Here is a 55,794-nt window from a genome sequence, read left to right on the forward strand (position 1 = left end):
CACGCGCCGAACGAACACCTCTTGGGCTCGGTGGCGCGTGAAGCCCTGGCCGTGATGGCCGGGATTTGGTGGGATCTTGGAGACGATGGGGCCGACGTAGCCGCATCGCGCAAACGCCGAATCGAAGCCTAGGTCCCGGCGACCACTGGTCAGAGCGGTGGAACCCGCTGAATCTGGACCGAATGGGCCGCGTTTCGTGTGCCGCTCAACGCCTGGGTCGATCCATCGGCGTCCCGTGCTCTCGCGATGATGCTCACCGGGCCCGGCGTCCGCGGCAGTGCAAGCGTTGCCGCGAACTGCTGCCATTCGAATTCTCGGCGCGGCCGGACCTCGGCCTCTTGCCACGTTGCCCCGCCATCGGTGCTGAGAGCCACGCCGCCGATGCCGTTGTTGCTCCAGGCCCAGCCCTTGACTTCGACATCATCTGTGGAGATGGTGTCGTCGGGTGCCGGATGGGTGATCATCGAATTGGGCTCGACAGCCCACACCGGCTCTCGAATGACTTTGCCTTCGTGCTCGCTGTCGCGGTTGTACCAATCGGTCGTGAAGGGGGAGTTCGCACGCCTGCCTTGGACCGACAACCGGCATAGCCACTTGGTCATGTTGGTGCCGAACCAGCCAGGCACGACGAGCCGAACCGGGCCGCCTCGCTCGCGCGTCAAGGGTGCACCATTCATCTCGTAGGCCACGAGCACCTCGTGCGACAGCGCCTTCGAAATGGGCAGATCCTTGCGATACCGATTCATGCTGCGGCCGCCGAACTCGCCACTGTCGAGGCCGTCCGACCAGGCATGAGTGGCGCCCGCCTCGAGTTGCGCTTGCTCGAGCAGCACAGCCAGTGGCACACCCGTCCACTGGACGTTGCCTACCCGCCAGAGATTGCCGTTGGCCGGGACCAGGGGACTGCCAAAGCACTCATGGAAGGCAGTGACGGAGACTGAAGGCAGCCGCTTGAGACCTTCCAGCCCGATCGAGAAAGGCCTGCGTACGAGCCCGTCCACTTGCAGTCGCCAGCGCGTGGCGTCGACTTCGACGGAACCCATGTGGATGGTTTCGAAGAGCTGCGCATCGGAGGTGATGAAGTCGCGCAGCGCCGCAGGGGCAGGTGGCGGCTTCAGATGGAACCCGGGAGACCGGCCCATGACGACCGAGCGCTCCACGCCTTCAGGCAGCGGTGGCAGGAAATCGGAGCTACTCATCCAGCACCCCGGCGGTGATCTCATCGTCGAGCAGCCGCGGAAACTGCGGATCGGACGGCCCTGACCACGCGACCGGCTCGTGCCGGCGGCGTTCGACACCCAGAGAGAAGACGTCGAATCGGTTGTAGTAGCCCACCACGTCATGGAACTGCTTCGGCTCGATGCACTTGTTCAGGTCGAACTCGGCGTAGGCGATCCCTTCCTCGTTCTGGAGCGTGTCGCCGATCTGTGTGCCGGTGGGGTCCACGAACATCGATGCGGCGCGCGGCGTGCCGTCGACCACCTCTGCCACGGCGGGATCGCGATCCACCAGAAAATCACGCATCGCCTTGTCCATGAAGCTCGCGCAGACGATTCCGAACGCCTTGGCTTCGAACGAATGAGCGGAGGCCCGAATGCGGTTTGCCGCAACGTTGTCGAAGTTTCCGCCGCCCGAGGGCTTCCGCGTGGGCCACATCGGCGGCCAGCTGGAGATATGAATCTGCTCTGCCTGCGCCATGAGCGAAAAGCGCGCGAGCGGGTTGGTGTTCTCGCCGCAGATCAGGCCGCCGATGCGCCCGAAGCGGGTCTCGGCGACGCGAAGCCCCTGTCCGTCTCCGGCCGCCCAGATCAGCTTCTCGTAGAAGGTCGGCACCAGCTTGCGATGGTGGTTGAGCAACTCGCCCGTCTCGCCGATCAGGAGGTTCGAGTTCCAGATGCAGCCGGCGCTCACGGTGCTGCGTTCGCTGATGCCCATCGACACGCACACGCCGAAGCGCTTGGCGGCCGCGGCAATCAGGGCCACCTCGGGCCCCGGCACATAGACGCTGTTCTCGACCATGGCCTCGAACAGATCGTGGTTGTAGATGGGCGCCCACAGGGCCGCCCACACCGGGAACGCCGGGATGTACGTCTCCGGGAACGCGATCACCTGCGCGCCATGAAGGGCGGCCTCCTTGATGATGGACACGGCCTTTTCGGTCGTGGCGGTCTTGTCGAGCAGCAACGGCGCTGCGTGGGCGGCGGCAACCTTCACCCGGGGCAATGAACTCATGTCAGGTACTCGCTGTGCGTTGCTGAGGCTCACAGGATAGTTGCGGGTACAGCCGCAGAGATGCTCGAAAAACGCAACAAGAGGTGCGTTTTTGCGGCCTCCACGGGTCCATGGAGCATCTGCGCACAGCGGGTTGTGAATTTCCCAGCGGCTATTTGCACGGAACATGCTCACCATTGACGTGTCGCCGACCTGATTCGTTCAATCCACTTGGAGGGCCCATGGACCCATCACATGAGTATGTTCGCCTTTCCCGCACCGGCCTCTGTGCCTGTGGCAGTACCCACGGTGACGATGAGGAGTGCCTCGCGGAGAAGCCTGCGAACGCTGACGATGCGCTGGCCGGCGCCATGGCCCAGGGCATGCTGCACGGCCTCTTTCCCGAGCGCGGCCTGCGGCGGGCATTCGTCAAGACGCTGGGGAGGGCAGGGGCGCTGGCCGCACTCACGGCGCTTACACCGTTGACCCAGCTTGCCGCCGTCGCGCAGGAGCGCAGCAAGGGTGCGCCGGAGAAAAAGCGGCTCGCTGTCGGCTTCCTGCCCATCACCTGCGCGACGCCGCTGATCTATGCCGAGCAACTCGGACTCTTCCCGCGCGAGGGGCTGGAACTGAGCCTGCAGAAGATCGCCGGAATCGCGCTGATCCGCGACAAGATGGTCAACGGCGAACTGGACATCTCCCAGCAGGTGATGCCCGTTGCGCTGGCCATGTCCGCCGGCATCGGCGGCGCTCCCATTCCCACCCGTGTGATGACGGTGCTCAACCAGAACGGCAACTCGCTGGTCCTTGCGATGAAGCACAAGGACAACCGCGACCCGAAGAACTGGAAGGGCTTCAGGTTTGCGGTGCCCTTCGAGCAATCCCATCAGATGCTCCAGCTGCGCCACTACCTCGCATCGGCAGGGCTGGACGCGGACCGCGACGTTTCCTACCGCGTGGTTCCTCCGTCCGAGTACGTCTCCAACCTCCGCGTGGGCAACATCGACGGTTTCTTCGGCGGCGAGCCAGGCGGCCAACGCGCCGTGTACGAAGGTGCGGGCTTCATCCACCTGGTCTCGAGCGAGATCTGGCCGGAGCATCCTTGCTGCTCGGTGACCGCAACCGAGGCCTGGATCAAGGCCCATCCGAACAGCTTCATGGCCGCCTACCGCGCGATCATCGCAGCGAGCCTGCATGTGTCGGAGCCTGCCAATCGCACGGGGATGGCCAAGATCCTTGCCCAGCCTCAGTATTTGAATCAACCTGAAACGGTCGTGGACCAGGTCCTCACCGGCCGGTATGCCGACGGCCTTGGCAACGTGAAGACCCTGCCGCGCCGCATCGACTTTCAACCCTTTCCGCATTACTCGAGCGCGGTTTGGCTTCTGACCCAGATGCGCCGATGGAACATGATCAAGGAGGACCTGGACTACAAGGGACTCGCCCGCCAAGTCATGCTGGCCACCGATGCAAAGCGTCTCATCGAGGAGCGCGGCGGCAGGGCACCGGAGATCGGATTCCGCAAGGAAACGATCCTGGGCAAGAGCTTCGACTCCGACCGACCCGCCGAATACCTGAAGTCGATGGGTAGGGCCTGACCATGCAGAGTGCGATCTCGACCTCACGCTCCTGGCTGGCCACCCTGGCGATCGGGCTGCTCTTGCTGGCCGTCTGGCAGGCACTCGCCTCGAGCGGCGGCGGCAGCGCGCCGGCGGAGCTTTCGGACTACGACAAGCTGATGGGCAAGAGCCCCGGCGCATCCGTGGAGCGCTCGGCCATTCCGACGCCCGTCGACGTGTTCAAGCGCGCCGGCGAACTGTTTGCAGATCCGTTCCGCCGCAATGGCGAAAACGACCTGGGCATTGCCTGGCACCTGCTCGACTCGCTCAGGCGCGTGTTCAGCGGCTACGCCTTGGCCGTGCTGGTCGGCGTTCCCCTGGGATTTTTGCTGGGTCTGGTTCCATGGCTGGGCCGGGCATTGAATCCTTTCATCCAGCTGCTGCGGCCCGTCTCCCCAATGGCCTGGATGCCGCTTGCGCTCTACACGCTGAAGGACAGCGGCGCCTCGGCGATCTTCATCATCTTCATCTGTTCGATCTGGCCGATCCTGATCAATACCCTGTACAGCACCGCGAGCGTGCGCCAGGACTGGACCAACGTCGGCCGCGTGATCGGACTCACGCCACTGGAGCGCGCGCGCAAGATCGTCTTTCCGGCGGCGGTGCCCATGATCCTCACGGGCATGCGCATCTCGATCGGCATCGCCTGGCTGGTGATCGTGGCGGCTGAGATGGTGGTTGGCCAGAGCGGCATCGGCTTCTTCGTGTGGAACGAATGGAACAACCTGCAGATCTCCAGCATCATCGTCGCCATCGTGATGATCGGTGTCGTCGGCCTGGTGCTCGACCAGTTGCTGGGCGCATTGATGAAGCAGCTGAGCTTCCGCGAATGAAAGGTCAGACGATGCTGCGGCCAACTTTCCCCACTGTTTCGACTGCCTCGACCGCCACGCCGGGGTTTCTGCGCGTGTGCAATGTGCAGCAGACCTTCAGCACGCCCAAGGGCGATTTTCCGGCGCTCAGCGAGATCAACCTGGAGATCCGAAGAGGCGAGTTCGTTGCATTGATCGGTCACTCCGGTTGCGGCAAATCCACGCTGCTCAATCTGCTCGCCGGGCTGGCATCGCCGACCGCGGGAACCGTCTCGTGCGACGGGGAGATCATCCGGGGACCGGGCCCTCGGCGGGCGATGGTGTTCCAGAACCATTCGCTCCTGCCATGGCTCAGCTGCTTCGACAATGTGCGCATGGCCGTGCGCAGCGTGTTTCGGGCAGAGTCCGCTTCCGCGGTCGATCACCGTACCGAGGCGGCGCTTGCTATGGTCGGCTTGACTCAAGCTGCCCACAAGAAACCCAGCGAGATCTCCGGCGGCATGAAGCAGCGCGTCGGTATCGCCAGGGCACTGTCGATGGAACCGCAGGTCCTGCTGATGGACGAGCCGTTCGGCGCGCTCGACGCGCTCACGCGCGCCAAGTTGCAAGACGAGCTGCTTGGCATCGTCGAGAAAACCGAAAGCACGGTGGTCATGGTCACGCACGACGTGGACGAGGCGGTGCTCCTTGCGGATCGCATCGTGATGATGACGAATGGTCCCGCGGCGCGGATCGGGGAGATCCTGGACGTTCCCATCGGACGCCCACGTGATCGCGTCAGCCTGGCGACCGATTCGACCTATGCGGAGTGCAGGCGCGCACTGATGGACTTCCTGTACCGGCGCCAGGCGCATGTCGAGCAGCCCACGGGCTGAGTTCACCTTGGCGATCTTTCACGCCACTCTGCCCGGACTGAGAAGCGGCCATGTTCGGCTGTGCTTTCCCTTGTATTGCCCATCTCGATGTGAAATGCTATCCAAAAATCGTCGGCCGGCCGGGCCGATGGAGCAGGACTGCATACGACAACGCACGAGAAGGCCGCATGACGACCAAGAAGGTACCCCTCGCCAACCTCGATTGGGACGATGTGCGCCTGTTCCTGCATATCAACCGCACCGGAAGTCTTTCCCAGGCGGCCAGGCAGCTTCACATCGATCATTCGACGGTCAGCCGCAGGCTCTCGCAGTTGGAGCTGTGCCTGGGCGGCCCGCTTTTCGAACGTCACCGCACCGGACTCAAACCCACCGAACTGGCGCATGTTCTCGCGCTGCAGGCCGAGAACATGGAGCGGGCCGTGTTGTCGCTGCAGGAGGAGCTCGGCGGAACCGACCGGGAGCCGTCGGGCAGCGTGCGTATTGCCATGATGGAAGGGATCGGCACCACCTTCGTGGCGCGCCATCTCGAGCCGCTGCTGCGCAAGCATCCCAAGCTGCGGGTGGAGCTGGTGACTTCTTCTTCCATCGTCAACGTGAGCCGCAGGGAAGCCGACGTTTTCGTCAGCTTTTTCAAACCGATCGGCCAGGGCCTGGCGTGCGAGACGGCGGGCTCGTTCGCGCTGTACCTGTATGGCGCGCCGAGTTACCTTGAGAACCACGGCGTGCCCGCGAGTCTGGTTGATCTGCCCAAGCACCAGTTCGTGGGATACCTGGACGACCTGATCCAGCTCGACGCGGTCCGCTGGCTCGATGAGCTGGTCGCAAGGCCCTCGATGAGCTTTCAGTCCAACAGCATGCTGGCGCAGATGGCCGCCGCAGCATCCGGGCTCGGCCTGGTGCTGCTTCCCAAGTTCTCCGTGGTGAAGGAGGACACCCTGGTGCCGGTGCTTGCCGACACGGCGAGGGTGGCGCGAACGCTCTGGGTGAGCGTGCACCATGACCTCCAATACTCGGCCCGCATCCGCGCTGTCACCGAATACCTTCATCGGCTCTTCGAGTCGAAGCAGGAATGGCTCAACGGCCCCGCGGATGCGCAGCCGCGCGGCTAGCCGGCATGCATACGTGAGGACGCCTTGCCGCATCGGCGCAACCCGATGTGCGGATTTGCCCAGGGGGGGCGGCACAGGCGGCACCTCATGTTCCGATACATTGAAGCTCCTGATCCTGCAGAAGAGCTCTTGCCATGTCTCAAGACATCAGCACCCAACTGATTCACCACGCCTACGTTCCGCCGGCCGGCTACGAGGCGGTTCCCCCGGGGGTGTTCAAGGGGTCGACGGTGTTGTTCCCGAACGCGGCAACGGTGCGCGAACGTGCCAAGGCGTTCGGCCACCGCGACGGGTACAGCTACGGCCTCTACGGCACGCCGACGACGTACACGCTCGAACAGCGCCTGTGTACGCTCGAAGGCGGTCGGCACTGCCTGCTCTGCCCGAGCGGGCAGGCGGCCATCGCCACGGTCAACATCGGATTGCTGTCGAGCGGTGACGAGGTGCTTCTGCCAACCAATGTCTATGGCCCCTCGCTGCGCCATGCACGCACGACGCTCTCGCAACTGGGCATCACCTATCAGTGCTACGACCCCATGGACGTCGCCGATCTGCAGGCCAAGCTCAGCGGGCGTACCAAGCTGGTCTGGGTCGAAGCGCCGGGATCGATCACGATGGAATTTCCGGACCTTCGCACACTGGTGGCAACGGCCAAGAGCGCGGGCGCGATCGTGGCGCTCGACAACACCTGGGGGGCGGGCATTGCATTCGCGCCGTTCGAGATGGGCGTGGACATCAGCGTTCACGCGCTGACAAAGTACCCTTCAGGCGGTGCCGATGTCCTGATGGGCTCGATCATCACCAACGACGACAAGCTGCATGACAAGTTCCGCGTCGCCTACCTGGACCTCGGCATGGGCGTGGGCGCGAATGATGCGGAACTGGTGCTGCGGGGCTTGGCATCCATCAAGGCCCGCTACGACCTGCACGACGCCACGGCCCGAGCGCTCGCCTCTTGGCTGGCCGGACAGGACGGCATCAGCAGGGTCCTGCACCCCGCTCTGGAATCCTGTCCTGGGCACGAGCACTGGGCAACGCACTGCAGCGCCGCCGCCGGACTCTTCTCGGTGCTCATCGACGAATCCCGCACCCACGCGCAGGTCGATGCCTTCTGCGACCGTCTTCAATTGTTCGGAATCGGTCTCTCCTGGGGCGGTCCCATGAGTCTGGTCATGCCCTACGACATGCAAAGCATCCGCGGCGGCAAGCAGAGCTATGGCGGGCATCTGCTGCGGTTCTCGATCGGCTTGGAGAGCGTTGAGGATCTGCGAGAAGATCTGGCACAAGCGTTGTCCGAGGCGTTGGCTGCTGCATAGGCAGATTCCCAAAGCCCAGCGGTGCAAGATCGTGGTTGCCCCATGCACAATGCCTGAGTGCAGAACATCCTGGACCCCAAATGGCAACTGTTCGTGAAAGTTGCGGACGCCGGCAGCGTCTCCGGCGCGGCGCTTGCGCTCGACATGCAGCAGTCGGTGGTAAGCCGGCACATCACGCGCTTGGAGCAGGAGTCCGGGACGCGCCTGTTCCGCCGGACGGGCCGCGGCGTCGTTCTGACTGAATTCGGGCAACAGGTCTACCCGCGGGTGATGGCGTTGATCCGCGATGCGGAGCAACTGGCCGATGACATGCGCACGAACAGCGGAACGCCGGTGGGCGACGTGCGCTTCGGCCTGCTGCCGTCTACGGTGGCGGTGCTGGCCGGCCCCTTGTTCTCGGCCGTCCGCAAGTCCTGGCCTCAGGTCCGATTGCATCTCACCGAAGGATCGAGCGCTCAACTCGAGGAATGGCTGGTCCAGGGCCGCCTCGACCTTGCCTTGCTGCTGCGGGAAGAAGACACCGCCGCGCCGGAGGAAACCGTGCTCACGCGTCTGCCGCTGTATCTGGTGGTGCCGGCCAAGGACCCGCTGGCGGGGCGAAAGACGATCGACTTCGATGATGTCGCGGGCCTTCCGCTGGTGCTGCCGAGCGAGCCGCACCCGCTGCGTGCACGCCTCGCGATGCTCGCGCGGCAGAAGGGGCTGACGCTCACGCAGGTGCTGGAGGCCGATTCGATCCGGCTGCAGCATGAGATCACGGCCAGTGGCGGCGGATACGCGATCACGGCCGGCACGCTGACGGCGAACGAGGCGCGCCGGCTCGCGGCTGTTCGCATCGTCCGTCCCGCGCTGTCGCGCGCGGTCGTGCTTGGGGTCACCCAACACCGTGCCCATACCAAGGCAACCTGGGAAGTCATGCGTCTGCTGAAGTCCATGGCGCCAGCCATGCTCAAGTCGGCAAGGCAGAGCTAGCGGGCTATCCCGAATCGGGAAAGCTGCTTTGGCCTCCGACGGGTCGCCAGGGGGAGGGACGCTGCCTACGATCGTGCCCATTACAGGAGACATCGCCTTGGGCACCCTCAATTCCGCGGCCGCCATAGCGTTGCCGCCGACCCTTTTTCTCACAGACGTGGACGTGGCCCGGCTGACGGACTGGCAGGCCGCCTTCGACGCCCTGCGCAGCGCCTACGCCAGCCCGATCGCCGCCGCCATGGTGCCGCCGCGTTCCATGGCCCGCGGTGACGGCACCTGGCTGCGCGGGCTCACGGCCGTGTCCCCGAGCGGCAGGCACATGGGCTGCAAGCTGATCTCCGCCAGCATGAAAGCGCGCCGTGCCAGCTACCTCGTCTCACTTTTCGAACAGGAAACGATGGGCCTGGCCGCGCTGATCGACGGCAATCGCATCACGGGCATCCGCACCGCAGCCACCGCCGCGGTCGCGGTAGACGCTGCAGCGCCGCGCAAACCGCTGAGTGTGGCCGTGATCGGCTCCGGCTTCGAGGCGAAGGGCCTCCTCGCGGCCCTGGCCGCCGTACGGAACATCTCCCGCGTTCGCGTCTTCAGCCCGACGCCAGCGAACCGGGAGAAGTTTGCGTCGACGGTCAGCGAAGAGCACGGCCTCGACATCGAGGCCGCTGCATCGGCGTCCGGAGCGATCGAGGGCGCGGATGTCGTGCTCTGCGCCGCGCGCAGCCGCGACGAGTCGCCCGTGATCCGCGGTGATTGGCTGGCCCCAGGCATGACCGTGGTGTCGATCGGCTCCACGCTGCCCGAGCAGCGCGAGGTCGATGAGCAGACCATCGCCCGTGCATCCCTGATCGTCGCCGACATGCCCGAAGAGGTCGCTCATGACACGGGTGACATGCTGGCGGCGACCCGAGCCGGTGTCGACTTCGCCGGCAAGCTGGTGTCGCTCGCCGACCTGGTGGGAGGCAAGGCCATGCGAAAGCCGGACGACATCGTTCTCTACAAGTCCGTCGGCTCCGCGCTGCAGGACGTCATCACCGCCGAGATGCTGCTGGCCCGCGCCCGGGCCATGGGGATCGGGACCGAAATGGCCCACAGCATCGTGCCGGTCGCCAAGTAATTCAAACCCAAGGAAAACCATGCCTACCTATCAACGCAAGGACGCCCGCGCCTGGGCGCGCGAACACCTCGTCGGCTGCTCCGCCGTCACCATTCCCAGCTACTCCGCGGACCTGAGCAAGCTGAACGAGAAGGGCATCCGCCACGACATCGCCCTCGCCAAGGAACTCGGCTACAGCTACACGCTTCTTTGCGCCGAAGTGGCAATCACGCCCGAAGAGAATGCGCAGTTCACCGCATGGGCGCGCGACGCGGCGGGCAGCGATATGGGTCTCTTTTTCCATGCGGCTTTCGGCACACTCGCGGAAAACATCCAGGCCGTGAAACTCGCGGAGAAGGCCGGCGCGGACATCGTGCTGCTGTCCTATCCCCCGCAGTTCTGGCCGACGACCGAGCAGGAGATCTACGACTACACCAAGCAGTTCTGCGACGCGACAGAGCTGGCCGTGATGCTGTTCCCGATCCCGCTGTGGGGCTTCGAGCGCGTCCATCCGGCGGGCATGTCGGTCGAACTGGTGCGCCGCCTGCTGAAGGACTGCCCCAACATCGTGGCGATCAAGTCGGAGCAGGGATTCCCGCTGCCCGCGGGCCTGTGCGAGATGTACCACCACTTCCGCGACGAGGTCGTGATCAGCTGCCCCATCGAAGGCGATGCCATCCCGCTCATGAGCGTGATGAAGCTGCAGTTCTCCGGCACCAGCAACACGCAATGGATGAGCACCTACTACCCGCACGCCTTCGATCTGGCGAGAAGCGGCGAGTGGGAATCCGCAATGGAACTGTATTGGAAGGTCAACCCGGCGCGCAGCGCCAACGGCGCCGCCGCACAGAGCTACGCCGGCGGCACCGGCGTGTTGAACCGGACGATGTGGAAGTACCAGGACTGGCTGGCAGGCTTCAACGGTGGCCCTCTGCGTGCACCGGCGATGCGTGTGCCGGACCGCCTCATGAAGATGCTGCGCCAGGGGTTGGTGGCATCCGGCCTGCCGGTCACCAAGGACCCGGACAGCGCCTACATGGCCGGCCGCAACCCGTGCTGAAAGAAGGCACCATGCGGCACCTTCTCGAGGACCCGGAACTCTTCCGCAGCGCTGCCCATGTGGGCGGCGAGTGGATCGGCGCCACACCGCACGGCACCTACACGCTGCGCAATCCGGCCGACGACGCCATCCTGGCCGAGCTTCCCCGCTTCAGGGAGGCGGAGACCGCCAACGCGATCGAAGTGGCCCACGCGGCTTTCCTGTCCTGGCGCAAAACCACGGCCAGGCACCGTTCGGAAGTGCTGCGCCGCTGGTACGAGCTGATGATCCGGCACCGCGACGATCTTGCAACGCTGATCACGCTGGAAGAGGGCAAGCCGCTTGCCGAAGCAAAGGTGGAGATCGACTACGCGGCCTCCTTCCTGCAGTGGTTCTCCGAGGAAGCCAAGCGGGTGCGCGGAGATGTGATCCCGGCACCGAAGGACACCCAGCGCATCGTGGTGCTGAAGGAGCCGATCGGGGTCTGCGCGGCCATCACGCCCTGGAATTTCCCTGCGGCGATGATCACGCGCAAGGCCGGCCCGGCGCTGGCCGCCGGCTGCAGCATGGTCGTGAAACCGGCCAGCCAGACGCCGCTCACGGCGCTGGCGCTCGCCGAGCTGGCGCAGCGTGCCGGCGTGCCGCCGGGCGTGTTCAATGTGGTCACCGGCAATGACACGCGTGCCATCGGTCACTCGCTGACCAGCCACCCGCTTGTGCGCAAGATCACCTTCACGGGCTCGACGGAAGTCGGCCGCCTGCTGCTCGCGCAGGCCGCTGGGACGGTCAAGAAGTGCTCCATGGAGCTCGGCGGCAATGCGCCGTTCATCGTCTTCGACGACGCGGATCTCGATGCGGCTGCGGACGGTGTCGTCGCCGCGAAATTCCGCAACACCGGCCAGGCCTGCATCAGCGCCAACCGGGTGCTGGTCCAGGCGGGCGTGTACGACGCCTTCGCTGCCAAGCTCGCGGAGCGCGTGGCCAAGCTCCGTGTGGGAAACGGCCTGGAAGCGGGCGTGCAGCTGGGACCGCTGATCGACGACGCGGCCGTGGCCAAGGTCGAGGAGCACATCGCCGACGCGATTGCCAATGGCGCCACCGTCCTGCACGGCGGCAAGCGCCACGCGCTGGGCGGCCGCTTCCATGAGCCGACGATCATCGTGGGAGCGACGTCAGGGATGGCCGTGGCTCGCGAGGAAACCTTCGGGCCCGTTGCACCGCTGTTCCGCTTCGAGGATGACGAGGAGGCTTTCGAACTTGCGAACGCCACCGAGTTCGGCTTGGCTGCCTACCTGTACAGCCGCGACGCGGCCCGCATCTGGCGTGCGTCCGCTGCGATCGAGTCGGGAATGATCGGCATCAACTGCGGCCTGATCTCGAACGAGGTCGCGCCCTTCGGCGGGGTAAAGCAGAGCGGCCTCGGCCGCGAAGGCTCGCACCATGGCATCGAGGAATTCCTCGAGATCAAGTACCTTTGCTGGGACGGGCTGGCGCCCGCCTTCGGTTGACGCCTTCCAGAAAAACCAGGAGACAGAAATGAAGCAACAGCGTCGCCCCGCGTGGCTTTCCTTGCTTTTGGCCGCGATCGCCATGGTGACCACGACCGGGGCGGCCCACGCACAGCCGAACGTGACCAAGATGGTCGTGCCCTTTCCGCCGGGCGGCGTCACGGACCAGGTGGCCCGCATCATGGCGGAGCACATGGGCCGGCAGCTCGGCCAGGTCATCATCATCGACAACAGGCCCGGCGCAGGCAGCCGGCTGGGTGTCGAAGCCGTCATCAAGTCGACCGGCGACGGCACGACGCTGCTGTTCACCAATTCGAGCTACAGCATCCTTCCGGTGGTCGACCCGAAGATTTCCTTCGATCCTGCGAAGGCGCTGGCGCCGGTCAGCATGACAGCCACCTACGGCCTGCAGATCGTCACGAAGAAGGACATCCCCGCGAGCACACTGGCCGAGTTCATCGCGTATGCGAAAAAGAATCCCGGGAAGCTCAGCTACGGCAGCGCCGGCATGGGCAGCGGCGCGCATTTTGCCGGCGAGTATTTCAAGTCGCTGACCGGAACGTTCCTCGTGCACATCCCTTATCGCTCCACGGCGGGCGCGTTGAACGATGTCGCGGGCGGCCAGCTGGATATGGCGTTCGATGCCTCGGCCAAGCCGCTGGTCGATGCGGGGCACATCAAGTTGCTGGCGGTCACCAGCAGGCAGCGGGATCCGCGCTTCCCCGGCACGCAGACGGCAGCCGAGGCCGGCGTGAAGGCCTTCGTACTCGAATCCTGGGTGGGCGTGCTGGCCCCGGCAACGACCCCTCAGCCGTTGATCGAGAAGCTGAATAAGGCGGCCGCTGCGGCTTTAGCCGACCCTGCGGTGCAGAAGCGGTTCGCGGAACTCGGGCTGCGGCCCGAGGGCGGCAGCTCGGCCCGCTTTGCCGATGCGATACGCGACGACCTCGCGCTCTATCGCGGGATCGCCAAAGAGTCCAAGCTCCAATTCGAATGAGAGAAACATCATGAACTTTCCATCCATCCATCGCGTGGTCACCGGCCACGACGCGCAAGGCAATGCCGTGATCACCAGCAATGGACCGCTGCCGGTCGTGGCGGAGCTCAAGGCCATCCCGGGCACCGTCTTCCACGAGGTGTGGGCGACCACGGGCGCGCCGGTGCGTGTCGACAACGGCCCGGACCCGACCACCGGGCCGCTGACGCTGCCGCCACCGTCGCATGGCACGCGCTTCCGGTTCGTCGACATTCCGCCGGACAGCGACGAATTGTTCAACCGCAGCGCCGAGCAGTTGCGCGCGGGTTTCAGCGAGATCGGGGACATGGCGGCTTCCACGGCGGACAGGGGCGCGCCACACCCGCTGATGCACCGCACGGAGAGCGTCGACTACGGTGTCGTGATGGAGGGCGAGATCACGCTGGTCCTGGACCAGGGCGAGGTGCAGCTGCGCGCCGGCAGCGTCGTCGTGCAGCGCGGCACCAACCATGCGTGGGCCAACCGCTCCGGTAAGCCATGCCGGATGCTCTTCGTCCTGATCGACGGCGAGTACGACCCCACCATCGGCCAGGCGCTGGCCGGCCGGGGTTGAGGCGATGCTGCGCTGCTCTTCGAACTGAAAAAAGCATGAAGCTGGCATCCCTGAAGGGCGGCAAGGGCGGCCGCCTCGTCGTCGTGTCGCGCGACCTGCGTCAATCGGTGAACGCGCAGGCGATCGCGCCGACCCTGCTCGAGGCGGTAGAGCGTTGGGACGAGTGCGGACCACGGCTGCAGCAACTGTATGCACGGCTCAATGCGGGGCAGGTGGGGGGTGCATCCGCCTTCGATCCGCGACAAGCCGCCGCGCCGCTGCCGAGAGCGCCGCAATGGTGCGACGGCTCGGCCTTCCTGAACCACGGCCGCCTGATGGAAACAGCGTTCAAGCTCGCGCCCATTCCGGATATGGACGCGATCCCGTTGATCTATCAGGGCGGTTCCGACGACTTCCTGGGAGCTACCGATGACGTCCCGCTGCCGGACGAGGCGCATGGCATCGATTTCGAAGGCGAATACGGCGTGATCCTGCACGAGGTGCCACTTGGCGCTTCGGCGCAACTCGCGCGCAGCCGCATCACGCTGCTGGTGCAGATCAACGACGTGAGCCTGCGTGCCTTCGGCCCGCGTGAGATGAAGACCGGCTTCGGATTCTTCCAAGCCAAGCCATCCTCCAGCTTTGCGCCGGTGGCGGTGACCCCGGACGAGATCGGTGAACATTGGCGGAACACCCGCGTGCACCTGGACCTCCACGTCGAATACAACGGCGCATGGTTCGGCAATCCGAACGGCGGCGAGATGAACTTCGGCTTCGACGACCTGATCGCGCATGCGGCCGCGACGCGCCGCCTGTCCGCCGGCACGATCATCGGCAGCGGCACGGTCTCGAACGCAGGCGGGCAGAAGGGCTCGGCCTGCATCGCGGAGCGCCGTGCCATCGAGGCCATCGAACACGGCGCGCCGAAGACGCCATTCATGCGCTTCGGCGACCGCGTGCGCATGGAGGCGCGCCAGGACGGCGGACCGGTTTTCGGCGCCATCGACCAGCGCATCGTTCGCGCGCCCACGCCGCCGCAGGCGTGAGCGGAACCATGCGAGTCCTGATCACCGGCGGTGGCGGCTTCATCGGGGCCCACCTCGCCGACCTGCTGCGTGAGCGCGGCGAACTCGGCGGCCGGCGCATCGGAGCACTGGCGCTCGCCGACCAGGCCTTGCCGGAGACGGCAGGGGAGACCGCCATCCGCGGTGATCTCACGCAGCCTGCCGTGATGGCAAAGGTAGCAACGTTCCGGCCCGACGTGGTCTTTCACCTCGCGGCAGTCCCTGGAGGTGCGTCCGAGGCCGACTACGCGCTCGGCCGACGGGTCAACCTCGACGCATCGCTTTCGTTGTTCGAGGCCCTGGCTGCGAGCGGCATCCGGCCCACGGTCGTGTATGCAAGCAGCATCGCGGTGTACGGCACCGACCTGCCGGACCTTGTCACGCCGAAGACGCCATTGCGACCTCCGCTCACCTACGGCGCACACAAGCAGGTGTGCGAGATCCTGTTGGCGGACTTCACGCGCCGCGGTCTTTTGGACGGCCGATCGGTCCGGCTCCCCGGCATCGTCGCCCGCGCGAAGAGCAGCGTGGGTCTCTCCTCCGCATTCATGAGCGACATCCTGCACGCGCTCAAGGCCGGCGAAACCTTTACCTGCCCCGTAGGCCCCGAGGCCACGGCGTGGTGGATGTCGGCGCAGCGCTGCGCCGAGAACCTGGTCCATGCGGCAGTCATGGATGCCTCGCGCGCCGACCCGGGGCGGGCTTGGCCGTTGCCCGTGCTGCGTCTCTCGATCGGGGACATCATCGATACGTGCTCGGCACGCTACGGCGAATCCCGTCGCGGTTTGGTGTCATTCCAGCCTCGCCCTGACGTGGAGGCGGTGTTCGGGCGCTATCCGCGCCTCGACGATGCATCGGCCCGCGCACTAGGATTGCGAGACGATAGCTCGGCGGATGACTTGGTGCGCCGCGCACTTGGTGAGATCAACTGATCCGAAGCGCCGCTCCAACGCGGGCCGGAAAGTCCGGCCCGGTTATGAGCCCAGCAGATTCCTCCGCACGTGCAATAGGTGATCCCGGACACATGCCGTCGCGCGCACCAGGTCTCGGTCGGTCAGGGCGCCCACGATTTGCCGGTGCTCAATTTGATAGGACAGGCGTCGCTCGGTGGAAAGGCTGTGGCGCTTCAGCGCCCCCCAATCGTCCTGTGCCCGCGCCTGGTTGATCAACTGGAAGATGTTGGTGACGAGGGAGTTGTGTGCGGCGAGGGCGATCGTTGCATGAAGCTGGCCATCCCAGATCTCGAATTCCTCCATGCTGGCGGCAGCCTCCGCCTTGTCGCAGCACTGCGCCATCTTCGCGAAGTCGTTCTGCGAGGCATTGCGGATGATCATTTCGACAATGCTTGGTTCGATCGCGAGCCTGGCCTCCATGAGTTCCGCCGGGCTGACCGATCCCGAGATGCTTGCCAAGCCCGATGGCGTTCCTTCCCCGAGGGTCGCAGGATCGAAGGCTTCGCTCACATAGGTTCCGCTTCCAACGGTTTGCGTGATGACACCTGCGACCTTGAGCTGCGCCAGGACGCGCCGAACCGTCGAGCGGCCGATCCCGAAGGACTCGCTGAGTTGGCGCTCGGTGGCGATCCTGTGGCCTTGGCGCCATTCGCCGGTCTTGAGCTTGCCGAGGATTGCGTCCCTCAATACCGCCGCGTGGTCCATCGTCGTTCCTTGAATGCCCGAAATCATAGCAAAGCGTTGTCCGAGTCGGCTCAAGTTCAACCAATCAGGCCCAATTTTGAATTCGCATATCAGCCGCTAATGCCTTGAAAATGACTGGGACAAAGGGGAGTCTTCTCGCATCCAATTGGTTCTAGAATGGGATGATAGGGCCAAATTGGTTTGGCTCTAGAACCAATTGGAGCGATATGAAAATCGGACGTGTTTCTCATCAGGGTCGGGTGCGCATGGTCTTGGTCGACGAGGCGGGCAGCAAGGTCACATTCGTCGGTGGCGTTTTTTCGAATCATCTGAACCCGGTGCAGGCCGTGATCGAGCGCCGGATCACAGCAGCGGAACTCGAGGCACTCAGGGATGGCGAGGCCAACTTCGTCGACGTCACCTTCCTGTCGCCGATTCCCGTTCCTGTGCGGAACATCTTCGCGGTAGGCAAGAACTACATCGAGCACGCCACCGAGTTCGACAAGAGCGGATTCAATGCCACCAGCGGCGCTGCCGCAGTCCCGGCCTTTCCGCAGATCTTCACCAAGGCCACGACCTCGCTCGCCGGTCCCACCGACGACATCCGTTTCGACCCGGCACACACCTCGTCGGTCGACTACGAAGGCGAAATCGGCGTGGTGATCGGAGCAGAGTGCCGCAACGTCGCCCCGGCCGATGCGCTCGGCAAGGTCTTTGGTTTCATCGCGCTCAACGACGTGACGGCACGTGACCTGCAGAAGAACCACGCGCAATGGTTCCTGGGCAAGTCGCTCGACACCTTTTGTCCCGTGGGTCCATGGATTGCGACATCGGACGAGTCGCCCGCCGCTTCGCTCAAGGTCCAGACATGGGTGAATGGCGAACTGCGCCAGAACGGCGTGCTGACGGACCTCATCTTCGACGTTCCGACCTTGATCGCCACGCTGTCGAAGGCAATGACATTGCTGCCAGGCGACATCATCGCGACCGGCACGCCCGTCGGTGTCGGTATCGGCCATACGCCCCCCAAGTTCCTGCAGGACGGCGACCTCGTTCGCGTCGCGGTGACGGGGCTCGGCGAACTGAACAACCGCGTTCGTACCAGGTGACTGCGGCGCAGCCCTGCGCGTCCGACAAATAGACCAACAACGGAGACAACTCGATGATCGATTCAAAGAACCCTTGGGGCTTGGCAGCCCTGGCCGCAGCTGCACTGCTTGCCGGTGCGCCGGTCGCAGCTCAGGAGGCCTATCCCTCGAAGCCGATCACGATGGTCGTGCCCTTTCCGCCTGGCGGTGTGGCCGACATCGCTGCCCGGCCAGTGGCGGAAGCCATGGGGCGCTACCTGAAACAGCCCATCGTGATCGAGAACAAGGCCGGTGCGGGCGGCGGAGTGGGCATGTCGCAGGTCGCCAAGGCAAAGCCCGATGGGTACACGGTACTGATGGCGCTTGCCTCCATCGTGGTTTTGCCCGAGGCGGACACCGTTCTTCAGCGCAAGCCCATGTTCGAGCTCAAACAGCTGAAGCCCGTTGCGCGCTTCACCGCGGATCCCGTTGTTCTCGTCGTCCAGGCCGACAGTCCCTGGAAGGACTTCAAGCAGTTCACGGCAGCGCTGCGGCAGAAGCCGGGTGGCTATACCTTCGGCTCTTCCGGGAACTATGGAACGATGCATGTGCCGCTCGAGCAGCTGAAAGCTGCCACGAACACGTCCATGCTGCACATTCCCTATACCGGCGCAGGCCCGGCGGTGGTGGCACTTCTCGGCGGCCAGGTGGATGCCGTCGCGACGGGGCCATCGACCGTTGCGGGGCAGATCCAGGCAGGCAAGTTGCGTGCACTCGCGCAATGGGGCGATGGCCGCATTCCAACGCTTCCCGACGTGCCGAGCCTGAAGGAGCTGGGCGTGCCCGTCACCTATTCGCAATGGACCGGCGTATTCGTCCCTGCATCGACGCCAGATGCCGTCATCAACAAATTGCGCGAAGCCGCGAAGTTCGCTGCGAGCGACTCGCGCGCGGTCCAGTCGTTGCAATCCGCCGGAACCTACGTCCAGTATCTCGATGCGCCCGAATTCGAGAAATTCGTTGCGAAGGACGCTGAGTCGATGGCGAAGGTGGTCCAGCGGATCGGCAAGGTCGAGTAACTTCGCGGAGCCCGGTATTGCGCGTGGGAGTACCGCAGGAACGGCCTGTCAGGCTGCGGCTCCGATGCTCGCCTGGAGCCGTAGAGGCTGCCAGCATCAGCGCACAGTTAGCTGCTCTGCTCCCGCGGAATTCCGGTTACTGTCACCGGCGAAGGTTCGCGTGCGGCTCGCTTGAAGATCGACGGCGAGACGCCGGTGTGCTCTTTGAAGAAGCGCGAGAAGTTTCCAGGGGCGGAGAAGCCGAGGTCCAGCGCGACCTCTGTCAATGCGCTGCCTTCGGCCACACGTCGCATGGCTTCTTCGACCCGCACGCCACTCCAGAAAACCTGCGGCGTCATGTTGAGCTGCTCGCGAAAACAAGGCGAAGAAGTGGCCGCGAGACAGACCCACCTTCGCTGCTTGCCAGTCGGAGTTCAGATTTCTTGCCGTGGACTCTGTGGAAGTACGGCAAGGTATTGTTGTTGTCAGATCAACCAGCCCAAGGGCGAGCGGCCTACTCAGGCCGGGTGCGGCGGACGAATTGGTGCGCCGGGCACTGGGCGAGATCCACTGATTCCAGCGAGCGGCGGCTTCAGCTCGCTCCGTTCACTGCAGGCAGCTCGACCGTGAACTCCGCGCCGCCTTCCGGGTGATTGCGAGCGCGCAACGTTCCGCCGTGCTGCTCGATGATTCCGTAGCTGATGGACAGGCCGAGCCCGGTGCCCTTGCCGACCGGCTTGGTGGTGAAGAACGGATCGAAGATTCGGGACAGCAATTCCGGCGCGATCCCCGGTCCGTTGTCGCGCACGGACAGCAGGTTGTTCGTGGCGCCGGCGCGGGCGTGGATCCACAGATGCGGTGCACGCGGAGGCTGGGCCGTGCTGGCCGCATCCACGGCGTTCTGGATCAGGTTCATCACGACCTGCTGCAATTGTCCGAGGCTGCCTTCGACCAGGCATGGCGAAGCCGGTTGCCAATCGACCTTCAGCGGCTGCGACGTGCCTTTGGACACCCAGAGAATGGCACGTTCGGCCACGTCGTTGAGATCCACACGTTTCCGTTCTTCCGGATCCATGGCCGAGAACCGCTTCAGGCCGTTCACGATGGCCGCGGTGCGCTGCGCGCCCTCCAGCGTGCCCTCGATGAGCGACGGCAGGTCGTCGAGCAGATGCTCGATGCGGAGCTGGTTGCGCAGTTCGAGCAAGGCCTGCGGGTCCTTGTCCTCGTGAACGGCCGCTATGTAGGTGCGCAGCTTGTCGCTGTAGCGACTCAGCGCATGCACGTTGCCGAGCACGAAGCTGATCGGGTTGTTGAGTTCGTGCGCTACGCCCGCCACCAGCCGGCCCAGCGACGCCATCTTTTCTGAATGCAGGAGCTGCTGCTGGGTCTGCTTGAGCGCGTCGTGCGCCGAGCGCAGTTCCTGGTAGGCGCGGCGCAGTTCGGCCGTCGGCCGAGCGACGAACACCGTGCCGACACGGCGACCCGAAGGCGTGGCGCGCGGCGTGCAGTTGGCGTCGACCGGCACGCTGCTTCCGTCGGCGGCCAGGAGGTTCAGCTCGATCGTCTCGCCGCGCCGGGTGGGGCTGGCGTTCATGAGCACCGCATGCGCCCGCGCGATGCTGCCGGCGTCCGCCAGCAGGGCGAGGAGGGAGGTGCCGCGCAGGTCGGCGTCGCTGCGCCCGACCAGTTCGCACAAGGCCGCGTTGGTTTCCTCGATCTCGCCCTTTTCGGTGCAGACCAGCAGCACGTCCGACATGGCGGACAGGATGCTGAAGATGAACTGCTGCGATTGCTCGAGTTCCTCGTTCTTCTTCTCGAGCTCGACCTCGTCCTGAACCAGCTGCGAGTAGACCTCGTCCATCTTCTGGATCACGTCCAGCCAGGTGGCGTCATCCACGCCATGCGGCGCTGCCCTCGGGCGTTCGGTGCGGCGCGGCGGCATCAGTGGACGGTGCAGACCATGCACGGATCGAAGGAGCGCACGATGTGCTGCACCGAGACGGGCGTCGTCTCGCCTTCGTGCACCGGCGCGCCTTCGAGCGCGCTTTCAAGGGCACCCGGGGTGCCGGCGGCGTCTCGCGGAGAGAAGTTCCAGGTGGTCGGTGCAACGATCTGGTAATTCTCGATCTGGCCGCGCCGCACCGAGATCCAGTGCCCCAAGCTGCCGCGCGCTGCTTCGCTCAGGCCGATGCCGGTGCCCTCGTCGGGCAACGCGCCGCTCGCGCAATACGGCTCGCCGGGCGCCAATGCGAGCATCCATTGCTCCATCATCGGCACCACCTGCGCGAGCTCCAGCAGGCGTGCCAGCACGCGCGTGAAGACGGTGCCGCCATGCTGCTCCACCATGTCGCGCACGAGCGGATGGCCGGCGGCGAGCTGCCGCGCGATCGCGCCGGTTTCGACCACCTCGCCGGCCAGCCGGGGCGCCTTGTTCCAGGTGTAGGCGCCCGGCTTGTCGACGGCGGGCACCGTCAGGCCGTCGCAGGGATGACGCGGACCGCCGTCGTCCGCAAGCCAGGCATGCGTCGCGTCCTCGCGGATGCCGCGCTCGTCGAGCGGACCGAGGCTGCTGCTCTCGGCGCGCCAGACGCCGCGCGGGAACACGAACGCGGCGCCGGGTTGCGGGTAAGCGCCGTAGCTCAGGTAGCGGCCCGGCCCTTCGCCGAGGCCCATCAGGCCGGCGTCTCGCGCAATGGCCAGGAACATCCTGAAATCTCCTCGAAGAGGCGCCCGTGCATCCCAGTCCCACAGGTCTTCGGCGTTCGCAAGCGAGAGCACCTGCTCCAGTGGCGCGGCAAACAGCTGCTGCTCGAGAAAGCGCCGGAACTCCCGGATGCGCGCCAGCAGGCGCGTGCGCTCGGCGCTATCGACGGCCCGCGTGGAGCCGCCGGGCTCGATGCTCTGCGTGTGCGGCCACTTGCCGGCCAGGAGGCCGAGCATCGTGAACCAGCGCTGCCGCGCCGCGATGGCCTGGCGCACCTGCTCGCCGGTGGTGGGGTCGAAGCGGCGCAGGGCTTCCACATGCCAGGGCCGTCCGGCGTACACGGCCCGTGTGAAGTCGGGCATGAAGAACAGGTAGAAATGTGTCAGGTGGTCGGCGATGTTCTCGGTGGCCAGGATCACGTTGGTCACGTGCTGCCCGTTGGGCGGGATGGACAGGCCGCCCATGTCGGCGAGCGCGCGGGCCGAGGCGACCGACTGCGACACCGAGCAGATGCCGCAGATGCGCGGCACGTAGACCAGCGCATCGTGCGGCCGCTTGCCCTGCAGGAGCTGCTCGAAGCCCCGGTACATCGGCGAGTTCACGCGGGCGGACGACACGCGTCCATCCTCGATCTCGAGCGTGACCTCCAGGTCTCCCTCGACACGGTTGAAAGGACCGACCAGCAGGCGTGTCATCGCATCAGCCTAGCGCAGGCGGGTCTTGCGCACCGCGGGCGCCACCTTGAGGTGGTCGGCGGTGGCGTTGGCCTTCACGCGCTTGGGAGTGGCCGACTTCGACAGCGATGCCAGCGCGACGAACCAGGCCTTGGGCATGTCCGTCGGCAGGCCGATGGGAATGCCGGCGATCTTGGGCGTCTCGTGGAACGGGTGCCCCGGCTCCTGGAAGCCCGGCTCGGTGCAGGCGATGCAGGCGTAGCCGCCGCGGGTGCAGGACCCTTCTCCGTTCCACAGCCGCGTGTTGCAGTCGGCATGCACCTGCGTGCCCTTGCAGCCCATGTGCTCCATCATGCAGCCCAGGTCTGAGGGCTTCTCGGCACTGGCCTTGAACTCGTAGTACTCGTTGCGGGTGCAGCCGTGGTGCACCAGCTGGTCGGCGTAGAACCGCGGCCGGTTCAGCGGGTCCAGGTCGGCCGCGGAGAACTGGCCGGCGGCCAGCGCCATGAGGCTGTCGATCACCCATCCCGGATGCGTCGGGCAGCCCGCCACGTTGATGACCGGCAGGCCGCTGCCGCTGCGGAAGGATGCGCCGAGCAGGCCGCCCGGGCGGTCGTCGTCGTACTGGAGGCCGCAGGCGTCGGTCGGGTTGTTCCCGCCGGCGGTGATGCCGCCCCATGCCGCGCAGCTGCCGATGGCCACGACCTGCCGCGCCGTCGCGGCCAGCCGGCGCACCCAGTCGATCATCGGGATGCCGGTGCCGGCAAGGACATGGAAGCGCCCGGTGTTGTTCGGGCCGCGCAGCAGCGAGCCTTCGATGCACAGCGCATCGACGCGCAGGCGGCCATCGGCGGCGCGCTCGAGCAGTTCGATCAGCTCGCTGCCGCTTTCGAGCGACAGCGACGGATGCCACAGCAGGTTGATGCCCGCGTCGCGCAGCTGGCCGTGGAAGTCCGCCGTGTCGGCGCAAAGAAGCGACATGCTGCAGCCGCCGCAGCCGCCCGACTGCAGCCACAGGACATTGAAGTTCGGCATCGTGGTGTCCATCGATTCAACCTTCCAGCCCGAAGCGGGCCATCTTGCCGCGCAGGCCGACCCGGGACAGTCCCAGTTCCTTGGCCACGCGGGTCTTGTTCCAGCGGTTGCGCAGCAGCGTCTCGCGCAGCAGCATGGCCTCGATCGCATCGAGCCGCTCGGCCAGCGTGCCGCTGGCCGGCAGGGACGGCGATTGCGCAGTGGCGGTGCGCCCCGCCTGGCCCTGCAGGACGCGCGTCGAGAAGGCGGTGCCGTCGATCAGGTCCTCGGCGCTCAGCGCCACCGCGCGCGAAATCTCGTTGCGCAGCTCGCGTATGTTGCCGGGCCAGGGATAGGTCATGAGGCAGGCCATCGCCTCGTCCGAGAGCGCCGCGCCGGGCCGCCCCAGCGCCTCGCCCACCTCGTTCACGAGCCGCCGCGCGATCGGCGCGATGTCTCCGCCGCGCTCGCGCAGCGGCGGCACCGTGAGCGTCACGCAGGCGATGCGGTAGAACAGGTCCTCGCGGAAATGTCCTTCGTGCACACGCTGCTCGAGGTTGCGATGCGTTGCCGCGATGACGCGCACGTCGACTGGCACGGTGCGCGGCGAGCCGACGGGCCGCACCTCGCCCTCCTGGAGCACGCGCAGCAGGCGCAGCTGGAATGCGGCCGAGGTCTCGCCGATTTCGTCAAGGAAGACGGTGCCGCCGTTGGCGCGCTGGAACAACCCGACGTGGTCTTCGAACGCACCGGTGAACGCGCCGCGCTTGTGGCCGAAAAGCTCTGACTCGAGCAGCGTGTCCGGAATCGCGGCGCAGTTCTCGACCACGAACGGCCCGGCGGCGCGCGGGCTCGCGTAATGGACCGCGCGTGCCATAAGCTCCTTGCCGGAGCCCGACTCTCCCAGGACCAGCAGGCTGAGGTCGTAGCGCGCGACGCGTGCCGCCAGCTCGCACACCGCGTCGAGCGGGCTGCCGTCGGCGCGCTCGATGCGATCGAAGTCGAAGGCTGTGCGCGCCCGCTCCAGCTTGTTGGCGGCACGGCGCCGCAGCACCGGCGTGCTGGTGCGCAGCTCGAGGTCGAGCCGGTTCATGTCGCGCTGGAGCATCTGGGCTTCGGCCGCATCGCGCACCGTGCGCAGCAGGTGGTCGGGGACCCACGGCTTGAGCAGGTACTGGTAGATGCCGGCGTCGTTGATGCCCGCGATGATGTCCTCAGAGTCGGTATAGCCCGAGATCACGATGCGCACCGTGTCGGGCCAGCGCTCGCGCACCTCCTTCAGGAAGGTGACGCCGGTCTCGCCGGGCATGCGCTGGTCGCACAGGATCACGCTGACCGGTTGGCGCTCGAGCTGGCGGCGGGCCTCGTCCGCATCGCTGGCCGTCAGCACGGCGAACTCCTCGTCGAGCGTGCGGCGGATCGCGTCCTGCGAGCGCACCTCGTCGTCGACGACGAGGACGGTCGGGACCGGCGTTGCCGGCATCATCGGGCGCTCGCGGCGTTCATGCCGTCGCGGTGCCGGGCCAGGTGACGAGGCGTCCATGCCATGGGCAGCTTGTGGACGAAGTGGTACCGCGCGACATGAAAGCTCGGGTCGAAGCCGTAGAAGTTGCGATGCATGCGTGAAAGCTCATGAAGGCGGTAGTCAGCGAGAGGGCGCGCGGTCTCGTCGTCCTTGCGCCGCCGCGCCTTTGCGGCGATTCTTTGCTCGATATTGTGCGCCGCGGCCAGTGCCGTCGCATGGGTGATTGCCAGTGCCTCGAACTCCGCTGCCGCCACGTCCATGCACCGGTCGATGAGCCCGATCGATCGGGCTTGCGGCGCGCCCAGCGGAAGACGGCCGGCCATCAGCGCGGCCGCACCCTCGTCACCGAGGCGACGTGGAAGCAGGTAGGTCCAGTACTCCGAACCGTAGAGGTTGCCCATGTTCTTGTAGTGAGGGTTCAGCACCACGCCGCGGTGCGCCCAGACTTCGTCGGCAGCGAGTGCCAGGAAGGCCCCGCCGGCGGCGGCGTTGCCGCGCAGCAGCGCGACAGTCAGCCGGTCGGTGGTGCGGATGACCGCTTCGGCGAGGTCGTCCATCGCCTCGATGTTGCGCATCGACTCGTCGGCGGCGCTGTCGCCCTCGCGGTAGGAGGCCGCCTCGATGCAGTTCAGGTGGATGCCGTTGCTGAAGAAGTCGGCGCCGCCGGCGAGCATCAGCACGCGCGTGTCGCGCGCCGCGGCATCGCGCCAGGCGGCCAGAAGGCGCCGGCATCGGGCCGTCGACATCGCGCCGTTGTAGAACTCGAACGACAGGCAGCCCACGCGGGCGCCCGGCGCGCCGAATTCCTGGTAGCGGATTTCGCCCCATTCGTCGCTCGTGCGCTCCAGCGGCACGTTCAAGGCGGGCAGCGCTTCGAAGGCCGCGCCGAAGGCTAGATCGCAGGGCAGCTTGAAAGCCTTGCCGCCGCAGGCGCTCGCCAGGCTGGCGTGGCCAATCCACACCGCGCCGTCGATCGTGCGGCGCAGCACGGCCCCGTCTCGCCGGCCGATCAACGCGCCGGGCGGCGAGGTGTCAAGTGCATCCGTTGTGGCGGCGTGCGCGTCGAACACGCGGCATGGCTGGCCGAAGAGCTCGTCCTGCACGCCCGGATGGCCATCGGCGCTGCGGATCTTGGCGAGCACGATGGCCGACGCGTCGCTCGACCAGTCGATCCGCCGATCGGCCTGCCGAAGTGGGCCGCGCCAGATCGAAGCCGCTGGCCGCTCCGCGCCTTCGCCGCCGCTGCCACCGGCTGAAAAATGCGCCACGGCGCGCAGCACGGCATCGACAGCCGCCTCGGCCACTTCGCGCCGGTACAGGCTGCCTTTGGCGGCCGCCCGCATCGCAAAGCCGGCGTGCGCCCACACCGGGCCCGCATCGAAGGCCTCGTTGGCCTGCAGCACGGTCACGCCCCAGCCGGCCTCGCTTTCGCGCACCGCCCAGTCGAGCGCCGCGGGGCCGCGGTCACCGACCGGCCCGGGGTGCACGATCAGGCAGGGCTGGCGCTGCCATACCGCAGGCTGGATCAGCCGCTTCAGGAACGGTGCGATCACCAGGGTGGGGCGGAACAGCTCGATCGCCTCTTCGGTGACGCGGTCGGCGATGTCGAGCTCGACCGAGACCTCGTGGCCGAGCGCACGCAGCTCGCAGAACAGGCGCTGGCTCAGGCTGTTGAAGCTGTGGCACAGCAGCAGGATGCGCAGCGGGGCGGGCGCCATCTCAGCCCCGCAATCCGGCCAGCACTTGCGCGGCGCGGGCCTTGCCAAGGTAGAGCGCCAACCGGGCCTCGATCTTGCCGAGCGCCATGTTGTAGGCAGCGGACTCGGTCGCGGCCAGCAAGCTTGCCGCGACGATCGGGACGTCCGGGCCGAAATGCGGTTCGAGCCGGACCATCGCTTCGCGCTTGAGCGGCTCGAGGCGGGCGGATTCGTCCATCCGCGGAGGAGGCGGGGCCTGCAAGGGCGGGAGCGCCGCGGCTTGCGGCGGCGGCCGCAGCAGTTCGACCAGCCCGCACCGCTGCAGTTCGCCGACCAGGGCGTCGGCCTCCGGCCCGAGCTTGGCGCGCAGCGCCTGTACGCTGTCCTGGCCGTTGACGAGGATCAGCGCCGTTCGGGCCCTGCCGGTTGCCGAACGTCGGGCCAGCGCCGCCCGGCCGGTCTCGGTCTTGGTGAAGACGCGTGTGGAAGACTCGTCGTCCATCTTTGCCTCGGTCCCAACGTGGCCCTTCTTTTCAGCAGATGCGCGGCAACTGCTCGCCGCTCAGCCAGTCGACGACGCGCCGGCCGCCGAAGCTGGTTTCCATTTGCACGAAGCGGTGGGGGTCCTCGGTGACGCTGCCGATGCGCACGGCATTCGCACCGAGTGGATGCGCGCGCATGGCCGCCAATACCGCTTCCGCGGCGTCGGGCGCGCAGATCGCAACCAGCTTGCCTTCGTTGGCGACATAGAGCGGATCGAGCCCCAGCAGCTCGCAAGCCGCCTCGACCTGCGGCAGCACGGGGATCGCAGCTTCGTCGAGCAGCATGCCCACGCCGGACTGGCGCGCGATCTCGTTCAGCGTGGTCGCGAGGCCGCCGCGCGTCGGGTCGCGCAGCACGCGCACGCCGTCCGAGGCCGCGAGCATCGCCGCCACCAGGCCATGCAGCGCGGCGCTGTCGGATGCGACCGTGGTTTCGAAATCCAGCGATTCCCGCTTCGACAGCACCGCCACGCCATGCTCGCCGATCGTGCCCGAGAGCAGCACCGCATCGCCCGGACGCGCGTTGGCGCCCGAGACGTGGACGCCGGCGGCGACGACGCCGACGCCGGTGGTGCTGATGAACACGCCGTCGCCCTTGCCCTTCTCGACCACCTTGGTGTCGCCGGTGACCACCGGCACGCCGGCCGCGCGCGAGGCCGCGGCCATCGAGTCGACGATGCGTTTCAGGTCGGCGAGCGGAAAGCCTTCCTCGAGGATGAAGCTCGCCGCAAGGTAGAGCGGCACCGCGCCGCACATCGCAACGTCGTTGATCGTGCCGTGCACCGAGAGTGAACCGACGTCGCCTCCGGAAAAGAACAACGGCGAGACGACGTGGCCGTCGGTGGCCATCACGAGCCTGGCACCCACCGGGATCGCCAGCGCCGCGCCGTCGTCGCCCTGTCGAAGGTACTCGTTGTCGAACGCGGCAAGGAACAGTTCCTCGATCAGCTGCGCCGCGGCCCGCCCGCCGGCCCCGTGGCCCATGTCGACGCGTCCGTTGCGGATGTCGAGCGGGCGGATGTAGTCCTTCTTCATGCGGCCACCTCGACCCTGACCGCAATGTCCTTGAAGCGCCCGTACGAGTAGTGCGCGGCGCATGCGCCCTCCGAGGACACCATGCAGGAGCCGACCGGATTCTCCGGCGTGCAGACCGTGCCGAAGATCTTGCAGTCGGTCGGCTTCTTGACGCCGCGCAGGATCGCGCCGCACTCGCAGGCCTTGTTGTCCGGCACCGGCTGGTAGCCCAGGCCGAAGCGGCGCTCGGCGTCGAATTCCGCGAACGCCGAGCGGATCTTCAGGGCGCTGTACGGCACTTCGCCCAGGCCGCGCCACTCGAAGCTGCTGCGCAGCTCGAACACCTGCGAGACCAGTGCCTGCGCATGCAGGTTGCCGTCGCGATTCACCGCGCGGGTGAATTCGTTCTCCACCTCGGCACGGCCTTCGTTGACCTGCCGCACGAGCATGAGCACCGCCTGCATCACGTCGAGGGGCTCGAAGCCGGCAATCACGACCGGTTTGCGATACTCCTCCGCAAAATGCTCGTAGGGCGCCGATCCGATCACGATGCTGACGTGCGCCGGCCCGACGAAGCCGTCGATCGGCACGGTGCCAAATTGGCGGACCTCGGGCGATTCGAGAATGTGCGTGATGGCGGAGGGCGTCAGCACATGGCAGCACAGCACGCTGAAGTTCTTCAGTCCTTCCTGCTGCGCGGTGCGGATCGTCAGTGCGGTCGGCGGCGTGGTGGTCTCGAAGCCGATGGCGAAGAACACCACTTCGCGGCCAGGCTCGCGGCGTGCGATCTCGAGCGCATCGGCGCCCGAATAGACCATGCGGATGTCGCCTCCGCGGGCCTTCGCGCGAACGAGCGAGAGGCCCCCGGAGGCCGGCACGCGCATGGTGTCGCCGTAGGTGCAGACGATGGCGCCGCGCTCGAGCGCGAGCTGGATCGCCAGGTCGATGCGGCCGATCGGCAGCACGCACACCGGGCATCCCGGACCGTGGATCATGCGCACGTTGTGGGGCAGCAGTTCGCCGATGCCGTAGCGCGAGATCGCGTGCGTGTGGCCGCCGCAGAATTCCATGAAGCTGTACTGCCGGCCGGGCTGCGCCTCTTCGCGAAGTCGCGCCTGGATCTTCTTCGCGATGGCGCCGTCGCGGAACTCGTCGATGTATTTCATGGCAGGGCCGCCTCGTTGGTTGCGGCGAGTTGCGCCAGCGTGCCGAACATGGCCAGCGTGCGCCGGGCCTCTTCGGGGTCGATCCGGCCGATCGCGTGGCCGACGTGCACGATCACATAGTCGCCGACCGCCGCCTCAGGCACCAGTGCGACCGAGATTTCCTTGCGGATGCCGCCGAGTTCGACCAGCCCCAGCGCGCCTGGGCGCAGTTCGATCAGTTGGGTGGGAATGGCTAGGCACATGGCATGGCTTCTCGTGAAATGGGGGAGGGTGCGTTGCGCAGGCCATGGGCGGCGACCCAGGCCTGGCCCAGCGCTAGGGCCGCGTCGCCGCAACCGATGGCCTCGGCCGACACGGCGCGAAGGCCATGCGCCTGGAGCGCCTGCGTCACGCGGCTGCGAAGGATCGCGTTGAAAAAGCAGCCGCCGCCCAGGCAGACGATGCGGCAGCCGGTCTGGCGCGCCGCGGCGGCGGCCCAGCCCGCCAGGCCCTGGGCCAGCAGGATGTGGAACCAGGCGGCCGCTTCGTCGGCATTGCGCTGCGGCTCGGGCCAGGCGAACAATTGCGCGAGCAGTGGGCGAAGGTCGAGATGCCGCAGGTGGTGGGTGTCGGGCCAAATGGCCGTCTCCACGATGTCGTGCCTGGCCAGCCAGCGTGCGGCCGCCGCTTCGAGGGCCATCGCGGCCTCGGCCTCGTGGGCCTGCCGAATGCTCAAGCCCAGCGCACCGGCCGCTGCATCGAACCAGCGGCCGGCGCTGGTTGTGGTGGGGCAATTCAATCCGTTGGCGAGCATGCGCTGCACGCCGGCCGCCAGGCCAGGCCCGACGCTCGGCGAAAAGCGCGCGGCAATCTGGTCGTTGGCGCCGAGCGCGTGCAGGGCGGACGCGGCCATGCGCCACGGCTCGCGTGCCGCGGCATCGCCGCCGGGCAGCGCCAGCGGCCACAGGCTTCCCAGGCGCTCCCAGCCATGGCCGTTGACCCGCAGCAGTTCGCCGCCCCAGGCCGTGCCGTCGGTGCCGAGTCCCACGCCGTCGAGCGCCAGGCCGATGACGGGTTCGTCGAGGCTGTGTTCGGCCATCACCGCCGCGATGTGCGCATGGTGGTGTTGCACGGCAATGGCCGGCACGCCCCATTCCTCCGCCAGGGCGATGGCGATGCGCGTGCTGTAGAAGTCGGGATGCAGGTCATGCGCCACGGCGGCCACCGACGCCCGCGCCTCGCCTGCGAGTGTCCGCAGCGAGGCCTCGAGCTGGCGGCAGGCCGCGGGATCCTGCAGGTCGCCATGCAATGCAGACCAGTGCACCTGCCCATGGTCGAGCAGGCATGCGGTGTTCTTGAGCCAGGCCCCGCTGGCCAGCACGGCGGGAAGCGGCTGTTTCATCGGCTTCAGTGCGCGAGGTGGCGGGTGTCACCACCCGCACCGGCGAGCCAATCGAGCCAGGCGGCCATGCCTTCGCCGCTGGTGGCGGACAACTGGATGACCTCGATGGCGGGGTTCACGCGGCGCGCGCCTTCGATGCAGCGTGCGACGTCGAAGCGCAGGTGCGGCAGCAGGTCGGTCTTGGTGAGCACCATCAGCCGCGCGGCCGCAAACATGTCGGGATACTTGAGCGGCTTGTCTTCGCCCTCGGTGACCGACAGCAGCACGACCTTGGCGGCCTCGCCGAGGTCCCAGAGGGCCGGACAGACCAGATTGCCGACGTTCTCGATGAACAGCAGGCTGCGCTCGTCCACATGCGAAGGGCCATGCGCATGGTGGTGCAACTGCGCGAAGGCCTGCTCGATCATGGGAGCGTCCAGATGGCAGCCCTTGCCGGTGTTCACCTGGATGGCCGGCACGCCGGTCGCCCGGATGCGCTCGGCGTCGAAGCTCGTCTGCTGGTCGCCTTCGATGACCGAGATGTCCATGGCGGGATGGCGCACCCGCAGCGCATCGATGGTGGCGCACAGCAGCGTGGTCTTGCCCGATCCGGGGCTGGACAGCAGGTTGAGCGCATTCACGCCGTGCGCCGCGAAGTGGCCGCGGTTGCGCGCGGCAACGCGGTTGTTCTCTCCGAGGATGTCGGCCTCGAGCCGGATGGTGCGCTCCTGGCTCAGGCCGGGCACCGACACGCGCGCCGCGCCGGCACCGAAGTGCAGGTCGCCTCGAGGAGGATGAACATGGCCGTGGTCATGGTCATGGCTGTGTTCATGCTCATGTTCGATCTCGGCGCATCCGCAAACGACACACATGATGGGTCTCCTTATGAATCTTCGACTTGCAGTTCGAGCACGCGCAGCTCGGTGCCGCCCGTGGCCTGGAGCTGATGGCTGCGGCAGCGGGGGCAGGCGTCGCCGCGCCGCATGATCTGGACACTGGCGCCGCAGGGCAGGCACCATGCGGTGCCGGGGGGCTCGAGGATGTCGATCGCCGCGCCCTCCAGGCAGGTGCGCGGTGCGATCGCCTCCAGCGCAAAGCGCAGGGCGCGCGTCTCCACGCCAGAGAGCTGGCCGGCCTCCAGCCGCAGGGCCGTCACGCGACGGAATCCCTCGCGGCGTGCCGCGTCTTCGACGAGCTTCAGGATTCCGCCGGCCAAGCTGGCTTCATGCATGGGGCAACTCCGCGGTGGCTGTGCGCGACGGGACTTCGAAGCGCACGCACGGATCGTACGCGGCCATCAGGATGCGCAGCAACGCACCCGCTTCGCCGCCCTGCGCAGGCATGCGTTCGAGCGCATGCGCCACGGCGCCGCGGGAATGAAAGTTCCAGTCGGTCGGGGCCACGACGTCGTAGCCGGCCACGCGCGGGTCGGCGGGCCGCCCGTCGACCCGCGCGCGATGGATCAGCAGGCCGCGTGCCGTTTCGACCCATGCCAGCCCTTCGCCGATGCCGGTCTGCAGCGCGCCCGCGGCGAGCCACCCGGCGCCGCCGCGTTCCGCTGCGTCCGGCAGCGAAAGGCGCACCAGGTCGGCGATACGGGCGCCGAACCGCTCCCATGCGCTCGCGGGCAGCTCGGCGCGCGGCTCGTGCAGGCGGGTCCAGGTTCCGGTCTCGGCGCACTGGCTGCGCCAGGTGGGCGCGGTCGCTTCGAAGGCGGTGCCCAGGCCGGCCGCGAAGGCGCCCAGGCCGGACGGGCTGCCGTGCACGCGCAGCGGCGGCGCTGCCTGCAGGACGCCGTTCGCGAGGGGCGCGCAGGCGTGCAGCAGCGCGGGAAGCCAGCCGCGCTGGCGTTCGCACCATTGCGAGAGCCATTCGGCGGGCTCGCGTTCCCACAGTGCCAGCCAGGCGAGCGGCGAGGTGCCCAGGAGATCCGCGAGCCAGGCGATGGCGTCGCCTTCCGGGCGCGGTGCTTCGGCCAGCCAGGGACAGCCCCGCAACGACCGGTGGCTGCTGTCGGCCCAGGCCGGCAGCGCCCCCGGTACGTACAGTTCGACCGGCCAGTCCAGGCCGATGCGCAAGGCGTGATCGCGCGCCGTCTCCCGGCGCAGCGCGCGCCGCTGCGCAGCCGATGCGGATGCGTCCTGCCCTCGCGCCGCGGCCAGCGCCAGCGTGGCGCACAGGAGATGCGCATGGCCGCACAGGGTGAACAGGCTGGCCAGCATGTGCGGCGCTTCGACCACGGACCGGCCCGCCAACAGCAGCCCCGCGAGCGCGCGGCGGTCGCTGGCCAGGTTGTGCGGGCGCGGCAGGCCCGGCCGCACCCGCAGCGTGCCGGCAAGGGAGGGCAGGGTGGTCACGGGGCCTGCCTCTGCGTGGCACCGCGGCCGAGCAGGAAGCTGCGGCGCGCCGGTGCGGCCGGTCGTGCAGCAGCAGGCTGGCGCAGCTGCGCCAGCAGCGCCGAGGCGGTGGCGATCGCATCGGCCTGCGTGCCGAACTCGAACACGGGCGAGAACAGCGAGCAGGCCTCGAACGACCCGAAGCTGTCTTCGTGCGCGCCGGTGAAGGTGAATTGCTCGTGTCCGACCTTGCGCACGCGCATCGTGCCGACCCCTGCCGGCATGTCGCGGCGCACGAGCGGGAACCGCACGAGGTTCATGAACCAGGGCGTCACCAGCACGCCGGCCGCATGGGCGGATTCCGGAGTGCGCTGCACCGGATCGGGCCCGCGCGAGGGTTCGAGCCTGAAGTCGACAGCCTCCACGCGCAGTGCATTGTTCATGAAGGGCAGGCCGGCCATGCGGGCGCGCGCGATGCCGTCGAACGATGCTTCGAAGGCACGCGTGCGCAGCGTCAGTTCGTCGTGTCCGGCGCCGTGGGTGTGGGTCATGGGCCGCCCACGTTGTCGAGCACCATGAACTGGTCGGCGTCGCCGTCGCATTGGGGGCAGCGCCAGTAGGCCGGCAGCGCGGTAAAGGCCGTACCGGGGGCGATCTGCCAGGTCTCGTCGCCCTCTGCCGGGTCGTACACCCACCAGCAGATCTTGCATTCGAGCCGCGCCGACGCGCCCAGCTTCGCGCGGTCGCCAAGATAGCTGCCCTCGAAGCGCAGGGGGCCGGCCGTGGTCACGCGCTCTCGATCCATTGCAGCACCTCGGCCAGCCGCTCATGGGAATCCTCCAGGTCCTCGCGCGCGGCCTGCGCGACTTCCGGCAGGTCGCCCACCTCGACCGTGTTCAGGATCACCACGTCCTGCGAGTTGTAGTAGACGACCCGCCAGCAGTTCGGCACGCGGGTGTTCGAGATGCGGCAGTTGCCATAGCCGCGCGACAGGATGAGCACGCGGCCGGTGCCCAGGTGATGGTCGAGAAAGCCGATGTCCTCCACCGACATCGGCAGCAGCGTGAGGTTGATGACCTGCGCCGGGCAGCCCGGCACCCAGGCGCGCCAATGGTCCTCGATCTCGGCCAGCAGGGCGGGCGCGTTCTGCACGTTGGGCGGCAGCGGGCCGGACCACCTCGGCACCTCGGGCGCGACGTCCTCGCGGGCGACGGCCTTGAGTGCATCGGGGATGGCGCCAAGCTCGATGCTGTCGCTCGCGACAACGCCGTCCAGCGACCCGATGACGCGCCAGACGCCCGCGAAGACGGACTCCTGCACCCGCAGCTCGCGCGGCGGCGTGCCCTCGTGCCGCACCAGGGCGCTGACTTCGCCCTCGCCGAGGACCTGGTTGACGAGGGCGAGATCGCCCGGCGCGAGACCGTCCAGCGCGATGCGGCGGTTGCCGCCTTCACGGCAGACGATCGCCAGCTGCGCGAGCGCATCGCGCAGCGCCGCGCGTGCCAAATGGTGGGCCGCGAGTTCCTCGGGCTCCGGCAGCGCGGGCGCGCGGAAGGTTTCCATGCCCTGCGGCATGGGCATGTAGGCAAGCTCTTCTTCCTCGGGCTGCGAGCCGGGGCCGATGGTGCGTACCGGAATCGGAAAGTCTTTCATCATGCGGTCCTCAGTGGCAGGCGCTGGCCGCGCCCGTGGCGCTCACCACCGGAATGCCGATCGTCGGCGCGCGGCCCACCGGGCTCGCCAGGGCGGCTTCGACCCGCTGCAGGAACACGTCCCAGTCGTGCATGCCCGGCACGGTGCCGACGTAGCCGCCGTCGCGCAGGAACAGCAGCGTGGGCCAGCGCTGCGAACCGAAGCGGCGCGCGACCTTGTCCTCCAGGTCGCGCGGCACGACGGCCACGGCAAAGCGGCCCGGGAAGCTGCGCATCAGTTCGGGCAGCACGGCGGCCACGTCCTGGCCTTCGGGAAAGCGCACCGGATCGCCCGCGAACAGCACGACGCGGTCGCCGCCCTGCGCGGACCACGCGTCGATGCTCTGGTCGTCGACCCAGGTCGCGCCGAAGTCATCGACCAGGCGCGCGATGAGCGCGGAGCCCTCGCGGCGCGTTTCAGGCTGCTGGACCGGGAGGCGCACGAGCGTCTCGGTGCCGGTGGTTTCGAGTGTCATGAAGGGCTTTCGGTGGTTTCGTCGGCAAGGCGCAACAGCGGCTGGCCGCACAGCGCGAGAAGTTCCTGCGTGCTCGCGGCGGAGGGAAGCGCGAACGCAGCCGCGGTGCCGCCCTCGGCGCCGGTCTGCGCCGCCGCGAGCAGGTCGAGCGTGGCGCAGATCTCGGCAGCGCGCCGCGCATCGATGCGCTCGCGGACGCTGTCGAGGAAGACAAGCACCCAGTCGCCGACGGCGGGTTCGGCCACCAGCAAGGTCCGGACGCGGCGTTGCTCGCCCCGCCCGCGGCAGATGGCGTGCCCCGGCTCGATGGCGACAATCTGCATGGGAATGCCGATGCACATGATTCGCTCAGGCCGGCTGACCGGGGGGGGCCGGCAGAAAGCGTTCGTCGCCGAGCCGGCAGGCGGCGTCCTCGTCCGGCCGCTCGGCCTCGTAGCGGTCGAGGTCGAGCTGGCGGAAGGTCACGGCCTCGGAGCCGGCCAGCGGAAGGCGGCGCGGACGCGGCACGGCGCCCCAGCGGCGCAGTTCATCGACACCGAGCGCGAGCGCATCCTCCATCGCAAGCTTCACGGCGGGGCGCAGGCTGCCGCCATAGTCGTCCAGTTCTTCGGGCTGGCAACCGACGAGAAGCACGCGCTGTGGATAGCGTTCGGTGAGCTGCGCCAGCATCAGAACCTCCTGGAAGCCGGTCTGGTGCAGGCTCATCTTCTTGGCGCCCATGAAGCGCGGCACCTCGTCGTCCTCGATCAGCTTGAGGGTGCCGGCCGGAAGGCCGTAGTCGATCGCGTCGAAGATCAGCAACCGGGTGGCCTGCTGCACATGCTGGATCAGGTAAAGCCCCTGCGTGCCGCCATCGATCAGCGCCACGTGCGGCGCGAACTCGTAGCGCCGCTGCAGCGCCTCGACGCAGCGCACGCCGAAGCCTTCGTCGGCCCACAGCACGTTGCCGATGCCTAGCACGCAGATCGATTCATCCGACGGCATGTGCTCAGTCCTTGAACGTGCGGTGGCCGGAGATCATGGTGCTGACTACGCTAGAGCGGCCCATGATGTCCTCGCGGATGGCGGCATACACATGCACGATCACGAAGACGATCAGTCCCCACATGCCGAGGTGATGCCAGGTGTGCACGTCCTGCGATTGACCGAAGAGCGGAATGACCCAGCCGAACAGCCGGTCTTGCCATGAGCCGCGCTGGGCGCCTTCCGCATAAAGGGCGAAGCCGGTGACGATCATGAAGATGCACAGCAGCAGGAACCCGAAGAACATCGCGAAGCGCGCCAGCGGGTTGTGGCCCACATACCGGCCCGGCCGCGCGCTGACGAACGCATACCATTTCGCCATGCCCCAGATCTCCTGCCAGTAGATGCGCTGGAAGATGGGAACCCAGAACAGCTCGCGCGCATGGTGGTTGCCGACAACGGCCCAGTAAATGCGCCCCAGCAGGCCGACCGCCAGCACGTAGCCCGCCGCGAAATGCGCGAAGCGGATGTAGCCCATCAGGAAGTTCGCACTGGCCTCGCCGGGCTGGGTCGGCAGCGGAGAACCGATGAAATAGCCTGTGACGGCCAGCACGGTGATCGCGAGCGCATTGATCCAGTGCCAGATCCTTACCGGCGCCTCGTACACATAGACCGATTTGATCGACTGGCCGTGGGCCACGCTGCTGTCGTCGGCGCTGTGCGCCGGGACCGGCGGGGATGAAGTGGTGTTCATGGCGTGTTCCTGCGGTGGTGCGCACCGGCCTCAGACCCGCGCCGCGAGCATGAACAGCCCGCTGCCGCCGATCAGCGCGGTTGCCGTGCGCCAGGCCCAGCCCGGCAGCCGCTGCAGCGACGCGCCGGCCCACAGGCCCATGGCGTGCAGCAGCGTCGACGCCGCCATGAAGCCGGCCGCATAAGCCATGAACGGGTGGCCCCCGGCCAGTTCGGCGCCATGGGCTTGCCCGTGGAGCACACCGGCCATCGCGACGAGCGCGAATCCGGTGGCGGGCGCGATGCGCCTGGCGTTCAGCATCAGGACGGCGAGCGCGACCACGCTCAGCGCGATGCCGGCCTCGACCCATGGCAGACCGATGCCGCCGGCGGCCAGTGCGGCGCCGGGCAGCAGCGCCGCAAGAAAAACCGCCGGGCCGGCAGTGCGCCACGCCTTGGGCAGTGCGACCACCGACCACATCCCGACGGCCACCATGGCAAGCAGGTGGTCGAGGCCGCCGAAAGGGTGGGCGAGACCGGCCGCGAAGCTTTCCGCGCCGTGACCGGGGTGCGCCTGCGCCGCCGAGGCCATCGCGAGCGCGGTCACGGCGGCCAGGCCCTTGGCCGCCGGCGACACCCTTGCGCGGGCGCTGCGTGTTGTCTGGATCTGCATGTGCTTGTCTCCGTTTCTTGGGGTCGTTTTTTCAGCGCACCGTGACGCTGGTGAGTTCCTGGCCGTCGGGGCTCATCACGTGGGTCGAGCACGCGAGGCACGGGTCGAATGAATGCAGCGTGCGCAGGATCTCGACCGGCTGCTCCGGATTGGCCATGGGCGTGTTCATCAGGCTGGCCTCGAACGCGCCGATCTGCCCCTTGGTGTCGCGCGGGCTGCCGTTCCAGGTCGTCGGCACCACGCACTGGTAGTTCTCGATGCGGCCGTCCTTGATGCGGATCCAGTGGCCGAGCGCACCGCGCGGCGCGGCGACCGTGCCCACGCCCTTGGCTTCCTTGGGCCAGGTGGCCGGGTCCCACTTTTCGACGTTGGCGGTGCTGGTGTCGCCGGCCTTGATGTTGGCAACGAGTTCCTTAAAGTCGTCCAGCATCATCTCCGCGCAGTACTGCGCTTCGAGCGCGCGCGCAAGCGTCCGGCCGATGGTCGTGGGCAGCAGCTGCTTCACGGTGTACTGGGTCTCGGGCATGCCGAGCGCCTTCGGAAACACCTTGTTGATGACTGCGGCGGACAGGTCGACCTGCTCCTTCACACGCTGGCAGTGCGGATTGCCCTTCGCCGCATGCGCGTAGCCGAGGATGTAGCGCGACAGCGGCCCGACCTCCATCGCATGGCCGCGCCAGCGCGGGGACTTGATCCACGAGTACTTGGCGCTCTCGTCCAGCCTCTCGATGTTGGTTCGCGTGCCCTTGGTCTTTGCGCCGAGCTCGTAGTTAGGCTCGGTCACGCCGTCCCAGGGATGCAGCCCTTTCGACTCGTCCGCGTACTTGTACCAGCTGTGGTTGACGAACTCCTGTACCTGCTCAGGATCGCGCGGGTCGACCGGCAGGATCTCGTTCCAGTTGCCGCCCAGGATCGCGCCGCCGGGCAGCTGCTGGGTCTTGTGGTCGCCCATCACCTTCTCATAGGTGCCGTAGTCCATCACGTTGGTGGCGGAAAGGCCGCCGCCGTAGAGCCATCCGGCCTGCTTGTAGATGGTGCCGATCGCGAGTACGTCGGGGACGTACACGTTGTTGTTGAACTCGATCATCTCGCGGATGCGCGCCTCGATGAAGTTCAGCCGCTCTATGTTGACCGGCGCGCCCGCCGCGCCGTCCTTGTCGATGTTGATGGCGCAGGGCACGCCTCCGACCAGGTAGTTCGGATGCGGGTTCTTTCCGCCGAAGATGGTGTGGACCTTGACCCACTCCTTCTGCAGGTCGAGCGCTTCCAGGTAGTGCGTCACGGCCATCAGGTTGGCCTCCGGCGGCAGCACGTAGGCCTTGTTGCCCCAGTAGCCGTTCATGAAAGGGCCGAGCTGCCCGCTCTCGACGAACTTCTTGAGCCGGTTCTGGATGTCGCGAAAGTAGCCCGGCGACGACATGGGATGCGAAGGCGACACCGTCTGCTGCAGCTCCGACGTCTTCTTCGGATCGGCCTTGAGAGCCGACACCACGTCGACCCAGTCGAGCGCATGCAGGTGGTAGAAGTGCACGGCATGGTCGTGCTCCTGCAGCGTCTTGGCCATGATCTCGCGGATCAGGTAGGCGTTCTTCGGGATGGTGATGCCGAGCGCATCCTCCACCGCGCGCACCGAGGCCAGCGCATGGCAGCCCGTGCACACGCCGCAGATGCGCTCGACGAAGGCCCATGCGTCGCGCGGGTCGCGGCCCTTGAGGATCACTTCCAGGCCGCGCCACATCGTGCCGGTGGACACTGCGTTGCGGATCACGTTGTTGCTGTCGACGTTGACTTCGCAGCGCATGTGGCCCTCGATGCGCGTCACGGGGTCCACCACGATGCGGCGGCCCGTGTCGTCCATCTTGAAGCCTTGTGTCTCGTATGCACTCATTTGTTTTTTTCCTTGCCGTGGGAGCGTGAGGGAGTCAGCGCCCGGCGTCGGCCGGTGCCTGGGTGTCGTTCTTCTTCTGCGCGGCGCGCTTGATCGCCGATGCAGCGGCGTGCGCGATCGCGGCCGCCCCGACCACGCCGGCTGCCGTTGCGCCGACCTGGTCCGCGTTGGCCTCGACACCGAACTGGTGGATGTCGGTCAGGCGGTTGTAGAACGAGCCCTTGTCCCAGAAGCCGTCTTCCGAACAGCCGATGCAGCCGTGGCCCGCCTTGATGGGGAAGCTGGTGCCTTCGTTCCACTGCACGGTCGAGCAGGCGTTGTAGGTGGTCGGGCCCTTGCAGCCGACCTTGTAGAGGCAGTAGCCCTTGCGCGCGGATTCGTCGTCCCAGGCCTCGACGAATTGCCCGGCGTCGAAGTGCGGCCGGCGGTAGCACTTGTCGTGGATGCGCTGGCTGTAGAACATCTTCGGGCGGCCCTGGCGGTCGAGCTCGGGAATCCGGTCGAAGGTCAGCATGTAGGTGATGACGCCGGTCATGACCTCGGCGATCGGCGGACAGCCCGGTACCTTGATGATCGGCTTGTCGAAGATCACCTTGTGGATGGGCGTGGCCTGGGTCGGGTTCGGCTTGGCGGCCTGCACGCAGCCCCAGGAGGCGCACGAGCCCCACGAGATGATCGCCTTCGCGTCTTTCGCGACGTGCTTGAGCTGGTCGATGAAGGGCTTGCCGCCGATGATGCAGCTCATGCCGTCCTGGTTGAGCGGCGGGTTGCCCTCCACGGCCAGGATGTAGTTGCCCTTGTACTTCTTCATGATCTCTTCGAGGATCGCCTCGGCCTGGTGTCCGGCGGCGGCCATCAGCGTGTCGTCGTAGTCCAGCGAGATCATCGACAGCACCACGTCCTTGGCCAGCGGATGCGCCGAGCGGATGAACGACTCCGAGCAGCAGGTGCATTCGAGGCCGTGGAGCCAGAGCACCGGCGTGCGCGGCTTGGTTTCCATGGCATGGGCGATCTGCGGCACGAAGGCCGGCCCGAGCCCCAGGGACGTGGCGGTCAGCGAGCAGTACTTGAGCAGGCTGCGGCGCGAGATGCCCTGGCGGCGCATCACTTCGTAGAACGTTTCCATCGTGTGCTGTCTCCTTGCCTTTGCGGCGATGTCGTGGACAGCGGGCCTGCGAGGGGCCGGCGGCCCCAGGCGATGCCTGCTGCCCCCTCTTCATCGCAACTTGCGGACCAGTGCGAACGCCCCCGAGGGAATACCCTGCGGAGGCGCGGCAACTGCTTGATTTGATTGGGTAAATGCGAGCGACACAGCAAGCGCGGCGCAGCGTCCGGGCGGCATGTCGACGCGGCGCTTCCAGACGGGCCGCCAAAGTGCAAGCGCTGCTTCCACCAGCACCCCCGCGATCCGGGTGGCGGCCCGGACAGATGCGGTGGGGCCTAGCTGTCCGTCGACTGGTGCAGATGCCGGCGCAGCCGGCGCATGTTGAGCAGCACGAGCAGCGCGATCGCCGGCACGGCCACCAGCGTCACCGCGGTTTCGGGCCAACCCATCGCCTTGGCCAAGGGCTTGAGCAGGTAGTTGGCGAGGCCGACGCCGTAGTAGGTCATGGCGATCACCGACAGGCCCTCGACCGTTTCCTGCAGCCGCAACTGCAGGCCCTGGCGCCGGTCGAGCGAGCTGAGAAGCGCCTGGTTCTGCCGTTCGCGCTCGACTTCGGAGCGCGTCTGCAGCAGCTGCGCGGCCCGGGCGATCCGCTCTGACAACTGCGTCTGACGGGCCGCCGTGGCCGCGCAGCTGTCCATGGCCGGCCGAAACCGGCGCTCCAGAAACTCCGACAGCGGCTGCAGGCCCGGCACCAGCGTCTCGCGCAGATCGACCAGCCGCTGGTTCACGATGCCGCTGTAGGCGCGGGTGGCCGCAAAGCGCGCACTGTTCTCGGCCATCGCATGCTCGACCTGGGCCGCCAGCGTGACGAGTTCGTGCAGCAGCACTTCGTCGCCGTCCGTCGCATCGTGGAAGCGGGCCATCAGCGACGCGAGCTGGGTTTCTTCCGCCGCGAGCTGGACCATGCGCCGCGAAGCCAGCGGCAGGCTGAGCAGGGCCATCATCCGGTAGGTGTCTACTTCGATCAGGCGCTGGACGGTGCGGCCCGCGCGCCGCCGGTTCATGGCGTGGTCGAACACCAGGAAGCGCGTCACGCCATCCTTGGTGCGAAGGTCCGACACCACGGTGGCCGCGCCTTCGGCCACCCGGTTGCCCACCAGCAGATCGCCGCCGAAAAGCGGCGCCACCAAGCGCGCATGGGGCGGATCGCCGGGGCAGGGGAGCACGGCCAGCTGCGTGGCCGAGATCATGCGGCCGGGGAGGGAGGCCAGCCAATCCTGCGGCAGGGCATCGAGCCAGCCGGTGTCGAAGGCCTCGTCCATGGCGAGTTCGCCAAGATCGGCGAACACGGTGAAAGTGTGGAACTCCGTGTGGCGCTCCCAGCGCACGCGCAGCGCGCCGCAGCGCACCTGGCACTGCGTGGCGGTGCCCGCTCCGGAGGCGTCGCCGCCCAGCCGCGCCAGATGCGCGATGCAACGCGCATCGTCGTCCGGGCCTTCGCGCAGCGTCGCAATGGCCAATGCGGCGCCCGGCGTGGAAAGCGGCTCGAAGGGGCGCGCGTGGATTTCGTCGGCCAGCTGCTGGCGTCCTTCGACTTCTGTCGGCAGTTTCATTTCGGGTTCCGGCAAGTGCAACGCTTCTTGGATCCGTCCGAGCTTGCGCCCAGTTGCGCGTGGATCGGGATTGGGCCACATGGACCAGGAATTGCGTGAAGGGCGTGAAGGCGGCACCGCGCGCGGGGCTGCCAGCTCGGGAAATGGACGCGCTTGATCATGAATAGGAGCAGAATTTCCATGGCCGATGACTCCAGCCTTTCCTTGCGAGCAAGGAGAGTACCCGCGGCCGCCGTCGCGCCATTGTGGCTCGCGAGGCCGACGCGATGACGTTCCAGGCGATCGCCTTCGATCTGGATGGGACGCTGGTCGACAATGCCGGCGGCGTCGCGCTGGCACTCAACACGGCGCTGCACGAAGCCGATCTGCCTTGCTTCGATCTGCAGCGTGTGCGCGGTTGGATTGGCGACGGGCCCGACGCGCTCATCGAGCGTGCCTTGCGGGCGATCGACTTGCACGACGTCGACACAGCGTGGCTGTCGATGCGCGTTCGTCGCAATTTCGACGCGATGGTGCTGGGCTTGCCATTTGCCGAATGCTCGATCTATGCCGGTGTCGAAAAGCTGCTGGAGCAACTCGGGCGCAAGAACGTGCCGCTGGCCGTGATCACCAACACGCCGACCGTGCTCGCCCGGGCGGTGCTGGAGGAAGCCGGGCTGCTCGGCTATTTCACCACGGTGCGCGGTGCCGACACGGCGGCGCTTCGCATGCCATCGCCGCTCTTGATCGCGCAGGCTGCGAGGGTGCTCGGAACTCGCCCGGAGCACATGCTGATGATCGGGGACTCGGCCAGTGCCCGCCAGGCGGCTTGCGCTGCCGGGTGCCGTGCGGCCTGGGCCGGCTGGGGCTATGGCCTGCTCGGCAGCGGACAGGGCGGCACCGTCTGGCGCCTCGACACGCCCGCGGACCTGCTGGTTCGCATGGCGCTGCCGCAGACTCGTCGCCATGGGCGGCCGGCAGCCTGAACGCGTCGGTGACGAACGAACCGGTGCGGGAGCGACACGCCGCTGCCGCGCCAGCCAGTGGGGCGGTCACACCGCTGGCATCACGCTGCCAGAAGCGGAAGGACGCTGTCCATTCCGGTCCGCGGCAACGGGACTGGATCGCGCACCGGCTCGTCGCCGGTGTGCGGGTCCGGCTTGCGCCGCTTCATGAGAGGCCTGCGCCGAAGCCCCGAAGGGAAATTTGCAGACATCTTCTCTCTTCAGGAAGCCGTATCCGGCGACTTCGCAGCCACGGGAGTGCCCGTGGCCTCGTTCCAGCCGCCCCCCAGCGTCTTGTAGAACGTCACCAGGTTGGTCAGGCGCGACAGCCGAGTGCTGATCAGGTTCTGCTGGGCGGTGTAGAGCGAGCGCTGCGAGTCGAGCACGCTCAGGTAGCTGTCCACGCCGCGCTGGAAGCGCGCCTGCGACAGCCGGTAGCTGTCCGCCGTCGCATTCACCAGCGACTCCTGCGCATCGAGCTGGCGCCCGAGCGTGCCGCGTTGCGCCAGGGCGTCCGAGACTTCGCGGAATGCGGTCTGGATCGCCTTCTCGTACTGCGCCACCGAGATGTCACGGCTCACCGTGGCGATCTTGAGGTTGGCGCGGTTGGCGCCACCGTCGAAGATCGGCAGCGTGACCTGCGGCGCGAAGCTCCAGCTGCCCGAGCCGCCCTTGAACAGGCCCGAGAGCTCGCTGCTCGACGTGCCGGCCGATGCGGTGAGGCTGATGCGCGGATAGAAGGCCGCGCGCGCCGCGCCGATGTAGGCGTTGGCCGCCTTGAGGTCGCGCTCGGCCTGCAGGATGTCGGGGCGGCGCTGCAGCAGCTCCGAGGGCAGGCCCGGCGGAATGGTGGCCAGCGGGCTTGCGGCCACCGCCGCCGCGTCGGACAGGGCCTGCGGCAGCAGTGCGTCCGGCACTTCGGCGCCCACGAGCAGCACCAGCGCATTGCGGTCCTGCGCCACCTGCGCGGTGTAGCGCTCGACGTCCACGCGTGCGGCGTCGACGCTGGTCTGCGCCTGGCGGAGCGTGAGCGCCGAGGCCGCACCCAGCTCGAAGCTGCGCTGGTTGAGGCGGTACGAATCGCTCTGGCTCTGGAGCGTGTCGCGCGCGAGCTTTAGCCGGTCCTGGTCGGCGGCCAGCGTGAGGTAGCTGGTCGCCACTTCGGCCACCAGGCTGATCTGCGTGCTGCGGCGCGCCTCGGCCGTGGAGAGGAACTGCTGCAGCGCCTGCGCGCTCAGGCTGCGCACGCGGCCGAACAGGTCGATCTCGTACGAGCTGAATCCGAGCGAGGCACTGTACTGGCGTGCCGTGAGCGCCTCGCCCGTGGACGACAGGTCGGCCGGCGTGCGGCTGCCGCTGCCGCCGGCACTGGCGTTGACGGTGGGGAAGAGCGCCGCGTCCTGCACCCGGTACTGGGCGCGGGCCTTCTCGATGTTCAGCACCGCCACGCGCAGGTCGCGGTTGTTGGCGAGGCTCATCTCGATCACGCGCTGCAGCGACGGATCGGTGAAGACATCGCGCCAGCCGAGCTCGGCGACGGGCGTGGTGGATGCCGGGTCGGCGGCCGCATCGCCGGCAAACTTGCCGGGCACCGGCGCCGCGGGCTGCTGGTAGTCGGGCATCAGGCTGCAGCCGGCCACCAGGGTAGCGAGCGCAAGCGGGGTGAAGCGAAGGAGTTTCATGACCGGGATCTCAGGATGCGGCCGCAGCCGGTTGTGCATGCGAGGCCGGCCCGGCGAAATCGCCTTGGTCCTTGCCCTTGAACAGGCCGCGCACCAGCACGAAGAAAAGAGGCACGAAGAAGATCGCGAGGATGGTTCCCGACAGCATGCCGCCGATCACGGCCGTGCCCAGCGCATGCTGCGCGCCGGCCCCGGCGCCGCTTCCCAATACCAGCGGCAGCACGCCGAGGATGAAGGCCAGCGAGGTCATGAGGATGGGGCGCAGGCGAAGCCGCGCGGCTTCCAGCGCCGACTCGACCAGTCCCTTGCCCTGTGCGTGCAGGTCCTTCGCGAACTCGACAATCAGGATGGCGTTCTTCGATGCAAGGCCGATCGTGGTGAGCAGGCCCACCTGAAAGTACACGTCGTTCATCTTCCACGTGAGGATCGCCCCGACCAGCGCGCCCAGCACGCCGAGCGGCACCACCATGATCACGGAGAACGGAATGGCCCAGCTCTCGTAGAGCGCGGCCAGGCAGAGGAACACGATCAGGATCGACAGCGCGTACAGGAGGCCGGTCTGGCCGCTCGAGGCCTTCTCCTGGCGCGACAGGCCGGTCCATTCGTAGCCGATGCCCGCGGGCAGCTTGGCCACCGCCTCCTCGACGATGGCCAGCGCCTCGCCGCTGGAAGCGCTGCCCGGCATGGCCATGCCCAGGATCTCGATGGAGGGAACCCCGTTGTAGCGCTCCAGGCGGGGCGAGCCCGAGCTCCAACCCGCCTTGGCGAATGAAGTGAAAGGCACCATGGTTCCCGCGCTGTTGCGCACGTACCAGCGGTCGATGTCCCCGGGCAGCATGCGGTACTGCGCATCGGCCTGCAGCATCACCTTCTTCACGCGGCCCTTGTCGATGAAGTCGTTGACGTAGCTGCTGCCCCAGGCGGCCGAGAAGGTGTCGTTGATGTCGGCCATCGAAAGGCCCAGGGCCTGCGCCTTGTGCGGATCGATCTCGAGCCTGAATTCGGGCGTGTCCTCCATCCCGTTGGGACGCACGGCCACCAGGCGCTTGTCGTTGCCGAGCGTGGCGAGCAGCTGGTTGCGCGCCTGCATCAGGGCTTCGTGCCCGAGGTTGGCGCGGTCCTGCAGCATCAGGTCGAAGCCGGTCGCGTTGCCGAGCTCCGCCACGGCCGGTGGCGCAAAGGCAAACACCTTGGCGTCGCGGATGGTGTTGAAGAAAGCGCCGGCCTTCGCTGCCACGCCCGTCACGCTCAACGCTTCGCCCTTGCGTTCGTCCCAGGGCTTGAGCTTGATGAAGGCGAAACCGGTGTTCTGCCCGCTGCCCGCAAAACTGAAGCCCGCCACCGTGAAGATGCCGGAGACCGCGTCCTTCTGGTCGACCAGGAAGTGCTGCTCCACCTGGCGGATCACTTCTTCCGTGCGCGCATTGGTCGCGCCCGGCGGCAACTGCACCAGCCCGAACATCGTGCCCTGGTCCTCGTCCGGCAGGAAGCCCACCGGCAGCTTCATGAAGCCGAACACCACCGCGGCCAGCAGGACCGCGTACAGCACCATGTAGCGCCAGCCCTTGCCCATCATGTGCCGCACGATGCCCTGGTAGCGGCCGTTGCCGCGGTCGAAGCTGCGGTTGAACCAGCCGAAGAAGCCGGTGCTCGCCATCGCATGGCCCTTGGGCACCGGCTTGAGCAGCGTTGCGCACAGTGCCGGCGTGAGCACCAGCGCCACCAGCACCGACAGCGTCATCGCCGAGACGATGGTGATCGAGAACTGCCGGTAGATCACGCCCGTGGAGCCACCGAAGAAGGCCATCGGCACGAACACCGCCGCCAGCACCAGGGCCACGCCGACCAGCGCGCCGGTGATCTGGCCCATGGACTTGCGCGTGGCCTCCTTCGGCGAGAGGCCTTCCTCGGTCATCACGCGCTCGACGTTCTCCACCACCACGATGGCATCGTCCACCAGCAGGCCGATGGCCAGCACCATCGCGAACATGGTGAGCGTATTGATGGTGAAGCCGAAGGCCGCGAGCACGCCGAAGGTGCCGAGCAGCACCACGGGCACCGCGATGGTCGGGATCAGCGTGGCGCGGAAGTTCTGCAGGAAGAGATACATCACCAGGAACACCAGCACGATCGCCTCGACCAGCGTCTTGACGACTTCTTCGATCGAGATGCGCACGAACGGCGTGGTGTCGTAGGGCTTCTGCACCTTCATGCCCTGCGGAAAGAATTTCTCGAGCTCTGCGACGCGGGCGTCGACCGCCTTGACCGTGTCGAGCGCATTGGCGCCGGCCGCCAGCTTGATGGCCAGGCCGGCAGCCGGCTTGCCGTTGTAGCGGCCGACCGTGTTGTACGACTCGCTGCCCAGCTCGATGCGCGCCACGTCGCGCAGGCGCACCTGCGCGCCGTTGGTCTGCGTGCGCAGCAGGATGTCCTCAAACTCCTGCGCGGTCTTCAGGCGCGTTTGCGAGGTAATGGTCGCGTTGAGCTGCTGGCTGCCCGCGGCCGGCATGCCGCCGAGCTGGCCGGCCGACACCTGCGCGTTCTGCGCCTGGATCGCGCTCTTCACGTCCAGCGGCGTGAGGCTGAAGTTGGCGAGCTTGTTCGGGTCGAGCCATACGCGCATGGCGTACTGCGAGCCGAAGAGGGTGGTGTCGCCCACGCCCTCGACGCGGCTGATCGCGTCCTGCACGTTGGCGGCCACGTAGTCCGACAGGTCGGAGCCGTTCATGCTGCCGTCTTCCGAGGTGAAGGCCAGCACGTTCAGGAAGTTGGTGGCCGACTTCGTGACGGTGACGCCTTGCTGCTGCACTTCCTGCGGCAGCAGCGGCGTGGCCAGCGAGAGCTTGTTCTGCACCTGCACCTGCGCGGTGTCGGGGTCGGTGCCGTTCTCGAAGGTGAGCGTGATGGTGACCGAGCCCGAGGACTCGCTGGTCGAGGCCATGTAGCTCAGCCGGTCCAGGCCCTTCATCTTCTGCTCGATGACCTGGGTGACGGTGTCTTCCAGCGTCTTGGCCGAAGCGCCGGGGTAGTTGGCCGTGATCGCGACGGCGGGCGGCGCGATGCTCGGGTACTGCGCGATCGGCAGCGTGGCAATGGACATGACGCCGCCCAGCATCACGATGATGGCGAGAACCCACGCGAAGATGGGGCGGTCGATGAAGAAACGTGCCATGGCGGTCTCTCGATCAGTTCGCCGCGCCAGCGGATGCCGGCGGGGCGGCCTTGGCCGTTTGGGTGCCCGGCTTGGAGCTGGGGCTCCATTGCACCGTCTTCACCTCGACCCCCGGCGCCGCGCGCTGCTGGCCGTCCACCACCAGCTTGTCGCCGGCCGCGAGGCCGCTCTTCACCAGCCACTGGTCGCCGACGGCGCGCTCGGTCTCGAGCATGCGCCGCTGCAGCTTGTTCTGCGCGTCCACCACATAGGCTGTCGGCTTGCCGGAGCCGTCGCGCGACACCGCCTGCTGCGGCACCATGAGCGCCTGCTCCTTCACGCCTTCCTGCAGTACGGCGCGCACATACATGCCGGGCAGCAGGTCGGCAGCGGGGTTGGGAAACACCGCGCGCAGCGTGATGGCGCCGGTGTTCTGGTCCACCGTGACATCCGAGAACTCGAGCTTGCCTTCGATCGGATACGCACTGCCGTCTTCGAGCAGCAGCCGCACCCGGGCGGCATTGGCGCCGCTCTTTTGCAGGTCGCCGCGCGCCATCGCCTGCTTGAGCTGGAGCACTGCGGCGCTGGGCTGCGTCAGGTCGACGTAGATCGGATCGAGCTGCTGGATGGTCGCCAGCGCAGTCGACTGGCTGGCCGTGACCAGCGCGCCGGGCGTGACCGTCGACTTGCCGATGCGTCCCGAGATCGGAGCATCGATGCGCGCATAGGCGAGATTGATGCGGCTCGTCTCCACGTTGGCCTTGGCCGCGGCGACGTCGGCCTCGCCTTGCTGCAGTGACGCGGCCGCGTCGTCGTAGTCCTGCTGGCTCACGGCCTTGATGGCGACCAGCTCCTTGTAGCGCTCGGCCTTGAGCCGCGTGGTCCTCAGGCTGGCCTCTGCCTTGGCAAGCGCGGCGACGTTGCTGTCGTAGCTCGCCTTGTACGTGGCGGGGTCGATCTGGTAGAGCACCTCGCCGGCCTTCACGTCGCTGCCCTCGCGGAACTTGCGGGATTTCACGATGCCGCCGACCTGCGGGCGCACGTCGGCGATGAGGAAGGGCACGGTGCGCCCCGGCAGTTCGGTAGAGATGGCCACGCGCTGCGGCTGCACCGTGACGATGCCGACCTCGGGCGTGCCCGGCGCCGGCGGCGGACCGCCGGGCGGCTTGCCGCAGGCGACCAGCAGGAAGGTGGACACGATGGCCGCGGCAAAGGTCAGGCCATAGGTGAGAGGGGGACGCATCGCGATTCTCCTGGGGAAGGGGCCGGGCGGTGGGGCCGGCCATGGGTTAATTAGACAGTACTGTACTGAAATGTATTTTGACTTCCAGCGAGTTGTCAATCAATAATGAGCACCTGTGTACAGAAATAAAGAGAGACGAGATGCGAGTCAAGACCGAAGCCAAGCGCGATGCCATCGTCCAGGTGGCGTCGGAAGTCTTCAGGGAACTGGGGTTCGAGGGCGCCTCGATGGTGGAAATTGCCGCACGCGTCGGCGGTTCGCGCGCAACGCTCTACGGGTACTTCAAGTCCAAGGAGGAACTGTTCGTTGCCGTGATCCACGCCTCGGCGAAGATCCACTTCGAGCCGATCTTCACGGCGCTGGCAGAGGAGGGCGATGAAGACCTCGCGCGCGTGCTGCAGCGGTTCGGCGAGAAGGTCCTGGCCGTGGTGTGTTCGCAAGAGGTCATCCAGGCGCACAGGGCCGTGATCGCCGAATCGGGCCGCAGCGACATCGGGCGGCTTTTCTTCGAGGGAGGGCCCAAGAAGGGCCTCGCCGAGGTGGCAGGTTTCCTGGAACGGCAGATGCGCAAGGGCCGCCTGCGAAGCGCCGACCCCACCACGGCGGCACACCACCTGATGGCGCTGCTGGACTCGGAAACCGTCAGGCCGAGTCTCCTGGGCATCCAGGGACCATTGACCCGCAGGGAACTGCGGGAGGCGACGCGCCGCGCGGTGCAGGTGTTCCTGGGTGGCTACGCCTCAGCCATCCAACCCGCGGAATGACGGCGGCCGGGGCTCCTCCATGCACGTGGTCCGATCGGCAAGCGTTTCGCTCCCATGAAATTCGGCATCCGGGCAAAGCTCTTCCTGTTCGTTCTGCTGGCCTGCGCTGCCGTGGTCGTGGTGCAGGCCATTGCCATGCGGCTCGTGATGGAGCGCGGCTTCCTGGGCTATCTCAACCAGCAGAGCCGCACGCGGCTGGAAGAGATCGTTCCACGCCTCGCGCAAGCCTATGCCGTCCGTGGCAGCTGGGACTTCCTGCGCTCCGACTCCCGGGAGTGGGTGAACCTGGTGTTGCCTTTTCTCCAGGAAGCGAAGGGTGATCCTGCGCTCCAGGAGGCGGCTTCCAACCAGACTGGCGCACTTACGCGCGTAGGCCTGCTGGATGCGCAGATGCGCCGTGTGGTCGGCAATCCGAGTATCGACACCCATTCGATCCGCGTGCCCGTCGTGGTCGAGGGACGGACAGTAGGCTGGGTCGCGACGGTGCCGTTCGAGGCGGTGCTTCCGAAGAACGACAAGCGCTTTCTCGAACACCAGTTCACCGCCTTGACGATGGTCGGACTCGGATCGCTTCTCGTGGCGGCCTTGCTCACGCTTATCCTTGCGCGCACGCTGCTGCGGCGGGTTCGGGACATGGCCCGGGCTACGCACCGCCTGGCCGCAGGAGACTTCGCGTCGCGCATTGCGGATGGCGCCCATGACGAACTCGGGGCGCTGGCACGTGACTTCAACCACATGGCCCGGACGCTGGAGCATGCCGATCGCGCGCGGCGGGGCTTCATGGCGGATATCTCCCATGAACTGCGAACGCCGCTCGCGGTGCTGCGCGCGCAACTCGAGGCCATCCAGGATGGCATCCGTTCATCCACGATCCAGTCGACCAACGCCATGCACATAGAGGTCGAGCGGCTCGGCAAGCTGGTCAACGACCTGCATGACCTGTCGCTGAGCGACGTCGGTGCCATGGCGTACCGGCGGGTTCCCGTCGATGTGGGCACGGTGCTGCTGGCGGCGGCCGAGAGCATGCGGCAGCGACTCGACGCGGCGTCGCTGCAATTGATAGTGCAGATCGCACAAGCGCCGCTGATCGTCAGCGGCGACGAGGTGCGCCTGCATCAGCTGTTCGGCAACCTGCTCGAGAATTCGCGGCGCTATACGGATGGCGCCGGCATGGTCCGCGTGGGCTGCGCCCGGCACGGCGCTACCGCACTCATCTTCATCGAGGACAGCGCGCCCGGCGTGCCCGACGACAAGCTGGAGAAGCTGTTCGAGCGCTTCTACCGCGTCGAACAGTCCCGCAATCGGGCCACTGGCGGCAGCGGCCTGGGACTGGCCATCTGCCGCAACATCGTGCAGGCCCATGAAGGGCGCATCACGGCCTCGGCGTCGCAGTGGGGCGGGCTTCGCATTGCGATCGAACTGCCGCTGATCCGGTGAACCTTCTTGATGGGCATGAGAGGTGCCTTCGTGAATTCGCACAGTGCGGTGCGTATTTGTGGGGTGTCCCGCAGCGGAAGGCGCACTAAGCTACGCGCATGGGTGGATCGAATGCCTTGGGTTCGCTGGGGTGCGCATAGGTGGCGTGGCGATCAGCGCTGATGGCGGGGCAACCTGGCATGAGGCCGAGGTCCGGCCCCGCCGGGAATTCGAATGGCAGCAGTTCGCGGCGACGCTTCCGGGAACGTCCGGCCCGGTGAGCGTCGTCGCGAGAGGCCGGGACGCCGAAGGATCGATGCAGCCGTTGAGCGGCACACGATGCGCGGCACGTTCGGCCCAGATCCAGCGGCTTCTGCCAGATTCTTGAAAAATCATCTCGACAATCGTCGACGGCGAACACGCAATGTATCGGACGGTGCCTCACCGAATTGTTTTTTGTATTCCTGCGCAAAGCGCCCCAGGTGAAAGAATCCGTGCTCAAACGCAATGTCGGTAACCGTCTGCTCATCCGCGACATTCAAAAGCTGCTCACGAACCTGGCCAAGACGAATCTTCCGTAGATAAGCCATTGGCGTAGTCGCACGATGCTGCTGAAATGCGCATTGCAACGCACGCACGCTGACCCCGAGCGAAGAGGCAATATCAAGAACAGTCAAAGACAGATCACCAACGTGGTCGTGGATCAGCGCCTCGGCGCGGCTGGCCAAGCGGGCGGGACGCGAAACCGGCTGCTCTCCTCGCATCCATCCCGAGTAGTTGTGTGGATGACCATGGAGCAAGGATGTCAGCACGAACAGCTCCAGCGATCGATACGCCGGCGCCGGCAGCGAACCCGGCAGTGTTTTGACCAGATCCAGGATGCCACTCCATATGCGCTCGAGCTCTGGAGAAAATGGCACCAGGTCGAACTTCAGCCCATCATCGAGCGGTCGGCCAACGAGATTGGCGCAGCAGGCTTCAAGCGCGGCCGCGTCGGGCCTCAAAGTGATCTGCTCGAAGCTAGGGCCAAAATCGAAACGCGTGGGGCGCCCAGCCGATACCGGGATCGTCGCCCCTTCATTCCAGGCCGACGTTCGGTTGCCCTGGAATACCGCAGCTTCACCCGCTGTGCACCGCATGAAGAGAAACAGCTTGGGAAACTCGCCGGCATCGACTTCCACGCGAGCTCCGTAAGCGAGTCGAACGATAGGAAGAGGCCCTGCTTCGGTAGCACTCAGCCGGGTGTCCAGCATCCTGGCCCGACGGTCAAGATGCAGCTCATGCGGACAGTACACAGCACCCACCGCATCGATCGCCTCGTCGAGATCTCTCGTCTGATAGTGCATGTTCGCCTCTTTAGCGTACGGTCCGGCAATTCTGCACATTGTGCAGCAAGCGGTCTATTTTCTTGTATGGGCCATTCTGGCGGCCGCACGCCACGCAATCAGGGGACACCCGGGGATAGCAACCTGCGCAGAGCGGACAGGCCGGCGTATTTCGGATCGCTGCGCATCGCATCTTCAGCAAGACTGGCGCCAGCTGAGCAGCTTGCCAGCCCTTCATCCATGCAGGAGTACTTGATGAGCTTGTCCCACGAACTCGGCCTTTCCGAGACTTACAGCGCTTTCATCAACAACGAGTTCCAGCCGACGATCACCGGCCAGAGCTTCGAAGCCCGGCATTCGAGCACGGGCGAGCAGCTCGCACGCATCGCCCGATGCGGCAAGGTCGAAGTTGATGTGGCGGTGCAAGCCGCGGCAAGCGCCTTTCCGGGCTGGCGTGCCACGCCGCCGGAGGAGCGCTCTGCGATGCTCCTGAAACTCGCAGCCGCCGTGGAGGCCGACCTGCCGCGGCTCGCACGCATCGACTCGATCGACATCGGCCGGCGCCTGTTCGAGACCGAACTGGACCACCGCTTCGCGATTTCGCAGTACCGCTACTTCTCGGCCGCGGCAATCACCCACGAGGGCTTTGGCCGGCCGATTCCCGGCGGCTACCTGGTCGCCAAGCGTGAGCCGTACGGTGTGTGCGGTCAGATCATTCCGTGGAACGTGCCGGCGATCATGACTGCCTTCAAGATTGCGCCCGCGGTGGCCGCAGGCAACACCATCGTTCTGAAACCCGATGAGAACGCCTCGCTCAGCACGCTGGAGCTGTGCAAGCACGTCGCCGAGATTTTTCCACCCGGCGTCATCAACATCGTGCCCGGCTTCGGTGAGGAAGCTGGCGCCGCCTTGACTGCGCACCCGGGCGTATCGAAGCTGGCGTTCACCGGCAGCAGCGAGGTCGGCCGAATCATTGCTCGTGCTGGCGCCGAAAGGCTGGTTCCCGTTTCACTGGAGTTGGGCGGCAAGAGCCCGAACATCATCTTTCCCGACATCGACGACATCGATGCGGTGGTCGACAACGCGATGTTCGCGACGATGTACTGCAACGGCCAGTCCTGCCTCGCGGGCACCCGGCTGTTCGTGCATGACGCGGTCTACGACTCGGTGATGGATCGACTGGTCGCCGGAATGGAGCGCGTGAAGATCGGCTCAGGTCTTGCACCGGACACGGTGCTGTCGAACCTTGTGTCGGCCGAACAAGGCAAGCGCGTGCTCGGCTACATCGACATCGGGAAGGCCGAAGGCGCACGCCTGGTAACCGGTGGAAAGCGTGTTCCCGTGGACGGGCACGAGGCAGGCTACTTCATCACCCCTGCGGTGTTCGAGGCGCACAACCGAATGCGCATCGCGCAGGAAGAGATCTTCGGGCCAGTGCTCAGCGTTATTCGCTGGAAGGACTACGACCAGATGATCGAGGAAGCCAATGGCGTGCGCTACGGACTGGCCGCCGGCCTGTACACCTCCAACCTGCGCAACGCATGGGAGACCGCCGATCGGCTGCAGGCGGGATCGGTGTGGATCAACCACTATTTCAATCTGGCCAGCGGCTCGCCGTTCGGCGGTTTCAAGGAAAGCGGGATCGGCAGCGAGTACTGCCACGAGACGCTGAACATGTACACCCATCTGAAGGCCGTGACGGTCCAGACGCAAGTGGCCCAGCCCTGGTTTGCCCCGAAATCATGAACCGGCCACGTGTGCACCAGCCTTTTCAACCCCAACTATCCCAAGAGGTCATCCGATGAAAATCACTGCTGCTGTCATGCGCGAGAAGGGTGGCAAGTTCGCCCTCGAAGAGATCGAGCTGGAGGACCCGCGGGACGACGAAGTCCTTATCCGCATGAAAAGCTGCGGCATCTGCCACACCGACACATTGCCAAGAGACCAGGTCGTGCCGACCCCATTTCCTGCGGTATACGGCCATGAAGGCGCAGGTGTCGTTGAAAAGGTCGGTGGCCGGGTGAGCAAGCTCAAGCCAGGAGACCATGTCGTGATGAGCTGCAACTCCTGCGGCCATTGCGATACATGCCAGACCGGCAAGCCCATGTACTGTCGGCACTTCTTCAAGGCGAACTTCGGCTTCGCGCGCATGGACGGAACACCCACCATGCACAAGAACGGAGAAGTCGTTCACGGGGCATTCTTCAGTCAGTCCTCCTTCGCGACATATGCGTTGGGCACCGAGCGCAGCGTGGTCAAGATCCCTTCCGATGTGCCTCTCGAACTCATGGGGCCGTTGGGCTGCGGCGTGCAGACCGGTGCGGGCGCAGTCATCAACTCACTGCGTCCGCAGGCAGGTGATTCGATCGCGATCTATGGCGCGGGCTCTGTCGGTCTTTCGGCATTGTTGGGAGCGAACGTGACCGGGTGCGCCATCCGGATCTGTGTCGATCCCAACGAAGCCCGGCTCCAGTTCGCGCTCGAGCTGGGTGCAACACATGTCATCAATCCGCGGGTAGACGATCCGGTCAAGAAGATCCAGGAGATCACTGGTGGCGGCGGGACGCAGTTCTCGCTTGAAACGTCGGGCAACCTTCTGGCATTGCGCCAGGCCGTCGATTCAATCCAGATCATGGGCGAGTGCGGAATGATCGGCGCACCCGCATTCGGGAGCGAGATCGGCCTGGACACCTGGGGACTTCTTCTCGGCCGGAAGATCCGCGGCATTTGCGAGGGTGACTCGGTGCCCGACCTGTTCATCCCAAAGTTGGTGGAGTTGTATCGGCAGGGCCGCTTCCCATTCGACAAGCTGATCAAGTTCTATGAATTCGATCAGATCAACGAAGCCGTCGAGGATGGCGAGCGCGGCAGAACGGTCAAGGCCGTACTTCGTTTTCCCGACTGACACGCTTTGTAGAAGAAACCTTAGAAAGGAATAGCATTCATGCCGGTGAATCGAAGAGGGGCAATCAGGATGGCTACGTCTTTGGCGGCGCTGAGTACGGGATGCGCTGCCACTCAAGCGGTGAGCACGCGCAACGAGATCGGTACGCAAGTCGACTCATTGACGTTCGATCTCGGGATGCCCACGCCTCAAACTGCGAAA

The 55,794-nt window shown here is 66.7% G+C and carries 53 protein-coding genes (1 of these 53 cut by a window edge); 21 read left to right on the plus strand and 32 right to left on the minus strand.

All coding sequences use genetic code 11. The annotated features are described in order from the left end of the window. Positions 1–132, plus strand: the 3' end of a protein-coding gene (locus RZE77_RS28270; RefSeq protein WP_319443034.1) for a M20 family metallopeptidase. It extends 1,302 nt beyond the left edge of the window; the window shows 132 of its 1,434 coding nt (coding positions 1,303–1,434); its start codon lies beyond the left edge, outside the window; the stop codon is at positions 130–132. Between the two features lie 17 nt (positions 133–149). Here the strand turns inward: RZE77_RS28270 and RZE77_RS28275 are convergent, their stop codons facing one another. Then, positions 150–1,199 carry a molybdopterin-dependent oxidoreductase gene (locus RZE77_RS28275; protein WP_319443035.1) on the minus strand — a complete coding sequence of 350 codons (1,050 nt, stop codon included), beginning with the start codon at positions 1,197–1,199 and terminating at the stop codon, positions 150–152. Beyond that, the gene (locus RZE77_RS28280; RefSeq protein ID WP_319443432.1) at positions 1,192–2,232 is read right to left on the minus strand and encodes a carbon-nitrogen hydrolase family protein; all 1,041 of its coding nucleotides are present in this window, start codon (positions 2,230–2,232) and stop codon (positions 1,192–1,194) included. Before RZE77_RS28280 ends, RZE77_RS28275 begins: the two co-directional genes overlap by 8 nt. A gap of 221 nt (positions 2,233–2,453) precedes the next feature. Here RZE77_RS28280 and RZE77_RS28285 point away from each other — a divergent pair, with 221 nt between their 5' ends. The 13 genes from RZE77_RS28285 to RZE77_RS28345 all read left to right on the plus strand — a co-directional run bounded on the left by RZE77_RS28285 (position 2,454) and on the right by RZE77_RS28345 (position 16,118). Further along, entirely contained in the window at positions 2,454–3,809 is a 1,356-nt protein-coding gene (locus tag RZE77_RS28285) for a CmpA/NrtA family ABC transporter substrate-binding protein (protein ID WP_319443036.1), read from the plus strand. Positions 3,810–3,811: 2 nt separating this feature from the next. Further along, positions 3,812–4,663 carry a nitrate ABC transporter permease gene (ntrB, locus tag RZE77_RS28290; RefSeq protein ID WP_319435040.1) on the plus strand — a complete coding sequence of 284 codons (852 nt, stop codon included), beginning with the start codon at positions 3,812–3,814 and terminating at the stop codon, positions 4,661–4,663. Between the two features lie 11 nt (positions 4,664–4,674). Further along, positions 4,675–5,517 carry an ABC transporter ATP-binding protein gene (locus tag RZE77_RS28295; protein WP_319443433.1) on the plus strand — a complete coding sequence of 281 codons (843 nt, stop codon included), beginning with the start codon at positions 4,675–4,677 and terminating at the stop codon, positions 5,515–5,517. 167 nt (positions 5,518–5,684) lie between these two features. Further along, positions 5,685–6,626, plus strand: a complete 942-nt coding sequence (locus RZE77_RS28300) for a LysR family transcriptional regulator (protein WP_319443037.1) — start codon at positions 5,685–5,687, stop codon at positions 6,624–6,626. A 134-nt stretch (positions 6,627–6,760) separates the two neighbouring features. Further along, a complete protein-coding gene (locus RZE77_RS28305) occupies positions 6,761–7,942 on the plus strand; it encodes a PLP-dependent transferase (protein ID WP_307594784.1) in 1,182 nt (393 codons plus the stop codon). Positions 7,943–7,999: 57 nt separating this feature from the next. Beyond that, complete coding sequence (locus RZE77_RS28310; RefSeq protein ID WP_319443038.1) at positions 8,000–8,914, plus strand: LysR family transcriptional regulator; 915 nt, start codon at positions 8,000–8,002, stop codon at positions 8,912–8,914. 97 nt (positions 8,915–9,011) lie between these two features. Beyond that, a complete protein-coding gene (locus RZE77_RS28315) occupies positions 9,012–10,028 on the plus strand; it encodes an ornithine cyclodeaminase family protein (RefSeq protein ID WP_319443039.1) in 1,017 nt (338 codons plus the stop codon). Positions 10,029–10,047: 19 nt separating this feature from the next. Continuing rightward, complete coding sequence (locus RZE77_RS28320; protein ID WP_319443040.1) at positions 10,048–11,067, plus strand: dihydrodipicolinate synthase family protein; 1,020 nt, start codon at positions 10,048–10,050, stop codon at positions 11,065–11,067. Between the two features lie 11 nt (positions 11,068–11,078). After that, positions 11,079–12,554 carry an NAD-dependent succinate-semialdehyde dehydrogenase gene (locus RZE77_RS28325; protein ID WP_319443041.1) on the plus strand — a complete coding sequence of 492 codons (1,476 nt, stop codon included), beginning with the start codon at positions 11,079–11,081 and terminating at the stop codon, positions 12,552–12,554. A 28-nt stretch (positions 12,555–12,582) separates the two neighbouring features. Further along, positions 12,583–13,551 (plus strand): Bug family tripartite tricarboxylate transporter substrate binding protein, encoded by a 969-nt coding sequence (locus tag RZE77_RS28330; protein WP_319443042.1) that lies wholly within the window; start codon positions 12,583–12,585, stop codon positions 13,549–13,551. A 10-nt stretch (positions 13,552–13,561) separates the two neighbouring features. Continuing rightward, complete coding sequence (locus RZE77_RS28335; RefSeq protein ID WP_319443043.1) at positions 13,562–14,143, plus strand: cupin domain-containing protein; 582 nt, start codon at positions 13,562–13,564, stop codon at positions 14,141–14,143. Positions 14,144–14,178: 35 nt separating this feature from the next. Next, positions 14,179–15,168 (plus strand): fumarylacetoacetate hydrolase family protein, encoded by a 990-nt coding sequence (locus tag RZE77_RS28340; protein ID WP_319443044.1) that lies wholly within the window; start codon positions 14,179–14,181, stop codon positions 15,166–15,168. A gap of 8 nt (positions 15,169–15,176) precedes the next feature. Next, complete coding sequence (locus tag RZE77_RS28345) at positions 15,177–16,118, plus strand: NAD-dependent epimerase/dehydratase family protein (protein ID WP_319443045.1); 942 nt, start codon at positions 15,177–15,179, stop codon at positions 16,116–16,118. 42 nt (positions 16,119–16,160) lie between these two features. Here the strand turns inward: RZE77_RS28345 and RZE77_RS28350 are convergent, their stop codons facing one another. Further along, the gene (locus tag RZE77_RS28350) at positions 16,161–16,844 is read right to left on the minus strand and encodes a FadR/GntR family transcriptional regulator (RefSeq protein ID WP_307641897.1); all 684 of its coding nucleotides are present in this window, start codon (positions 16,842–16,844) and stop codon (positions 16,161–16,163) included. 245 nt (positions 16,845–17,089) lie between these two features. Here RZE77_RS28350 and RZE77_RS28355 point away from each other — a divergent pair, with 245 nt between their 5' ends. Together RZE77_RS28355 and RZE77_RS28360 are read left to right on the plus strand one after the other, a co-directional pair. Continuing rightward, positions 17,090–17,932 carry a fumarylacetoacetate hydrolase family protein gene (locus tag RZE77_RS28355; RefSeq protein WP_062364650.1) on the plus strand — a complete coding sequence of 281 codons (843 nt, stop codon included), beginning with the start codon at positions 17,090–17,092 and terminating at the stop codon, positions 17,930–17,932. A gap of 53 nt (positions 17,933–17,985) precedes the next feature. Then, a complete protein-coding gene (locus RZE77_RS28360; protein ID WP_319443046.1) occupies positions 17,986–18,969 on the plus strand; it encodes a tripartite tricarboxylate transporter substrate binding protein in 984 nt (327 codons plus the stop codon). Positions 18,970–19,076: 107 nt separating this feature from the next. Here RZE77_RS28360 and RZE77_RS28365 read toward each other — a convergent pair whose 3' ends face one another. The 25 genes from RZE77_RS28365 to RZE77_RS28485 all read right to left on the minus strand — a co-directional run bounded on the left by RZE77_RS28365 (position 19,077) and on the right by RZE77_RS28485 (position 42,124). Beyond that, on the minus strand, positions 19,077–19,307 hold the full coding sequence (locus tag RZE77_RS28365; RefSeq protein WP_319443047.1) for a helix-turn-helix domain-containing protein: 231 nt from the start codon (positions 19,305–19,307) through the stop codon (positions 19,077–19,079). A 233-nt stretch (positions 19,308–19,540) separates the two neighbouring features. Further along, positions 19,541–20,890: a PAS domain-containing sensor histidine kinase gene (locus RZE77_RS28370; RefSeq protein ID WP_319435072.1), complete on the minus strand. Its 1,350-nt coding sequence runs from the start codon at positions 20,888–20,890 to the stop codon at positions 19,541–19,543. Beyond that, a complete protein-coding gene (locus RZE77_RS28375; RefSeq protein ID WP_319443048.1) occupies positions 20,890–22,347 on the minus strand; it encodes a nickel-dependent hydrogenase large subunit in 1,458 nt (485 codons plus the stop codon). The genes RZE77_RS28370 and RZE77_RS28375 overlap by 1 nt, the downstream gene beginning before the upstream one ends. A gap of 9 nt (positions 22,348–22,356) precedes the next feature. Then, positions 22,357–23,373, minus strand: coding sequence for an NADH-quinone oxidoreductase subunit B family protein (locus RZE77_RS28380; protein ID WP_319443049.1), 1,017 nt, complete (start codon positions 23,371–23,373; stop codon positions 22,357–22,359). Positions 23,374–23,377: 4 nt separating this feature from the next. Then, positions 23,378–24,826, minus strand: a complete 1,449-nt coding sequence (locus tag RZE77_RS28385) for a sigma-54-dependent transcriptional regulator (RefSeq protein WP_319443050.1) — start codon at positions 24,824–24,826, stop codon at positions 23,378–23,380. After that, the gene (locus RZE77_RS28390) at positions 24,823–26,583 is read right to left on the minus strand and encodes an enoyl-CoA hydratase-related protein (protein ID WP_319435081.1); all 1,761 of its coding nucleotides are present in this window, start codon (positions 26,581–26,583) and stop codon (positions 24,823–24,825) included. The genes RZE77_RS28385 and RZE77_RS28390 overlap by 4 nt, the downstream gene beginning before the upstream one ends. A gap of 1 nt (position 26,584) precedes the next feature. After that, positions 26,585–27,064, minus strand: a complete 480-nt coding sequence (locus RZE77_RS28395; RefSeq protein WP_319435083.1) for a hypothetical protein — start codon at positions 27,062–27,064, stop codon at positions 26,585–26,587. 31 nt (positions 27,065–27,095) lie between these two features. Continuing rightward, complete coding sequence (gene hypE / locus RZE77_RS28400; RefSeq protein ID WP_319435085.1) at positions 27,096–28,139, minus strand: hydrogenase expression/formation protein HypE; 1,044 nt, start codon at positions 28,137–28,139, stop codon at positions 27,096–27,098. Beyond that, the gene (gene hypD, locus RZE77_RS28405) at positions 28,136–29,284 is read right to left on the minus strand and encodes a hydrogenase formation protein HypD (protein WP_319435087.1); all 1,149 of its coding nucleotides are present in this window, start codon (positions 29,282–29,284) and stop codon (positions 28,136–28,138) included. Before hypD ends, hypE begins: the two co-directional genes overlap by 4 nt. Then, a complete protein-coding gene (locus tag RZE77_RS28410; protein WP_319435089.1) occupies positions 29,281–29,526 on the minus strand; it encodes a HypC/HybG/HupF family hydrogenase formation chaperone in 246 nt (81 codons plus the stop codon). The genes hypD and RZE77_RS28410 overlap by 4 nt, the downstream gene beginning before the upstream one ends. Then, complete coding sequence (locus RZE77_RS28415; RefSeq protein WP_319443051.1) at positions 29,517–30,665, minus strand: Kae1-like domain-containing protein; 1,149 nt, start codon at positions 30,663–30,665, stop codon at positions 29,517–29,519. Before RZE77_RS28415 ends, RZE77_RS28410 begins: the two co-directional genes overlap by 10 nt. A gap of 5 nt (positions 30,666–30,670) precedes the next feature. After that, positions 30,671–31,516: a hydrogenase nickel incorporation protein HypB gene (gene hypB, locus RZE77_RS28420; protein WP_319435092.1), complete on the minus strand. Its 846-nt coding sequence runs from the start codon at positions 31,514–31,516 to the stop codon at positions 30,671–30,673. Positions 31,517–31,527: 11 nt separating this feature from the next. Continuing rightward, on the minus strand, positions 31,528–31,875 hold the full coding sequence (hypA, locus tag RZE77_RS28425; RefSeq protein ID WP_319443052.1) for a hydrogenase maturation nickel metallochaperone HypA: 348 nt from the start codon (positions 31,873–31,875) through the stop codon (positions 31,528–31,530). Beyond that, positions 31,868–33,001 (minus strand): hypothetical protein, encoded by a 1,134-nt coding sequence (locus RZE77_RS28430; protein ID WP_319443053.1) that lies wholly within the window; start codon positions 32,999–33,001, stop codon positions 31,868–31,870. The genes hypA and RZE77_RS28430 overlap by 8 nt, the downstream gene beginning before the upstream one ends. After that, positions 32,998–33,531: a [NiFe]-hydrogenase assembly chaperone HybE gene (gene hybE, locus RZE77_RS28435; RefSeq protein ID WP_307641914.1), complete on the minus strand. Its 534-nt coding sequence runs from the start codon at positions 33,529–33,531 to the stop codon at positions 32,998–33,000. Before hybE ends, RZE77_RS28430 begins: the two co-directional genes overlap by 4 nt. Then, complete coding sequence (locus RZE77_RS28440) at positions 33,528–33,785, minus strand: rubredoxin (RefSeq protein ID WP_319443054.1); 258 nt, start codon at positions 33,783–33,785, stop codon at positions 33,528–33,530. Before RZE77_RS28440 ends, hybE begins: the two co-directional genes overlap by 4 nt. Continuing rightward, positions 33,767–34,633: a hydrogenase expression/formation protein gene (locus tag RZE77_RS28445; protein ID WP_319435339.1), complete on the minus strand. Its 867-nt coding sequence runs from the start codon at positions 34,631–34,633 to the stop codon at positions 33,767–33,769. Before RZE77_RS28445 ends, RZE77_RS28440 begins: the two co-directional genes overlap by 19 nt. Before the next feature lie 10 nt (positions 34,634–34,643). Further along, positions 34,644–35,147 (minus strand): thioredoxin domain-containing protein, encoded by a 504-nt coding sequence (locus RZE77_RS28450; protein ID WP_319443055.1) that lies wholly within the window; start codon positions 35,145–35,147, stop codon positions 34,644–34,646. After that, positions 35,144–35,488 carry a HypC/HybG/HupF family hydrogenase formation chaperone gene (locus RZE77_RS28455; protein WP_319443056.1) on the minus strand — a complete coding sequence of 115 codons (345 nt, stop codon included), beginning with the start codon at positions 35,486–35,488 and terminating at the stop codon, positions 35,144–35,146. Before RZE77_RS28455 ends, RZE77_RS28450 begins: the two co-directional genes overlap by 4 nt. 7 nt (positions 35,489–35,495) lie before the next feature. Then, positions 35,496–36,131 carry a HyaD/HybD family hydrogenase maturation endopeptidase gene (locus RZE77_RS28460; RefSeq protein ID WP_319443057.1) on the minus strand — a complete coding sequence of 212 codons (636 nt, stop codon included), beginning with the start codon at positions 36,129–36,131 and terminating at the stop codon, positions 35,496–35,498. 4 nt (positions 36,132–36,135) lie between these two features. Continuing rightward, positions 36,136–36,864: a Ni/Fe-hydrogenase, b-type cytochrome subunit gene (gene cybH / locus RZE77_RS28465; RefSeq protein WP_319443058.1), complete on the minus strand. Its 729-nt coding sequence runs from the start codon at positions 36,862–36,864 to the stop codon at positions 36,136–36,138. 30 nt (positions 36,865–36,894) lie between these two features. Continuing rightward, complete coding sequence (locus RZE77_RS28470; protein WP_319443059.1) at positions 36,895–37,515, minus strand: HupE/UreJ family protein; 621 nt, start codon at positions 37,513–37,515, stop codon at positions 36,895–36,897. 31 nt (positions 37,516–37,546) lie between these two features. After that, the gene (locus RZE77_RS28475) at positions 37,547–39,403 is read right to left on the minus strand and encodes a nickel-dependent hydrogenase large subunit (protein WP_319443060.1); all 1,857 of its coding nucleotides are present in this window, start codon (positions 39,401–39,403) and stop codon (positions 37,547–37,549) included. Positions 39,404–39,437: 34 nt separating this feature from the next. Beyond that, entirely contained in the window at positions 39,438–40,529 is a 1,092-nt protein-coding gene (locus tag RZE77_RS28480) for a hydrogenase small subunit (RefSeq protein ID WP_319443061.1), read from the minus strand. A 314-nt stretch (positions 40,530–40,843) separates the two neighbouring features. Continuing rightward, positions 40,844–42,124 carry a DUF3422 family protein gene (locus RZE77_RS28485; protein WP_319443062.1) on the minus strand — a complete coding sequence of 427 codons (1,281 nt, stop codon included), beginning with the start codon at positions 42,122–42,124 and terminating at the stop codon, positions 40,844–40,846. Positions 42,125–42,390: 266 nt separating this feature from the next. Here RZE77_RS28485 and RZE77_RS28490 point away from each other — a divergent pair, with 266 nt between their 5' ends. Then, positions 42,391–43,089, plus strand: a complete 699-nt coding sequence (locus RZE77_RS28490) for an HAD family hydrolase (RefSeq protein ID WP_319443063.1) — start codon at positions 42,391–42,393, stop codon at positions 43,087–43,089. A gap of 239 nt (positions 43,090–43,328) precedes the next feature. Here the strand turns inward: RZE77_RS28490 and adeC are convergent, their stop codons facing one another. Genes adeC through RZE77_RS28505 form a run of 3 tightly spaced genes read right to left on the minus strand, consistent with a single transcriptional unit; the run spans position 43,329 to position 49,183 of the window. Then, positions 43,329–44,789 carry an AdeC/AdeK/OprM family multidrug efflux complex outer membrane factor gene (gene adeC / locus RZE77_RS28495; RefSeq protein ID WP_319443064.1) on the minus strand — a complete coding sequence of 487 codons (1,461 nt, stop codon included), beginning with the start codon at positions 44,787–44,789 and terminating at the stop codon, positions 43,329–43,331. Between the two features lie 10 nt (positions 44,790–44,799). Next, positions 44,800–47,961, minus strand: a complete 3,162-nt coding sequence (locus RZE77_RS28500) for an efflux RND transporter permease subunit (RefSeq protein ID WP_319443065.1) — start codon at positions 47,959–47,961, stop codon at positions 44,800–44,802. Between the two features lie 13 nt (positions 47,962–47,974). After that, positions 47,975–49,183 carry an efflux RND transporter periplasmic adaptor subunit gene (locus tag RZE77_RS28505; RefSeq protein ID WP_319443066.1) on the minus strand — a complete coding sequence of 403 codons (1,209 nt, stop codon included), beginning with the start codon at positions 49,181–49,183 and terminating at the stop codon, positions 47,975–47,977. Between the two features lie 140 nt (positions 49,184–49,323). On the opposite strand from RZE77_RS28505, the gene RZE77_RS28510 reads away from it, so the two are divergent. Together RZE77_RS28510 and baeS are read left to right on the plus strand one after the other, a co-directional pair. Then, positions 49,324–49,947 (plus strand): TetR/AcrR family transcriptional regulator, encoded by a 624-nt coding sequence (locus RZE77_RS28510; protein WP_319435122.1) that lies wholly within the window; start codon positions 49,324–49,326, stop codon positions 49,945–49,947. A gap of 54 nt (positions 49,948–50,001) precedes the next feature. Next, complete coding sequence (gene baeS / locus RZE77_RS28515) at positions 50,002–51,384, plus strand: sensor histidine kinase efflux regulator BaeS (RefSeq protein WP_319443067.1); 1,383 nt, start codon at positions 50,002–50,004, stop codon at positions 51,382–51,384. 371 nt (positions 51,385–51,755) lie between these two features. Here the strand turns inward: baeS and RZE77_RS28520 are convergent, their stop codons facing one another. Further along, positions 51,756–52,709, minus strand: a complete 954-nt coding sequence (locus tag RZE77_RS28520) for an AraC family transcriptional regulator (protein WP_307640210.1) — start codon at positions 52,707–52,709, stop codon at positions 51,756–51,758. A gap of 234 nt (positions 52,710–52,943) precedes the next feature. Here RZE77_RS28520 and RZE77_RS28525 point away from each other — a divergent pair, with 234 nt between their 5' ends. Continuing rightward, complete coding sequence (locus RZE77_RS28525; protein ID WP_319443434.1) at positions 52,944–54,434, plus strand: aldehyde dehydrogenase family protein; 1,491 nt, start codon at positions 52,944–52,946, stop codon at positions 54,432–54,434. A gap of 55 nt (positions 54,435–54,489) precedes the next feature. Beyond that, a complete protein-coding gene (locus RZE77_RS28530; RefSeq protein WP_319435130.1) occupies positions 54,490–55,593 on the plus strand; it encodes an NAD(P)-dependent alcohol dehydrogenase in 1,104 nt (367 codons plus the stop codon). Positions 55,594–55,794 lie beyond the last annotated feature (201 nt).

This window comes from Variovorax sp. SPNA7, assembly GCF_033807855.1.
In the GTDB taxonomy this organism is placed as follows: Bacteria; Pseudomonadota; Gammaproteobacteria; order Burkholderiales; family Burkholderiaceae_C; genus Variovorax; species Variovorax beijingensis.

What these genes read in the sequence shown, in the direction of transcription:
- RZE77_RS28275 (WP_319443035.1), bottom strand. Translation starts at nt 1,199, where the DNA reads ATGAGTAGCTCCGATTTCCTGCCACCGCTGCCTGAAGGCGTGGAGCGC.
- RZE77_RS28280 (WP_319443432.1), bottom strand. Translation starts at nt 2,232, where the DNA reads ATGAGTTCATTGCCCCGGGTGAAGGTTGCCGCCGCCCACGCAGCGCCG.
- RZE77_RS28285 (WP_319443036.1), top strand. Translation starts at nt 2,454, where the DNA reads ATGGACCCATCACATGAGTATGTTCGCCTTTCCCGCACCGGCCTCTGT.
- ntrB (WP_319435040.1), top strand. Translation starts at nt 3,812, where the DNA reads ATGCAGAGTGCGATCTCGACCTCACGCTCCTGGCTGGCCACCCTGGCG.
- RZE77_RS28295 (WP_319443433.1), top strand. Translation starts at nt 4,675, where the DNA reads ATGCTGCGGCCAACTTTCCCCACTGTTTCGACTGCCTCGACCGCCACG.
- RZE77_RS28300 (WP_319443037.1), top strand. Translation starts at nt 5,685, where the DNA reads ATGACGACCAAGAAGGTACCCCTCGCCAACCTCGATTGGGACGATGTG.
- RZE77_RS28305 (WP_307594784.1), top strand. Translation starts at nt 6,761, where the DNA reads ATGTCTCAAGACATCAGCACCCAACTGATTCACCACGCCTACGTTCCG.
- RZE77_RS28320 (WP_319443040.1), top strand. Translation starts at nt 10,048, where the DNA reads ATGCCTACCTATCAACGCAAGGACGCCCGCGCCTGGGCGCGCGAACAC.
- RZE77_RS28325 (WP_319443041.1), top strand. Translation starts at nt 11,079, where the DNA reads ATGCGGCACCTTCTCGAGGACCCGGAACTCTTCCGCAGCGCTGCCCAT.
- RZE77_RS28330 (WP_319443042.1), top strand. Translation starts at nt 12,583, where the DNA reads ATGAAGCAACAGCGTCGCCCCGCGTGGCTTTCCTTGCTTTTGGCCGCG.
- RZE77_RS28335 (WP_319443043.1), top strand. Translation starts at nt 13,562, where the DNA reads ATGAACTTTCCATCCATCCATCGCGTGGTCACCGGCCACGACGCGCAA.
- RZE77_RS28340 (WP_319443044.1), top strand. Translation starts at nt 14,179, where the DNA reads ATGAAGCTGGCATCCCTGAAGGGCGGCAAGGGCGGCCGCCTCGTCGTC.
- RZE77_RS28345 (WP_319443045.1), top strand. Translation starts at nt 15,177, where the DNA reads ATGCGAGTCCTGATCACCGGCGGTGGCGGCTTCATCGGGGCCCACCTC.
- RZE77_RS28350 (WP_307641897.1), bottom strand. Translation starts at nt 16,844, where the DNA reads ATGGACCACGCGGCGGTATTGAGGGACGCAATCCTCGGCAAGCTCAAG.
- RZE77_RS28355 (WP_062364650.1), top strand. Translation starts at nt 17,090, where the DNA reads ATGGTCTTGGTCGACGAGGCGGGCAGCAAGGTCACATTCGTCGGTGGC.
- RZE77_RS28360 (WP_319443046.1), top strand. Translation starts at nt 17,986, where the DNA reads ATGATCGATTCAAAGAACCCTTGGGGCTTGGCAGCCCTGGCCGCAGCT.
- RZE77_RS28365 (WP_319443047.1), bottom strand. Translation starts at nt 19,307, where the DNA reads ATGACGCCGCAGGTTTTCTGGAGTGGCGTGCGGGTCGAAGAAGCCATG.
- RZE77_RS28370 (WP_319435072.1), bottom strand. Translation starts at nt 20,890, where the DNA reads ATGCCGCCGCGCCGCACCGAACGCCCGAGGGCAGCGCCGCATGGCGTG.
- RZE77_RS28375 (WP_319443048.1), bottom strand. Translation starts at nt 22,347, where the DNA reads ATGACACGCCTGCTGGTCGGTCCTTTCAACCGTGTCGAGGGAGACCTG.
- RZE77_RS28380 (WP_319443049.1), bottom strand. Translation starts at nt 23,373, where the DNA reads ATGGACACCACGATGCCGAACTTCAATGTCCTGTGGCTGCAGTCGGGC.
- RZE77_RS28385 (WP_319443050.1), bottom strand. Translation starts at nt 24,826, where the DNA reads ATGATGCCGGCAACGCCGGTCCCGACCGTCCTCGTCGTCGACGACGAG.
- RZE77_RS28390 (WP_319435081.1), bottom strand. Translation starts at nt 26,583, where the DNA reads ATGGCGCCCGCCCCGCTGCGCATCCTGCTGCTGTGCCACAGCTTCAAC.
- RZE77_RS28395 (WP_319435083.1), bottom strand. Translation starts at nt 27,064, where the DNA reads ATGGACGACGAGTCTTCCACACGCGTCTTCACCAAGACCGAGACCGGC.
- hypE (WP_319435085.1), bottom strand. Translation starts at nt 28,139, where the DNA reads ATGAAGAAGGACTACATCCGCCCGCTCGACATCCGCAACGGACGCGTC.
- hypD (WP_319435087.1), bottom strand. Translation starts at nt 29,284, where the DNA reads ATGAAATACATCGACGAGTTCCGCGACGGCGCCATCGCGAAGAAGATC.
- RZE77_RS28410 (WP_319435089.1), bottom strand. Translation starts at nt 29,526, where the DNA reads ATGTGCCTAGCCATTCCCACCCAACTGATCGAACTGCGCCCAGGCGCG.
- RZE77_RS28415 (WP_319443051.1), bottom strand. Translation starts at nt 30,665, where the DNA reads ATGAAACAGCCGCTTCCCGCCGTGCTGGCCAGCGGGGCCTGGCTCAAG.
- hypB (WP_319435092.1), bottom strand. Translation starts at nt 31,516, where the DNA reads ATGTGTGTCGTTTGCGGATGCGCCGAGATCGAACATGAGCATGAACAC.
- hypA (WP_319443052.1), bottom strand. Translation starts at nt 31,875, where the DNA reads ATGCATGAAGCCAGCTTGGCCGGCGGAATCCTGAAGCTCGTCGAAGAC.
- hybE (WP_307641914.1), bottom strand. Translation starts at nt 33,531, where the DNA reads ATGACCCACACCCACGGCGCCGGACACGACGAACTGACGCTGCGCACG.
- RZE77_RS28440 (WP_319443054.1), bottom strand. Translation starts at nt 33,785, where the DNA reads ATGGATCGAGAGCGCGTGACCACGGCCGGCCCCCTGCGCTTCGAGGGC.
- RZE77_RS28445 (WP_319435339.1), bottom strand. Translation starts at nt 34,633, where the DNA reads ATGAAAGACTTTCCGATTCCGGTACGCACCATCGGCCCCGGCTCGCAG.
- RZE77_RS28450 (WP_319443055.1), bottom strand. Translation starts at nt 35,147, where the DNA reads ATGACACTCGAAACCACCGGCACCGAGACGCTCGTGCGCCTCCCGGTC.
- RZE77_RS28455 (WP_319443056.1), bottom strand. Translation starts at nt 35,488, where the DNA reads ATGTGCATCGGCATTCCCATGCAGATTGTCGCCATCGAGCCGGGGCAC.
- RZE77_RS28460 (WP_319443057.1), bottom strand. Translation starts at nt 36,131, where the DNA reads ATGCCGTCGGATGAATCGATCTGCGTGCTAGGCATCGGCAACGTGCTG.
- cybH (WP_319443058.1), bottom strand. Translation starts at nt 36,864, where the DNA reads ATGAACACCACTTCATCCCCGCCGGTCCCGGCGCACAGCGCCGACGAC.
- RZE77_RS28470 (WP_319443059.1), bottom strand. Translation starts at nt 37,515, where the DNA reads ATGCAGATCCAGACAACACGCAGCGCCCGCGCAAGGGTGTCGCCGGCG.
- RZE77_RS28475 (WP_319443060.1), bottom strand. Translation starts at nt 39,403, where the DNA reads ATGAGTGCATACGAGACACAAGGCTTCAAGATGGACGACACGGGCCGC.
- RZE77_RS28480 (WP_319443061.1), bottom strand. Translation starts at nt 40,529, where the DNA reads ATGGAAACGTTCTACGAAGTGATGCGCCGCCAGGGCATCTCGCGCCGC.
- RZE77_RS28485 (WP_319443062.1), bottom strand. Translation starts at nt 42,124, where the DNA reads ATGAAACTGCCGACAGAAGTCGAAGGACGCCAGCAGCTGGCCGACGAA.
- RZE77_RS28490 (WP_319443063.1), top strand. Translation starts at nt 42,391, where the DNA reads ATGACGTTCCAGGCGATCGCCTTCGATCTGGATGGGACGCTGGTCGAC.
- adeC (WP_319443064.1), bottom strand. Translation starts at nt 44,789, where the DNA reads ATGAAACTCCTTCGCTTCACCCCGCTTGCGCTCGCTACCCTGGTGGCC.
- RZE77_RS28500 (WP_319443065.1), bottom strand. Translation starts at nt 47,961, where the DNA reads ATGGCACGTTTCTTCATCGACCGCCCCATCTTCGCGTGGGTTCTCGCC.
- RZE77_RS28505 (WP_319443066.1), bottom strand. Translation starts at nt 49,183, where the DNA reads ATGCGTCCCCCTCTCACCTATGGCCTGACCTTTGCCGCGGCCATCGTG.
- RZE77_RS28510 (WP_319435122.1), top strand. Translation starts at nt 49,324, where the DNA reads ATGCGAGTCAAGACCGAAGCCAAGCGCGATGCCATCGTCCAGGTGGCG.
- baeS (WP_319443067.1), top strand. Translation starts at nt 50,002, where the DNA reads ATGAAATTCGGCATCCGGGCAAAGCTCTTCCTGTTCGTTCTGCTGGCC.
- RZE77_RS28520 (WP_307640210.1), bottom strand. Translation starts at nt 52,709, where the DNA reads ATGCACTATCAGACGAGAGATCTCGACGAGGCGATCGATGCGGTGGGT.
- RZE77_RS28525 (WP_319443434.1), top strand. Translation starts at nt 52,944, where the DNA reads ATGAGCTTGTCCCACGAACTCGGCCTTTCCGAGACTTACAGCGCTTTC.
- RZE77_RS28530 (WP_319435130.1), top strand. Translation starts at nt 54,490, where the DNA reads ATGAAAATCACTGCTGCTGTCATGCGCGAGAAGGGTGGCAAGTTCGCC.